At 65.3% G+C, this 57,671-nt stretch carries 56 protein-coding genes (2 of these 56 running past the window's edge); 41 read left to right on the plus strand and 15 right to left on the minus strand.

The features are described from left to right. Positions 1-666 carry the start of a RecQ family ATP-dependent DNA helicase gene (locus CH275_RS14125; RefSeq protein ID WP_094679266.1) on the minus strand. The gene continues 1,452 nt to the left of window position 1, outside the view, so 666 of the gene's 2,118 nt are visible here — the first part of the coding sequence; it begins with the start codon at positions 664-666; the stop codon falls past the left edge of the window. Between the two features lie 106 nt (positions 667-772). Here CH275_RS14125 and CH275_RS14130 point away from each other — a divergent pair, with 106 nt between their 5' ends. Further along, complete coding sequence (locus CH275_RS14130) at positions 773-1,192, plus strand: fluoride efflux transporter FluC (protein ID WP_094679267.1); 420 nt, start codon at positions 773-775, stop codon at positions 1,190-1,192. Next, positions 1,189-1,560 (plus strand): fluoride efflux transporter CrcB, encoded by a 372-nt coding sequence (crcB, locus tag CH275_RS14135; RefSeq protein WP_094678974.1) that lies wholly within the window; start codon positions 1,189-1,191, stop codon positions 1,558-1,560. Before CH275_RS14130 ends, crcB begins: the two co-directional genes overlap by 4 nt. Positions 1,561-1,597: 37 nt before the next feature. Here the strand turns inward: crcB and CH275_RS14140 are convergent, their stop codons facing one another. Genes CH275_RS14140 through CH275_RS14150 form a run of 3 tightly spaced genes read right to left on the minus strand, consistent with a single transcriptional unit; the run spans position 1,598 to position 3,345 of the window. Further along, positions 1,598-2,002 (minus strand): VOC family protein, encoded by a 405-nt coding sequence (locus CH275_RS14140; RefSeq protein WP_094678975.1) that lies wholly within the window; start codon positions 2,000-2,002, stop codon positions 1,598-1,600. Between the two features lie 9 nt (positions 2,003-2,011). Beyond that, a complete protein-coding gene (locus CH275_RS14145) occupies positions 2,012-2,476 on the minus strand; it encodes a helix-turn-helix transcriptional regulator (protein ID WP_094678976.1) in 465 nt (154 codons plus the stop codon). Next, positions 2,473-3,345 (minus strand): ribokinase, encoded by an 873-nt coding sequence (locus CH275_RS14150; protein ID WP_094679268.1) that lies wholly within the window; start codon positions 3,343-3,345, stop codon positions 2,473-2,475. The genes CH275_RS14145 and CH275_RS14150 overlap by 4 nt, the downstream gene beginning before the upstream one ends. A 92-nt stretch (positions 3,346-3,437) precedes the next feature. Between CH275_RS14150 and CH275_RS14155 the strand changes: the two genes are divergently transcribed. The 9 genes from CH275_RS14155 to CH275_RS14195 all read left to right on the plus strand — a co-directional run bounded on the left by CH275_RS14155 (position 3,438) and on the right by CH275_RS14195 (position 16,204). Continuing rightward, positions 3,438-4,703 carry an aspartate aminotransferase family protein gene (locus CH275_RS14155; protein ID WP_094678977.1) on the plus strand — a complete coding sequence of 422 codons (1,266 nt, stop codon included), beginning with the start codon at positions 3,438-3,440 and terminating at the stop codon, positions 4,701-4,703. Beyond that, entirely contained in the window at positions 4,700-7,612 is a 2,913-nt protein-coding gene (locus CH275_RS14160; RefSeq protein WP_094678978.1) for an FAD-binding and (Fe-S)-binding domain-containing protein, read from the plus strand. Before CH275_RS14155 ends, CH275_RS14160 begins: the two co-directional genes overlap by 4 nt. Then, entirely contained in the window at positions 7,609-9,081 is a 1,473-nt protein-coding gene (locus CH275_RS14165; protein ID WP_094678979.1) for an NAD-dependent succinate-semialdehyde dehydrogenase, read from the plus strand. The genes CH275_RS14160 and CH275_RS14165 overlap by 4 nt, the downstream gene beginning before the upstream one ends. Before the next feature lie 15 nt (positions 9,082-9,096). After that, positions 9,097-9,810, plus strand: a complete 714-nt coding sequence (locus CH275_RS14170) for a GntR family transcriptional regulator (protein ID WP_256991022.1) — start codon at positions 9,097-9,099, stop codon at positions 9,808-9,810. Between the two features lie 223 nt (positions 9,811-10,033). Continuing rightward, on the plus strand, positions 10,034-11,212 hold the full coding sequence (locus CH275_RS14175) for a M24 family metallopeptidase (protein ID WP_179276161.1): 1,179 nt from the start codon (positions 10,034-10,036) through the stop codon (positions 11,210-11,212). A gap of 2 nt (positions 11,213-11,214) precedes the next feature. Continuing rightward, positions 11,215-12,510, plus strand: a complete 1,296-nt coding sequence (locus tag CH275_RS14180; protein WP_094678980.1) for an aminotransferase-like domain-containing protein — start codon at positions 11,215-11,217, stop codon at positions 12,508-12,510. After that, positions 12,507-13,703: a M20 family metallopeptidase gene (locus CH275_RS14185; RefSeq protein ID WP_094678981.1), complete on the plus strand. Its 1,197-nt coding sequence runs from the start codon at positions 12,507-12,509 to the stop codon at positions 13,701-13,703. The genes CH275_RS14180 and CH275_RS14185 overlap by 4 nt, the downstream gene beginning before the upstream one ends. Positions 13,704-13,817: 114 nt before the next feature. Beyond that, entirely contained in the window at positions 13,818-15,245 is a 1,428-nt protein-coding gene (locus CH275_RS14190) for an MFS transporter (protein ID WP_256991023.1), read from the plus strand. A gap of 2 nt (positions 15,246-15,247) precedes the next feature. After that, positions 15,248-16,204 carry a D-2-hydroxyacid dehydrogenase gene (locus tag CH275_RS14195; RefSeq protein WP_094678982.1) on the plus strand — a complete coding sequence of 319 codons (957 nt, stop codon included), beginning with the start codon at positions 15,248-15,250 and terminating at the stop codon, positions 16,202-16,204. Positions 16,205-16,208: 4 nt separating this feature from the next. Here CH275_RS14195 and CH275_RS14200 read toward each other — a convergent pair whose 3' ends face one another. Beyond that, complete coding sequence (locus CH275_RS14200) at positions 16,209-17,336, minus strand: NADH:flavin oxidoreductase/NADH oxidase (RefSeq protein WP_179276162.1); 1,128 nt, start codon at positions 17,334-17,336, stop codon at positions 16,209-16,211. 113 nt (positions 17,337-17,449) lie between these two features. On the opposite strand from CH275_RS14200, the gene CH275_RS14205 reads away from it, so the two are divergent. The 11 genes from CH275_RS14205 (at position 17,450) to holA (ending at position 28,142) form a co-directional block, all read left to right on the plus strand. After that, positions 17,450-18,727: a glutamate-5-semialdehyde dehydrogenase gene (locus CH275_RS14205; RefSeq protein WP_094678983.1), complete on the plus strand. Its 1,278-nt coding sequence runs from the start codon at positions 17,450-17,452 to the stop codon at positions 18,725-18,727. Positions 18,728-18,771: 44 nt separating this feature from the next. Continuing rightward, positions 18,772-19,653 (plus strand): AAA family ATPase, encoded by an 882-nt coding sequence (locus tag CH275_RS14210; RefSeq protein ID WP_094678984.1) that lies wholly within the window; start codon positions 18,772-18,774, stop codon positions 19,651-19,653. Between the two features lies 1 nt (position 19,654). After that, complete coding sequence (locus CH275_RS14215; protein ID WP_094678985.1) at positions 19,655-21,070, plus strand: vWA domain-containing protein; 1,416 nt, start codon at positions 19,655-19,657, stop codon at positions 21,068-21,070. A gap of 107 nt (positions 21,071-21,177) precedes the next feature. Further along, positions 21,178-21,891, plus strand: coding sequence for a nicotinate-nucleotide adenylyltransferase (gene nadD / locus CH275_RS14220; RefSeq protein ID WP_373453714.1), 714 nt, complete (start codon positions 21,178-21,180; stop codon positions 21,889-21,891). After that, positions 21,888-22,277: a ribosome silencing factor gene (gene rsfS, locus CH275_RS14225; protein WP_094678987.1), complete on the plus strand. Its 390-nt coding sequence runs from the start codon at positions 21,888-21,890 to the stop codon at positions 22,275-22,277. Before nadD ends, rsfS begins: the two co-directional genes overlap by 4 nt. Next, positions 22,274-22,927: a histidine phosphatase family protein gene (locus CH275_RS14230; protein WP_094678988.1), complete on the plus strand. Its 654-nt coding sequence runs from the start codon at positions 22,274-22,276 to the stop codon at positions 22,925-22,927. The genes rsfS and CH275_RS14230 overlap by 4 nt, the downstream gene beginning before the upstream one ends. Next, positions 22,914-23,669 (plus strand): diglucosylglycerate octanoyltransferase, encoded by a 756-nt coding sequence (gene octT / locus CH275_RS14235; RefSeq protein WP_094678989.1) that lies wholly within the window; start codon positions 22,914-22,916, stop codon positions 23,667-23,669. Before CH275_RS14230 ends, octT begins: the two co-directional genes overlap by 14 nt. After that, a complete protein-coding gene (locus CH275_RS14240) occupies positions 23,666-24,514 on the plus strand; it encodes a DegV family protein (protein WP_094678990.1) in 849 nt (282 codons plus the stop codon). Before octT ends, CH275_RS14240 begins: the two co-directional genes overlap by 4 nt. 107 nt (positions 24,515-24,621) lie before the next feature. Then, entirely contained in the window at positions 24,622-25,509 is an 888-nt protein-coding gene (locus CH275_RS14245) for a helix-hairpin-helix domain-containing protein (protein ID WP_218828789.1), read from the plus strand. Then, positions 25,506-27,098: a ComEC/Rec2 family competence protein gene (locus CH275_RS14250; protein ID WP_094678991.1), complete on the plus strand. Its 1,593-nt coding sequence runs from the start codon at positions 25,506-25,508 to the stop codon at positions 27,096-27,098. The genes CH275_RS14245 and CH275_RS14250 overlap by 4 nt, the downstream gene beginning before the upstream one ends. Before the next feature lie 36 nt (positions 27,099-27,134). After that, entirely contained in the window at positions 27,135-28,142 is a 1,008-nt protein-coding gene (gene holA / locus CH275_RS14255; RefSeq protein WP_094679274.1) for a DNA polymerase III subunit delta, read from the plus strand. 92 nt (positions 28,143-28,234) lie between these two features. Here the strand turns inward: holA and rpsT are convergent, their stop codons facing one another. Beyond that, positions 28,235-28,495 (minus strand): 30S ribosomal protein S20, encoded by a 261-nt coding sequence (gene rpsT, locus CH275_RS14260; RefSeq protein ID WP_027497522.1) that lies wholly within the window; start codon positions 28,493-28,495, stop codon positions 28,235-28,237. 214 nt (positions 28,496-28,709) lie between these two features. Here rpsT and CH275_RS14265 point away from each other — a divergent pair, with 214 nt between their 5' ends. From CH275_RS14265 to CH275_RS14275, 3 genes are read left to right on the plus strand one after another with little or no spacing between them, the layout of a single operon-like run. Continuing rightward, positions 28,710-30,410 carry a circularly permuted type 2 ATP-grasp protein gene (locus CH275_RS14265; RefSeq protein WP_373453709.1) on the plus strand — a complete coding sequence of 567 codons (1,701 nt, stop codon included), beginning with the start codon at positions 28,710-28,712 and terminating at the stop codon, positions 30,408-30,410. Next, the gene (locus CH275_RS14270; protein ID WP_032379188.1) at positions 30,411-31,385 is read left to right on the plus strand and encodes an alpha-E domain-containing protein; all 975 of its coding nucleotides are present in this window, start codon (positions 30,411-30,413) and stop codon (positions 31,383-31,385) included. Positions 31,386-31,393: 8 nt separating this feature from the next. Further along, positions 31,394-32,224: a transglutaminase family protein gene (locus tag CH275_RS14275; protein WP_032379187.1), complete on the plus strand. Its 831-nt coding sequence runs from the start codon at positions 31,394-31,396 to the stop codon at positions 32,222-32,224. A 47-nt stretch (positions 32,225-32,271) separates the two neighbouring features. Here the strand turns inward: CH275_RS14275 and CH275_RS14280 are convergent, their stop codons facing one another. Beyond that, entirely contained in the window at positions 32,272-32,841 is a 570-nt protein-coding gene (locus CH275_RS14280) for a type II toxin-antitoxin system PemK/MazF family toxin (RefSeq protein ID WP_094678992.1), read from the minus strand. Positions 32,842-32,991: 150 nt separating this feature from the next. Here CH275_RS14280 and lepA point away from each other — a divergent pair, with 150 nt between their 5' ends. Next, complete coding sequence (gene lepA / locus CH275_RS14285) at positions 32,992-34,839, plus strand: translation elongation factor 4 (protein ID WP_045194648.1); 1,848 nt, start codon at positions 32,992-32,994, stop codon at positions 34,837-34,839. Positions 34,840-34,957: 118 nt separating this feature from the next. Here lepA and CH275_RS14290 read toward each other — a convergent pair whose 3' ends face one another. Next, entirely contained in the window at positions 34,958-36,298 is a 1,341-nt protein-coding gene (locus CH275_RS14290; protein WP_094678993.1) for an HNH endonuclease signature motif containing protein, read from the minus strand. 164 nt (positions 36,299-36,462) lie between these two features. On the opposite strand from CH275_RS14290, the gene CH275_RS14295 reads away from it, so the two are divergent. Next, complete coding sequence (locus tag CH275_RS14295) at positions 36,463-37,470, plus strand: nitronate monooxygenase (protein WP_032379183.1); 1,008 nt, start codon at positions 36,463-36,465, stop codon at positions 37,468-37,470. A 31-nt stretch (positions 37,471-37,501) separates the two neighbouring features. Here the strand turns inward: CH275_RS14295 and CH275_RS14300 are convergent, their stop codons facing one another. Then, positions 37,502-39,547, minus strand: coding sequence for a glycoside hydrolase family 15 protein (locus CH275_RS14300; protein WP_032379574.1), 2,046 nt, complete (start codon positions 39,545-39,547; stop codon positions 37,502-37,504). 93 nt (positions 39,548-39,640) lie between these two features. Between CH275_RS14300 and CH275_RS14305 the strand changes: the two genes are divergently transcribed. The 6 genes from CH275_RS14305 (at position 39,641) to CH275_RS14325 (ending at position 44,113) form a co-directional block, all read left to right on the plus strand. Then, positions 39,641-39,874 carry a hypothetical protein gene (locus CH275_RS14305; protein ID WP_032379182.1) on the plus strand — a complete coding sequence of 78 codons (234 nt, stop codon included), beginning with the start codon at positions 39,641-39,643 and terminating at the stop codon, positions 39,872-39,874. 176 nt (positions 39,875-40,050) lie between these two features. Continuing rightward, entirely contained in the window at positions 40,051-40,140 is a 90-nt protein-coding gene (locus CH275_RS30390; protein ID WP_310180897.1) for an Ms4533A family Cys-rich leader peptide, read from the plus strand. A gap of 204 nt (positions 40,141-40,344) precedes the next feature. Next, the gene (locus CH275_RS14310) at positions 40,345-41,367 is read left to right on the plus strand and encodes a sulfate ABC transporter substrate-binding protein (RefSeq protein ID WP_032379181.1); all 1,023 of its coding nucleotides are present in this window, start codon (positions 40,345-40,347) and stop codon (positions 41,365-41,367) included. Between the two features lie 6 nt (positions 41,368-41,373). Then, the gene (gene cysT, locus CH275_RS14315; protein ID WP_256991024.1) at positions 41,374-42,267 is read left to right on the plus strand and encodes a sulfate ABC transporter permease subunit CysT; all 894 of its coding nucleotides are present in this window, start codon (positions 41,374-41,376) and stop codon (positions 42,265-42,267) included. Further along, a complete protein-coding gene (gene cysW / locus CH275_RS14320) occupies positions 42,264-43,064 on the plus strand; it encodes a sulfate ABC transporter permease subunit CysW (protein WP_094678995.1) in 801 nt (266 codons plus the stop codon). The genes cysT and cysW overlap by 4 nt, the downstream gene beginning before the upstream one ends. Beyond that, entirely contained in the window at positions 43,064-44,113 is a 1,050-nt protein-coding gene (locus tag CH275_RS14325; RefSeq protein ID WP_094678996.1) for a sulfate/molybdate ABC transporter ATP-binding protein, read from the plus strand. The genes cysW and CH275_RS14325 overlap by 1 nt, the downstream gene beginning before the upstream one ends. Here the strand turns inward: CH275_RS14325 and CH275_RS14330 are convergent. From CH275_RS14330 to CH275_RS14350, 5 genes are read right to left on the minus strand one after another with little or no spacing between them, the layout of a single operon-like run. Next, complete coding sequence (locus tag CH275_RS14330; RefSeq protein WP_094678997.1) at positions 44,041-44,814, minus strand: sirohydrochlorin chelatase; 774 nt, start codon at positions 44,812-44,814, stop codon at positions 44,041-44,043. The two genes, CH275_RS14325 and CH275_RS14330, sit on opposite strands and share 73 nt — an antisense overlap. Further along, positions 44,811-46,115 (minus strand): sulfate adenylyltransferase subunit 1, encoded by a 1,305-nt coding sequence (locus tag CH275_RS14335; protein WP_094678998.1) that lies wholly within the window; start codon positions 46,113-46,115, stop codon positions 44,811-44,813. The genes CH275_RS14330 and CH275_RS14335 overlap by 4 nt, the downstream gene beginning before the upstream one ends. Next, positions 46,115-47,059, minus strand: coding sequence for a sulfate adenylyltransferase subunit CysD (gene cysD, locus CH275_RS14340; RefSeq protein ID WP_037193075.1), 945 nt, complete (start codon positions 47,057-47,059; stop codon positions 46,115-46,117). Before cysD ends, CH275_RS14335 begins: the two co-directional genes overlap by 1 nt. Beyond that, entirely contained in the window at positions 47,056-47,766 is a 711-nt protein-coding gene (locus CH275_RS14345) for a phosphoadenylyl-sulfate reductase (RefSeq protein ID WP_032379572.1), read from the minus strand. Before CH275_RS14345 ends, cysD begins: the two co-directional genes overlap by 4 nt. Continuing rightward, the gene (locus CH275_RS14350; protein WP_094679276.1) at positions 47,763-49,481 is read right to left on the minus strand and encodes a nitrite/sulfite reductase; all 1,719 of its coding nucleotides are present in this window, start codon (positions 49,479-49,481) and stop codon (positions 47,763-47,765) included. Before CH275_RS14350 ends, CH275_RS14345 begins: the two co-directional genes overlap by 4 nt. Before the next feature lie 359 nt (positions 49,482-49,840). Here CH275_RS14350 and hemW point away from each other — a divergent pair, with 359 nt between their 5' ends. Next, positions 49,841-51,052 (plus strand): radical SAM family heme chaperone HemW, encoded by a 1,212-nt coding sequence (hemW, locus tag CH275_RS14355; protein WP_094678999.1) that lies wholly within the window; start codon positions 49,841-49,843, stop codon positions 51,050-51,052. 11 nt (positions 51,053-51,063) lie between these two features. Here hemW and CH275_RS14360 read toward each other — a convergent pair whose 3' ends face one another. After that, a complete protein-coding gene (locus CH275_RS14360) occupies positions 51,064-51,369 on the minus strand; it encodes a type II toxin-antitoxin system VapB family antitoxin (RefSeq protein WP_032379172.1) in 306 nt (101 codons plus the stop codon). Between the two features lie 133 nt (positions 51,370-51,502). Between CH275_RS14360 and hrcA the strand changes: the two genes are divergently transcribed. The 7 genes from hrcA to CH275_RS14395 form a co-directional block, all read left to right on the plus strand. Beyond that, complete coding sequence (gene hrcA, locus CH275_RS14365) at positions 51,503-52,546, plus strand: heat-inducible transcriptional repressor HrcA (RefSeq protein WP_094679000.1); 1,044 nt, start codon at positions 51,503-51,505, stop codon at positions 52,544-52,546. Positions 52,547-52,643: 97 nt separating this feature from the next. After that, entirely contained in the window at positions 52,644-53,801 is a 1,158-nt protein-coding gene (gene dnaJ / locus CH275_RS14370; RefSeq protein WP_094679001.1) for a molecular chaperone DnaJ, read from the plus strand. A 4-nt stretch (positions 53,802-53,805) separates the two neighbouring features. Continuing rightward, complete coding sequence (locus CH275_RS14375) at positions 53,806-54,579, plus strand: 16S rRNA (uracil(1498)-N(3))-methyltransferase (RefSeq protein WP_094679002.1); 774 nt, start codon at positions 53,806-53,808, stop codon at positions 54,577-54,579. Continuing rightward, positions 54,576-55,331 carry an alpha/beta hydrolase family protein gene (locus CH275_RS14380; RefSeq protein ID WP_094679003.1) on the plus strand — a complete coding sequence of 252 codons (756 nt, stop codon included), beginning with the start codon at positions 54,576-54,578 and terminating at the stop codon, positions 55,329-55,331. The genes CH275_RS14375 and CH275_RS14380 overlap by 4 nt, the downstream gene beginning before the upstream one ends. 93 nt (positions 55,332-55,424) lie before the next feature. Further along, positions 55,425-56,468, plus strand: a complete 1,044-nt coding sequence (locus tag CH275_RS14385; protein WP_094679004.1) for a PhoH family protein — start codon at positions 55,425-55,427, stop codon at positions 56,466-56,468. Positions 56,469-56,515: 47 nt separating this feature from the next. Then, the gene (gene ybeY, locus CH275_RS14390; RefSeq protein WP_094679005.1) at positions 56,516-57,058 is read left to right on the plus strand and encodes an rRNA maturation RNase YbeY; all 543 of its coding nucleotides are present in this window, start codon (positions 56,516-56,518) and stop codon (positions 57,056-57,058) included. A gap of 40 nt (positions 57,059-57,098) precedes the next feature. Continuing rightward, positions 57,099-57,671 carry the 5' portion of a hemolysin family protein gene (locus CH275_RS14395; protein ID WP_094679006.1) on the plus strand. Its footprint extends 750 nt past the window's final position, so the window shows 573 of its 1,323 coding nt (coding positions 1-573); its start codon is at positions 57,099-57,101; its stop codon lies beyond the right edge, outside the window.

A 57,671-nucleotide genomic window follows, 5' to 3' on the forward strand; every position in this document is an offset into this window, starting at 1 on the left:
GAGCCCGCCCCGCAGTACGAGCGTGTCACCACCGCCGACACCCAGCTGCGCGGCGACGTCGTCCACCACTCGGTCGTTGGCCGTTGCAGTGGTAGCGAGTACGGGGATACCGTCGCGCAGCTCGGCGATCAGGGTGCGGATGCGTCGATAGTCCGGCCTGAAATCGTGACCCCAGTCCGAGACGCAGTGCGCCTCGTCGACCACGACGAGGCCGGCGTCTCCGGCCAGGGACGGCAGCACCTGATCGCGGAAGTCGGGGTTGTTCAATCGCTCGGGACTGACCAGCAACACGTCGAGCTCACCGGAGTCGACCTGCTGGTGAATGTCGTCCCATTCGGTCATGTTTCCGGAGTTGATGGTGGCCGCACGGACGCCCGCTCGCTCGGCGGAGGCAACCTGGTTACGCATCAGTGCCAACAGGGGAGAGACGATCACTGTCGGACCGAGGCCCTGCGCGCGCAACAGCTTCGCGGCGATGAAGTAGACGGCCGACTTGCCCCAGCCGGTCCTTTGCACCACCAGCGCCCGCCGCCGGTGCACGACGAGGGCCTCGATTGCCGTCCACTGGTCTTCCCGCAGCACCGCGTCGGGGCCAGCGAGTTCGCGCAACAACTCCTCGGCGCTCTCGCGCAAGTTCCCGGTCGTGGGCTCCGTGGTCGCTGTCATAGGCTCCATCGTGCAGCAAGCATCCGACAACAAACGCGGCCCGGTCGGAAACGGTCGGACCGTGCAGCCCGAGAGGACAACGGTGGTCGATCCCGATTCCGATTCGATGCCGGCCGACCAGGGACCCCTGCATCGTCGGTTCTGGGCTCTGGCAGTGGTGTTCACCGGCGGAGTGGCGGGTACAGCAGTCCGTTACGTGATCGAGGAGCAACTGCCGCACTCGGCATCGCAGTGGCCGACGGCAACCTTCGGGATCAACATCGCCGGTGCATTCGTGCTGGGCCTTCTACTCGAGTCGCTGGTTCGTGGCGGGCCCGATGCCGGAGTTCGGCGCAGGCTGCGGTTGCTGGGAGGTACGGGGTTCTGCGGTGCGTTCACCACGTACAGCACGTTCGCCCTCGAGACAGTGGAAGGGTTCCGGGGTGGGTTCACCGTGCTGGCAGTGACCTACGCAGTGGTCAGCGTGATTCTCGGAATACTTGCGGCCTGGGCGGGAATCGTACTGGCAGGCAAGGTGGTTCGATGATCGCGCTGTGGATTTCGTTGGCCGGCGGGTTGGGTGCGGTGGTTCGCTTCTTCGTCGATGCGGAAGTGAAGACACGTCTCGTGGCACGAACGAGCTTTCCCTGGGCGACGGTCGGCATCAACGTGTCCGGGTCTTTCCTGCTGGGTTTGCTGGCCGGGTGGGTGACGTTCCGCGCCGGCTCGACCGACGTCCAAGCCGTCATCGGCACCGGTTTCTGCGGCGGGTACACCACGTTCAGCACGGCGAGCATCGAGACAGTCCGGTTGCTACAGCAAGGGCGTCGACGAGATGCCGCCGTCAACGCGATCGTGTCTCTGCTTGCGTCCGTACTCGCGTGCGGCGGCGGCCTCGCTCTCGCGTCGATGTGAGGTCGGAAACCACGATGGTTCGTCCCGCGGGCTCCACTCACGCCTGACTGACGCGCACCATGTTCCCGGCGGGATCGCGGAATGCCGCGTCGCGCGCTCCCCACGGCTGACTGGTCGGTTCCTGCAGAATTTCGGCGGTGCCCGCCGCCCGGATCCTCTCGAACGCGCCGTCGAGGTCATCGGCGCGGAACAGCAGGCCCGGCAGTTCACCCTTGGCGAGCAGGGCGGCGATCTGATCACCGAGTTCCTGCGAGCGGCCCGCATGCGGCTGCGACAACACGATCTCGATTTCGGGTTGATCGTTGGGGGACAACGTGATCCAGCGAAAGCCGTCGTTGGCGACCTCGCTCTTCACCTCGAGTCCGAGGGCGTCGCGATAGAAGGCCAGAGAGGCATCGGGATCGTCGGTGTAGACGTGTACGTGGCTCAGTGAAAGTGTCATGAGCAAAGGCTAGGACGCCCCGGCCGTCGTCGCTTCTCTGATTCTGCTCGGTTCGGAGACGGTGACAGCATCGGTGCCGCGCAACGGCCGACCCAGCACCATGGCCCTGCAACTCGGCACCGCCCGGCTCTCGCTGTGATCGCGGGCGCGGTACGCGCTGGGTGTCTCTCCGACGATCTCGGTGAACCGGGAGCTGAAGGATCCGAGGCTGGTGCAGCCGACTGCGAAACACGCCTCGGTGACGCTGACATCTCCACGGCGCAGCAGGGCCTTGGCGCGCTCGATTCGGCGGGTCATCAGATGTGCGTACGGCGTCTCACCGTAGGCCTCGCGGAAACGGCGACTGAAATGCGCTGTGGACATGAGTGCCGTCCGAGCGAGGGTCGGCACGTCGAGAGGTTCGGCGAATTCTCGATCCATCCGATCCCGTGCGCGACGCAGCAGTCTCAGTTCGTTCAAGTCAGGAGCATTCATCGAGCGGCCGCATCGCGGAGTGTGTCGATCTCGACTCGGGTCCCCGAGGAAGTGCTCGCCCCGGGCCTCGTGGCTGCGAAGGAGCCTGCAGCGGTTGCCCATTCGATCGCCGAGCGTGGACCGGAAGGCCAGGATGCAGCCAGAGCCCCGGCGAACGCATCCCCTGCGCCGGTGGTGTCGACGGCCTCGATCCGCGGTGCCGACACCTCGAACGATTCCGACCCGCGGTACCTGGCACCCCGCTCGCCGAGTGTGGTGACCACGTGTTCCACCTCGTGTGCTCGGTGTCCGATGCGAGCTTCCTCGGCTTCGTTGACCACCAGTACGTCGGTGTTCGCCACCAGGGCGTCGGGCAGGTCCTGTACCGGTGACGGATTGAGCATCGTGGTGACGCCATGCGATCGGGCGTACCGGAATGCCGCCACCACCGTGTCGAGCGGAATCTCCAACTGGCACAGCAGAATATCGGCGTTCGCAATGATGGCTCGATCGTCGTCTTCGAGCTCGCGGACGCCACCGTTCGCCCCGGGGACGACGACGATGCTGTTCTCGGCACGGTCGTCGACGGTGATAGTTGCGATGCCACTCGAACCGGCCGCAGTGCGAAGTGCGCTGTCGTCGACGCCTGCGCTCGACAGGGTATGTCGCAATGTTTCCCCGAATTCGTCGTCTCCGACCGCTCCTATGAAGGCGACCGGCGATCCGGATTTGGCGGCAGCGATGGCCTGATTGGCACCCTTGCCGCCCGGGGCGGTGGTGAAGGACGTTCCCAACACGGTTTCGCCCGGAACGGGCAGCGATGGCGTCCGGGTGATCAGATCCATGTTGATACTGCCGAGCACGACGATACGAGGGTTCGAGGCGGACACGAACGAACTGTATCGCTCGGACGCTGCACCCGCCTCGAACTGCCAATTGCAGATTGTTGACAATCTGATTTCGGTGGGTGACGATGGCAGACATGACAGCGTCGACTCGCACTCACCTCAGCCCGGCACTCAAGCAGGCGACCCCGATCGTCGTCGATCACGGAAAGGGCAGCTGGATCATCGGCACGGACGGGCGGAAGTACCTCGACTTCACCACCGGTATCGGCGTCACCAGCACCGGACATTGCCATCCCCGCGTGGTCGAGGCAGCCCGCGAGCAGGTGGGCAAGATCATCCACGCGCAGTACACGACCGTCATGCACCAACCACTGCTGGCGCTGACCGACAAGCTCGGTGAAGTCCTCCCGGCCGGTCTCGACAGCGTCTTCTATGCCAATTCCGGCTCCGAGGCCGTCGAGGCGTCGATTCGGTTGGCGCGCATGGCGACCGGACGTCCGAACATCATCGCGTTTCACGGCGGGTTCCACGGACGCACGGTCGCTGCCGCGTCGTTGACCACCGCGGGCACCAAGTTCCGCTCCGGCTTCTCGCCGATCATGGGGGGCGTGCACATCGCACCGTTCCCGTACGCGTTCCGCTACGGCTGGGACATGGACACCGCGGTCGCCTTCGCGCTGAAGGAACTCGATTACCTGCTGATGACGATGTCGAGCCCGGCCGATACCGCCGCGTTCATCATCGAGCCGGTTCTCGGTGACGGTGGCTACCTGCCCACGCCGCCAGAATTCCTCGAGGGCCTGCGCGAACGAGCCGATACGCACGGCATCGTCCTGATCGTGGACGAGGTGCAAGCGGGGGTCGGCCGTACCGGGAAATTCTGGGGGCATCAGCACTCGTCGATCACGCCCGACATCGTCATCACCGCGAAAGGCCTCGCCAGCGGGTTCCCGATCTCGGCCATCGCGGCTTCGACCGAACTGATGAGCAAGGCGTGGCCGGGGTCCCAGGGCGGGACCTACGGCGGCAACGCCGTCGCCGCTGCTGCGGGCGTCGCGACCCTCGATGTCGTGCGCGACGAGGGTCTGGTCGCCAACGCCGCCGTTCAGGGCGAGGTTCTGCTCGACGGTTTGCTGGCCCTCAAGGCCGAGCATTCGGCCATCGGTGATGCACGTGGACTCGGCTTGATGCAGGCACTCGAATTCGTCGACAGCGCAGGCAATCCCGATGCTGCGGCCGCTGTGCGCGTGCAGCAGGGTGCGATCGACGAAGGGCTGTTGCTGCTCACCTGCGGCGCGCTCGGCAACGTCGTGCGCATCATTCCCGCACTGATCGTGAGCGATGACGAGATGCGGCAGGGTATCGACGCGCTGTCGCGAACGCTGAAGAACGTGCTGTGACTTCTGCGCCGGCCCGATCCGATGTCCACGAACTCGTGCACCGAGTACGGGAACTGGGCATCGACATCGACGACTCGTCTCGGCGGCTCGCGGAGTACTCCTACGACGCTTCGAACTACCGTATCCCGCCTGCTGCCGTCGTGTTCCCGCGCAGCGCCGACGACGTGTCCACCGTGGTGTCGTTGTGCGCCGCTGCACGGGTCGCCGTCGTGGGCCGGGGCGGCGGAACGTCGATGGCAGGCAACGCGATCGGTCGCGGAGTCGTGCTCGATTTCTCCCGTCACATGAACCGTGTGATCTCGGTCGACACCGATTCTCGGACCGCCGTGGTGGAACCGGGAATCGTGATCTCGGAGTTGCAGCGTGAGCTGGTGGCGCGGACGTCGGGGGCGTTCACATTCGCACCCGACCCGTCCAGCAAGACACGCGCGACGGTCGGCGGGGCCGTCGGCAACGACGCATGCGGCAACCACTCGGTTCGCTACGGTCGAACAGCCGACCACACGGTGGCCATGGACGTCGTGACTGCCGACGGGCATCTGCTTCGGGTGACCCGTAGCGGTGTGGAGGCAGTGCATTCGGAGGATGCAGCGGCAGCCGATGCAGCCGAACGTATCTCGCGAGAGCTGCAGTCACTGGCGGCCGACAACCTCGCGCTCTTCAGGGTCGAACTGGGGCGCATACCGCGACAGGTCTCCGGATTTCACCTGTCGCATCTGCTGCCCGAGAACGGATTCGACGTCGCGCGTGCACTCGTCGGAAGCGAGGGCACGTGCGCGGTGATCGTCTCGGTGACCGTCGCCGTCGTGCCCGTGCCGCCGGCTGCGCTGTTGCTCTGCCTCGGCTACGACGACGTGGTGGCTGCTGCAGCCGACGTGATGGCCATTCTCGAATTCTCGCCTGCTGCGGTGGAGGGTATCGACGACAACATCGCCCAGACGATGGAGTACCGGCGCGGACCGGACTCCGTCCGCGGTTTGCCTGCGGGCAACGCCTGGCTCTACGTGGACCTCGACGGAGCCGATACTGCCGAGGTGGAGAACAAGGCCGCTCGCTTGCTCGAGGCGCTCGGTCGGCTCGGCCGCGTGAAAGAAGGCCGCATCGTCACCGACCCGGCCGACCGAACAGCGCTGTGGCGGGTACGCGAGGACGGGGCAGGTCTGGCGACGCGCCTGTCGAGCGGAGTCGAGTCCTGGGGTGGGTGGGAGGACGCGGCCGTGGCACCGGAGAACCTGTCCGCCTATCTCGCCGATCTCAATTCGCTTCTGGGTGAGCACGATCTGACCGGGGTGATGTACGGACACTTCGGTGCCGGCTGCATGCACGTACGCATCACGTTCGATCAGCGCACCGACGCCGGCCGACGGGTGATGTACGACTTCCTCCGCGCCGCCGCACGGGTGGTCGTCAAGCACGGCGGCAGCCTGTCGGGCGAGCACGGCGACGGCAGGGCTCGCTCGGAACTGCTGCCGGTGATGTACTCACCCCGCATGCTCGACGCGTTCGCGCGGTTCAAGCACATCTGGGATCCCCGCGGCATTCTCAACCCGGGATCGATCACCGATCCGGAACCGATGATGGACAACCTGATGCTGCAGGGCATTCCGCAGCGGGAATGGAAGACGACCTTCGATCTGCACCAGATCGGAACCCGGGCAGATCTGGATCCGTTCGTGCACGCAACTCAGTCGTGTGTCGGCGTCGGCAAATGTCGCACAGCGTCGGGAGGCGTCATGTGCCCCAGTTTCCGTGCCACGGGCGATGAGAAGGATTCGACACGGGGCCGGGCCCGAGTGCTGCAGGAGATGGTGCGCAGTTCGCCGACCGTTGCCGACGGATGGGCCTCGAAGGACGTCGCCGAATCGCTCGACCTGTGTCTGTCCTGCAAGGCTTGCTCGTCGGATTGCCCGGTCGGCGTGGACATGGCCACGTACAAGTCGGAGTTCCTCGATCACCACTACGCGGGGCGGCTGCGGCCACTCTCGCACTATTCGCTGGGCTGGTTGCCGCGCTGGCTGAAGGTGACGCGGCGAGCGGCACCGCTGCTCAATCGTCTGCTCACCCCGCGGATGGCCGCACTCGCTGCCCGGCTCGGTGGACTGACCACCGAACGGGCATTGCCGCGCTTCGCATCTGCGAAAGATCTGGCTCGGGAAGTCCGTATCGGCGGCGGTCGCGACGCGAATGTGGTGTTGGTCGTCGACACGTTCACGCAGGGTTTTCGTCCCGAGGTCGCGGGCGCGGCGCAGCGAGTGCTCGAGGATTCCGGCCGCAGCACCGAATGCCGGACCGACGTGTGCTGCGGTCTGACCTGGATTTCGACGGGCCAGCTGAAAGCCGCCCGTACCCACCTCACGAAAGCCGTTGCCGCACTGGACGACGGCACCGACCGGCCCATCGTCGTCACCGAACCGAGCTGCGCGGCGGCGTTCCGCAAGGACATGCCGGAGCTGGTTCCCACCGCAGCGGCGAGACGGGTCGCAGCGCGAGTGCAGAGCTTCGCGGGGGCGGTCATCGATCAGGCCGAGGCCGGGTGGGCACCCTCGGGTGAGGTTCCCGCCTCGGTCACGGTGCAGACCCACTGCCACGAATACGCTGTGTTCGGCAACGCCACCCAGCGCACGGCACTGGCGGCCGTCGGTATCGAGGCGGTACGGGAAGCCACCGGATGCTGCGGCGTGGCAGGCAATTTCGGCTTCGAGAAGCGTCACTACGAGCTCAGCATGGAGGTCGCCGAACAGGCCCTCGCGCCGGCACTACGTGATGCAGAGCCGGACACACCGATTCTGACCGACGGATTCAGCTGCCATATGCAGGTGCGCCAACTTTCCGGTGACCTGACGAGTGACGCGTCGGTGCACCTGGCACAGATTCTGGATCCACGTACGACGAAAGGACCGCGGCCATGACCGCCAGTTCGACCAGCCTCACGCGTCCCACGATCACGGCTCCGACCGACCTGTTCATCGCAGGCACGTGGACCGCCGCAGCATCCGATGCGCGGTTCGATGTCATCGATCCCGCCAGCGGCGAGGTCATCGCCAGCGTCGCCGACGGTGGCGTCGCCGATGCCGACAAAGCCATGTCTGCAGCGGTCGATGCTGCCGCCGACTGGGCCGCGACCGCGCCGCGCGCACGCAGCGAAATTCTGCGTACCGCCTACGAATTGATCATGGCGCGATCCGAGGAACTCGCCGCGATCATCACAGCCGAGATGGGAAAGCCTCTGGCCGACGCTCGCGGCGAGGTGGCCTACGGCGCCGAGTTCTTCCGCTGGTTCTCCGAGGAGGCGGTACGCATCTCGGGCGATCACACCCTCACCGGAGACGGCAAGAACCGTATCGTGGTGACTCGCGCACCCGTGGGACCGTGCATTCTCGTCACTCCATGGAACTTCCCGCTGGCCATGGGAACTCGCAAGATCGGCCCGGCGTTGGCAGCAGGCTGCACCGTCGTGTTCAAGCCCGCCGAACAAACGCCTCTGACGGCGCTGGCCCTCGCCGGAATCCTGCACGACGCAGGTGTTCCGGCGGGAGTGGTCAACGTCGTGACCACCACGGACGCGTCGGGTGTGGTGGGCTCGTGGATGAGGGGCGGTGCGGCCCGCAAGATCAGCTTCACCGGATCGACTGCGGTGGGCAAGATCCTGCTCGAGCAAGCTGCATCGACGGTGATGCGCACCTCCATGGAGCTCGGCGGAAACGCACCTTTCATCGTGATGGACGACGCCGATCTCGGACGCGCCGTGGACGGTGCGATGGTCGCCAAGATGCGGAACATGGGTGAGGCATGCACCGCCGCCAACAGATTCTTCGTACACCGCAGTGTCACAGCGCAGTTCGCGAACGCGCTCGCCGAGCGCATGGGTGCGTTGTCGGTCGGTGCCGGTAGTGCGCACGGTACCGAGGTCGGTCCGCTCATCGACGACGCAGGCCGCACCAAGGTGCAGACACTTGTCGACGACGCCCTCGGGCGCGGCGCACGTGCGATCGTCGGGGGAGTGGCTCCGGACGGACCCGGCTACTTCTACCCGCCGACCGTTCTCACGGACGTCGATGCGGCGTCGGATCTGATGTCACAGGAAATCTTCGGACCGGTGGCCGCGATCGTCCCGTTCGACACCGAGGACGAGGTGATCGCACTGGCGAACGACACCGAATGGGGACTCGTCGGATACGTCTTCACCCAGGACATCGACCGGGCTCTGCGGATGGGGGAGCGCCTCGAGGTGGGCATGGTCGGCCTCAATACGGGCCTGGTGTCCAATCCGGCTGCGCCGTTCGGTGGTGTCAAACAGTCCGGGCTGGGTCGCGAGGGTGGAAAAGTCGGAATCGACGAGTTCCTGGAGTACAAATATTTTGCCATTCCCCGAGGCTGAAGGAGGCTTTCGATCATGCCCAGTTCGAGAAGACTGACGCCCATCGACGCACGCAACACGTCGATGGTGATCGCCGACCAGATCCGCGACCGCATCATCGACGGGTCCTATGCCCCAGGGGAGCAGATCAACGAGGCCAATGTCGCCGCAGAACTCGAGATCTCGCGGGGACCGGTGCGGGAGGCACTGCAGCGCCTCAATCAGGAGGGGCTGCTCGTCAGCTACCGGAATCGAGGCGTGTTCGTCGTCGAGCTGAGCAGTGAGGATGTCACCGAGATCTACGAATCCCGCGCGGCGATCGAGGTCGGTGCCGCGTGGACTCTGGTGCACGGAGATCGCGCACAGTTGGTCTCGGCTGCCGATGAGCTCTCGGCCATCGTGATGCAGATGCAGCCGTTCATCGATCGGGCGGATTGGCGAGGTCTCGCCGAACGGGATCTGGCGTTTCACACCGCGCTGGTCGCAGCGACGCGCAACAGCCGAATGTCGCGGATGTATGCCACGCTCGCTGCGGAGGCGCGGATCTGCATGGCCAACCTCGAAACCGCGTACTACCGGCCCGAGGCGTTGGTGGAGGAACACCAGCTGATCGTCGACCTGTTGCTCGGCTCGGATTGGGATGCACTGGAAAAGGGCGTCCACGAACACATGGACACCGCCATCCACGACCTGACCCGAGCGATGGTGGAGGAGCATGCCGAACATTCGGCACTTGCGACTCCGGGATAGTCGCCGCTCTCGCAACACAGCATTTACATCCGAAGTCTTGCGAACCTCTCACGCCAGCGCTTAGCCTGATTGTCAACAATCTACTAAATCGACTTCACTGAAGGGGGTGCCCGTGAACGACTCGCCCGACGCCGCCTACGTCACCGCACTCGGACCCGACCAGACCACAGGACGGGCCGCTCCCGGCCTGGCTCGGTACCCGGACGTACCGAACAGCACGCCGATCACGTTCACCGACGAGGAATACGCCGACCGGCTCGCTGCCGTCCGAGAGCGGATGGCAGCCCAGAACCTCACCGCGCTCATCGTCACCGATCCCGCGAACCTCTACTACCTGCTCGGGTACAACGCGCTCTCGTTCTACACCCCGCAGATGCTGTACGTGCCCCTCGACGGCGAGATGTACTTCTTCGCCCGCGAGATGGACGCCAACGGCGCGTTTCGCACATCGTGGCTACCGCAGGACCGGACGTTCGGCTACCCCGAGACGTTCGTGCAGCGCAAAGACACGCACCCGTTCGTCTGGGTCGCCGCGAAGCTGCGGGAACTGGGGCTGGTGAACAACTTCGAGCACGGCCAAGTGGGTCTGGAGATGGACTCGTACTACTTCAGCCCCAAGGCATTCGAGGCACTCGTGAAGTCGTTGCCCGAATACCGCTTCACCGACTCCTACGAGCTGATCAACTGGGTTCGAGTGGTCAAGTCTCCCGCGGAGATCGCCCTGATGCGCGGTGCAGCGACGGTCTGCGAGTCCGCGATGTCGGCTGCGTACCAGTCGATCTCGGTCGGTGAGCGGCAGTGCGACGCGGCCGCAGCCATCATGAACGCACAGGTGCGCGGCACCGCAGAGTTCGGCGGCGATCACCCGGCCATCGTGCCGATGCTGCCCACCGGAGCCGGAGCCGACACCCCGCATCTGACCTGGTCGCATCAACCCTTCGTGCGGGGCGAGACCACCGTCGTCGAGCTGGCCGGAGTGTTTCGGCGGTACCACATCCCGATGGCACGCACCATCGTTCTCGGAAAGCCAAGTCCGCGTTTGGATTACCTCGCCAAATCCACCGGCGAAGCGCTGAACGACGTACTCGCAACCGTGCGGGCAGGCGTCACCGCCACCGACCTGGCGCAGGTATGGAACACGAGCCTGGCAAAGCACGGACTGCACAAGCCGTCGCGCATCGGTTACTCGATCGGCATCGCCTACGCACCCGACTGGGGTGAGCGCACCGTCAGCCTGCGCACCGATGACGACACGGTGCTCGCCGAGAACATGACCTTCCACATCATCGGCGGAATGTGGATGGACGACTACGGATACGAGGTATCCGAGGCCGTTCGGGTGACCGAGAACGGCCTCGAAACCTTCACCGCATACCCCCGAGAACTACTGACGAAGGAGTGAGCATGACCGCATCCACTCGAGGTCGTTCCGCAGGCTCCACTCCTGCCACCCAAAATCGTTCCGCAGGCTCCACTCCTGCCAGCATTCCCTGGGCCCTACGGACCGACAAGCTGGTGGGGTCGGTGATCGATTCGTCGACATCGCTCCTCGCGGCGCAGAAGCACGACATCGTCCGCTTCGCCATGGGATCTCCCGCCGCCGAGACCGTCCCGGCCGCCGCGTTCACCGAGATCGCCGGCAGCGTGCTCACCGCGGATGCATTCGACTACGGCGCCACCGAAGGTGACCCCGGCCTGCTCGACGCATTGCTCTCGTATCTCGATTCGGTGGGAGAACCCACGTCCGAGGAGCGGGTGGTGATCACCTCCGGGGGAATGCAGGGACTCGACATCGCCTGCAAGCTCTTCATCGACCCGGGTGACTTGGTGATCGTCGAAAGTCCTACGTACACCAATGGAACCGCCACCGTGCTCAGCTACGGGGGCGACATTCTCGAGGCCCCGATGGACAGTGACGGTCTCATCGTCGAGGCGCTGCCCGAGCTCGTGGAGCGCGCAGGTCGAGTGCCGAAGATGATCTATGTGATACCCAATTTCCAGAACCCGTCGGGGGTCACCCTGTCGCTCGAGCGTCGTCAGCTGCTCATCGAGCTGGCGCACCGGTGGGGATCGGTAATTCTCGACGACGATCCGTACGGTCTGCTCCGCTTCTCGGGTGATCCGATTCCCAGTTTCGGCACGCTCAGTCCGAACGACCCATTGATCTTCTCCGTACGCACGTTCTCCAAGATGATCGCCCCTGGCCTGCGAGTGGGGTGGGTGGACGCGGCTCCCGAAGCGCGGCAATTGATCGTCAACGCCAAACAGGCCATGGATACGTGCACCAACCTGCCCGGTCAGCGAATGGTGGCGGAGTACATCGGGCGCGGACTGCTGGGCGAGCACCTTCGGTCGTTGGCTTCGGTGTACCTGCCCCGCAAGGTTGCGATGCAGAACAGCATCGACAAACACTTCGGTGAGTCGATGTCGACCACCGATCCCGAGGGTGGGTTCTTTCTCTGGGCGACGTTGCGCGGCAACGATGTCGACTTCTCGACCCAGGACCTGTTCGAGACGGCGCTGGCCGAGGGAGTCGCCTACATCCCCGGACCTGCTTTGTCGGTGGGTGGGAAGTTCCACGACTCGCTGCGACTGTGCTTCGCGTCGTCGACACCCGAACGAATCGACGAGGGAATCAGGCGACTCGCCGTTGCGGTGGACAAGTCCAAGCACCTGCTCGCCTCCGACCCCACCCGATGACCGTATCGAATACCGAACGCGCTCTGCTCGATTCGATCGACGAACGCGAGATCGTCTCGCTGACGGCCGCTTTGATCGACGCCGGCGGTGAGAACCCGGGCGACACCGAGGAGAAGACTGCGAAAGTTCTCGCGGAGCACTGTCGCGCACTGGGATTCGACGTCGAGACCGTCGAGGTGGCTCCGGGCCGGCCCAACGTCATCGCGTCCATCGGATCCGGCGATCGGCCGGGAGTTCTGTTCGTCGGTCACTCCGATGTGGTTCCTGCGGGGACCGGTTGGACCAGCGACCCCTTCTCGGCCGTCGTTCGCGACGGACGCATCCTCGGCCGCGGGGCCTGCGACATGAAAGGTGGCCTGGCCGCAGTCGTGGCCGCGATGGCCGCGGTGCAGCGAGCCGGCCTCGCCGACGAACATCCGATGACGTTGGCGTGCCTGGTCGACGAAGAGGACACCGGCCTCGGCATTCGAGCCTTCGTGGCCGAGTCGCAGCACCGCACGTACAGCTGTTGTGTGGTGGCGGAGCCTACGGATCTGGTCACCATCTACGGCTGCAGAGGGGCGGCGAACCTGGAGATCGAGGTTCGGGGACGTTCCGCACATGCGGGGCAGCCGCGCAACGGAGCCAACGCCATCTCTGCTGCAGCACGCATCATCGGAATCATCGAGGGCTCCCAGGCCGAGCTGGATGCGAACCCCGACCCCGAACTGGGGCCGGCCACCTGGAATGTGGGGACGATAGCGGGAGGTACGGGCACCTCGATGGTCGCCGACCGGTGTGTCGTCACCGTCGACCGCCGTCTGTTGCCGGGCGAGAGTGCCGCCGGAGTCGTAGGAGATCTGCGATCCCGCATCGAATCTGCGGGACTCACCGGGTCCGGTATCGATGTCGAGATCGGTATCGCGATGGAAATGCCGGGCTTTCTGACCAGCGTGAACAACGGATTGGTCACTACCGCAGTGCAATCGGTTGTCGACAACGGATTTGGCCGTTCCACTGACATCTGGACCGCATCGTGCGATGGTGGTTTCGTGGCACAGCAGATGGGAATACCCACCGTCGTGCTCGGTCCGGGGGAGATCGACAAGCAAGCACATCGGCCGGACGAGTCCGTTGCCGTGCGGCAATTGACCGACAGCGCAAGGGCGTACGCGTTGATCGCCACCAGAATTGCTGCACTACCAGGACTTTAGCGCTGCACGAGGGGGTTGGCCGAAACGTATGTTCTGCATCGCCGTAATGTCGAACGCTGCGAAGTACCACACCGACGCTCCACTTTGTCCACAAAAGCGAGAGGTATTTCGACCGTGACCGAAAATTCAGGGTCGGCAGCATCGCCGACCGGATATCCCCCCAGTACCGACACCCTGAGCCCGGACGAGACCAAGATTCTCCACCGCGCTATCGGCGGATCTGCCCTCGGTAACGCAGTCGAGTGGTTCGACTACGCGGTGTACGGCTATCTCGCCGTCTACATCGCCGCCAACTTCTTCCCGTCCGAGGACGGGGGAGCGAGCCTGCTCTCCACATTTGCCGTGCTGGCCGCGTCGTTCATCATTCGTCCCATCGGTGGCATCGTGCTCGGCCCACTCGGCGACCGCATCGGTCGTCAAAAGGTCCTCGTACTGACCGTCTCTATGATGACGTTGGCCACGGCGGCGATCGGTGTGCTGCCGACATTCGACACCATCGGCATCGCCGCACCGTTGCTGCTGCTCGTCTGCCGTTTGGTGCAGGGTTTCTCCACCGGTGGTGAGTACGGCGGCGCAGCTGTGTTCATGGCCGAGTACGCGCCCGACAAGCGGCGTGGATTCTTCGGATCGTTCCTCGAGTTCGGAACTCTCGCCGGGACGGTGGGCGGTGCCACGCTGTGCACCCTGCTCAACGTCGGGCTCGGCGACGAGACCATGGAGGCCTGGGGCTGGCGAATACCGTTCCTAGTGACGCTCCCATTGGGCGTCGTTGCGCTGTGGCTGCGGACCCGGCTCGAGGATTCTCCGGTGTTCGCCGAAGCGAAGGAAGACGGCGGCACGGTCGAAGAGGGTGCAGGCGGAGCCGTCACCTCACTCAAGGCCACCATGACGTACTGGCAGCGGATCCTGATTCTGATGGGATTCGTGCTGCTCCTCAACATCGCGTATTACACCGTGCTGACGTTCTTGCCCTCGTACCTGAGCGACACGTTGGGGCACAGCACGACTCAGTCCAACTTCACCCTCGTGGCGATCATGATCATCATGATGGCGATCATCAATCCGATCGGCGCTCTGTCCGACCGGGTGGGCCGAAAGCCGTTGCTGCTGGCGGCCTGCGTCGGGTACTTCGTGCTCAGCGTTCCGCTGTTCCTGTTGATCATCAACACCGGACTGATCGGCCAGAGCATCGGCCTGCTCGGTCTCGGAGTGTTGCTGGTCATCATGTGCTCCTGTGTGTCATCGACACTGCCCGCACTGTTCCCCACTCAGGTGCGCTACGGAGCGTTCGCAATCGGATACAACGTCTCGACGGCGCTCTTCGGCGGTACGGCACCGCTGATTCTGACGTTCCTGATCGACCGAACGGGTTCCAACCTGATTCCGGGTTGGTACATGATGATCGCAGCTGCCATTGCGTTCGTTCCGATTCTGTTGATGCCCGAGACGGCAGGGCGATCACTGCGCGGAACTCAGTGCCCCGGTGACAACGACGATGAGGTCGCTGCGTCCGGCGTCGAGCTCGTCGGCTACAAGAAGTAGCAGTGGCACCGGTTCTCGTCGTTCTGCACGCCGGCGATCTTCCCGACGGACTCGAGTCCGTCGCGGAGGTCGCCGACGTGAGGTACGCCACGGCCGACACCCTCGCGGATGCAGTCGACGGTGCCGACGTGTTGCTGCTGTGGGATTTCTTCTCGCCTGCAGTCGAATCCGCATGGCCGAGCTGCGGGTCGCTGAAGTGGATCCATATCGCCGCTGCCGGCGTGGACTCGTTGATGTTCGACGAGCTGGTGGAATCCGATGTGGTCGTGACCAATTCGCGTGGCGTCTTCGATCGACCGATCGCGGAGTTCGTGCTGGCTCAGATCCTAGCGTTCGCCAAGGACTCCGAACGTTCACGTGCACTGCAGCATTCGAAGATCTGGCAACACCGCGAGACCGAACGCATCGACGGTGCACACGCGATGATCGTGGGCACCGGAGCGATCGGTCGCGCCATCGCGGCTCTCCTGAGTGCAGTGGGAATGTCGATCTCGGGTGTGGGCCGCACGGCACGAGAAGACGACCGAGACTTCGGGACCGTGTACGCCAGTGACGATCTGGCGGCCGAAGTAGCGTGCGCCGACTACCTGGTTCTGGTCGCCCCGCTGACCGATCAGACGAGGGGAATGGTCGACGATTCGGTGCTGGCCGCGATGAAACCCGGTTCACGCATCGTGAACGTGGGCCGCGGGGAGTTGCTCGACACCGAGGCGCTCCTGACGCACCTCGGCTCCGGGCACATCGCAGGTGCTGCACTCGACGTCTTCGAGACCGAACCGCTCTCGGCCGACCATCCATTGTGGACGGCCGAGAACGTGATCATCACTCCCCATATGAGCGGTGACGCGTTGGGGTGGAAGCAGCGACTCGCAGATGTGTTCGCCGACAACGCATGTCGATACTTCCGGGGCGAACCCCTGCTCAATGTCGTGGACAAGAAGCTCGGATTCGTGGTCTGAATCCTCAGTAGGCCCGCTCGTACTGCGGTGCCACGGCCGGAGACATCTCCACCCCGAGTTCGCGGGCAGCACGCCGTGGCCAGTACGGATCACGCAGTAGTTCGCGCGCCAGCAGCACAGCTGTCGCCTCACCCAGCGAGACGATGTCCTCCGCCTGCTTGGGTTCGGTGATCATGCCGACCGCCGCGGCGGGCATCGTGGTTTCGTTCTGGATTCGCCGTGCGAACGGAACCTGGTAGCCGGGACCGACCGGAATCTTGGCGTGCACGTTTCCACCGGTGGAGGTATCGACCAGATCCACCCCGTGCTCGGTGAGGATCTGCGACAACGCGACGGTCTGATCCGAGGTCCAACTCGGAGCGTCCAATTCGGCTGTGCCTCTGGTGCCCTCAGTATGTTCGGGCTCGTCGAGCCAGTCCGTCGCCGACAGCCGGACGAACACCGGAAGCTCGGCCGGCCACACCTCACGGACCGCGTCGACAACTTCGATCAGCAGACGCGTGCGGCCCGCGAAGTCGCCGCCGTACGAGTCGGTCCGAGTGTTGCTGGCGGGGGACAGGAACTGGTGCAGCAGGTAGCCGTGTGCGCCGTGTATCTCGGCAACCTGAAATCCTGCTTTCAGTGCGCGCTCGGCGGCCGTGCGGAAGTCGTCGACGATCTTCGCGATGTCCTCGGTTGTCGCTTCCCGCGGGGTCGCGTAGTCACCGAACGCAACGGCGCTCGGGCCGACGGTCTCCCAACTTCGGGGGTCATCGGCAGGCAAGGACTTGCCACCCAACCAGGGAGCAGCTGTGGAACCCTTGCGCCCCGCGAGTGCCAGCTGGATGCCCGGGACGGTGCCGAAGGACTTGATCTCGGCCACGATCTTCGCGAGTGCATCGGCCTGGGTGTCGTTCCAGATACCCAGGTCCGACGGACTGATGCGGCCCTCGGGGCTCACCGCGGTGGCTTCGGTGACGATCAGACCGGCACCGCCGATCGCCCGGCTCACCAGGTGGGTGCGATGCCAGTCGCCCGCGACGCCGACGTGCTCGCCCGCGTCGTCGGCCGAGTACTGGCACATCGGTGCCATCCACACGCGATTGGGGAAGGTGACGTTGCGCAGGGTCAGAGGCTCGAACAGCACGCTCACAGGTGGTTCCTCCGGTCGTCGGGCATCGCCGACGGGGAGTCGACGATCTTCACGCTGTGCTGCAACGACGCGGAGATGCAGCTTCATTCCCGTCCCCCATTAGTGTGTAGTTCATGACAGCTTCCGTGACGGCCGAATCGGCGACCACGCCTGCCGACGAGCGTGAGAACGTCCACGCCGCGGCACGACGAGCGCGCAGCGCATCACGCGCGCTCGCACTGCTGACGACTGCAGAAAAGGACGCGGTGCTGCATGCCGCGGCCGACGCGGTCGTCGCTGCGGCGGAGCCGGTGCTGGCGGCGAATGCGGTCGACATCGAGAACGCGCGAGCGGCCGGTACCGACGAGGGGCTGCTGGATCGTCTACGGCTGACTGCGTCGCGCATCGACGGCATCGCCGCAGGATTGCGCCAGGTGGCTGGGTTGCCCGATCCGATCGGCGAGATCATCCGCGGTTCGACTCTGCCCAATGGGCTCGAGATCAGGCAGGTGCGGGTGCCGCTCGGGGTAGTGGGAATGGTCTACGAGGCGCGCCCCAACGTCACCGTCGATGCGTTCGGTCTTGCTTTCAAGTCGGGGAACGCAGTGCTGCTGCGCGGATCGTCGTCGGCGGCGCAGTCCAATGCGGCACTGGTCGACGCCCTGCAGGGAGCGTTGCGCGATCACGGTCTGCCCGAGTCTGCGGTGCAACTGCTGGGGAGTGCGGACCGTGCCACGGTCACCCACCTCATTCAGGCTCGCGGACTGGTGGACGTGGTGATCCCGCGCGGTGGCGCAGGGCTGATCGCTGCCGTCGTGCGTGATGCAACGGTCCCGACCATCGAGACCGGCGTCGGGAACTGCCACGTGTACGTCCACTCCTCGGCCGATCCGGACATTGCCGAGAAGATCGTGCTCAACGCCAAGACCCGCCGGGTCAGTGTCTGCAACGCCGCCGAGACCGTGTTGGTCGACGCTGCTATCGCCGAGACCATGGTGCCGCGGCTGCTGCAGGCGTTCCAGATGCACAGCGTCACGGTGCACGGCGACCTACCGGGGCTGGTTCCGGCTCATGACGAGGACTGGTCTCAGGAGTACCTCTCACTCGATATCGCGCTGAAGGTCGTCGGCGGAATCGACGAGGCGATCGGGCACATCGACCGCTACGGCACCGGTCACACCGAGGCGATCGTCGCTTCGGATCTCGGAGCCGCGCGCGAGTTCACCCGACGGGTCGACGCGGCCGCCGTGATGGTCAACGCGTCCACCGCGTTCACCGACGGTGAGCAATTCGGCTTCGGAGCCGAGATCGGCATCTCCACTCAGAAGCTGCACGCCCGCGGGCCCATGGGGTTGCCCGAACTGACCTCGACGAAATGGACCGTGTGGGGCGACGGGCACGTTCGAGACTGACGCCCGCGCCGTACCGACCAGACCCGATCATCAGGAGTTGTGACGTGGATCGTGCCCTACCGACGACACCCCCGCTGTTCGCCAGCGTGGACGACGTCCTCGAGCGTCTGGCCGACACCGGCTATCTGGCCGACAAGGCCACGGCCACCTCGGTCTTTCTCGCCGACCGCCTCGGCAAGCCGCTGCTGATCGAGGGTCCGGCGGGTGTGGGCAAGACCGAACTCGCCCGGGCCGTGGCACAGACGACCGGTGCCGAACTGGTGCGATTGCAGTGCTACGAGGGTGTCGACGAAGCTCGAGCCCTGTACGAGTGGAACCATGCCAAGCAGATACTGCGCATCCAGTCGGGAACCAGTGCCGATTGGGACTCGACCAAGACGGACGTCTTCTCCGAGGAATTCTTGCTGGCGCGGCCGCTGCTGCAGGCGATTCGCCGCACCGATCCCACCGTCCTGCTCATCGACGAGACCGACAAGGCCGACGTGGAGATCGAGGGGCTGCTGCTCGAGGTCCTCAGCGACTTCGCGATCACCATTCCCGAACTCGGCACGATCACGGCGGAACGCACCCCGTTCGTGGTGCTCACCTCCAACGCCACTCGTGAACTGTCCGAGGCGCTGAAACGTCGCTGCCTGTTCCTGCACCTCGACTTTCCCGACGCAGACCTCGAGCGCCGGATCCTCGCCAGCCGGGTCCCCGAGTTACCCGAGGCGATCGCCGAGCAGATGATCAAGACCGTCCGAGTGCTACGCGGAATGCAGCTCAAGAAGTTGCCGTCGGTGGCCGAGACCATCGACTGGGGCCGCACGCTGTTGGCACTGGGCATGGACACCCTCGACGACGACGCAGTGCGCTCTACGCTGGGAGTGGTGCTCAAGCATCAGTCGGACCAGGTCCGTGCGGCAGCCGAACTACGGCTGAACTGACATGCAGGCCCCGCACGGAATTCCCGGTCACCTCGTCGGCTTCGTCGATGCGCTGCGTCGCCGCGGAATTTCGGTGGGGCCGTCGGAGACCGTCGACGCCGGACGCGTCCTGTCGGTCCTCGACCTGCTCGATCGGGAAGCCGTGCGCGAAGGGCTCGCTTGCTCGCTGCTGCGACGACCGACGCACCGCGGAGTGTTCGACGCCCTGTTCGACCTGTGGTTCCCGGTGGCGTCGGGTACCAGGGACTCGGGGCAGATCGACACTGCGTTGCCCCGCACCGACGCCGGCGAAGTCGACATCGATGCCCTCCGTGAGCTCTTGGTGGATCTGCTCTCGGACGACTCGGCAGAGGCGGCGGAGTTGACCCAGATGCTGGCCGCCCAGATGGTCGAGGAACTCGGTCAGTACAAGTCGTCGAACGGTCCCTCGTTCTCGGCCTATCAGGCCCTGCGTGACGTTGCGCCCGATACGTTGCTTCGCAAGATTCTCGACGGATTGCTCGGTCGCAGCGACGACGCACCGGATCGGCCCAGCGACGACTACGAATCCGAGGTAGCCAAACGTACTGCAGCGCAACGGATTGCAGACCTTCGCAAGATGGTCGAGAGCGAGACGAGGCGGCGGTCGGCAGAAAAGTTGGGCCGTGAGCGGGTAGCGAGCTACGGGGTACCCAAACTCGCCGAGGAAGTCGACTTCCTGCGGGCCTCGGACACGGAGATGGCGGCGCTGCGACGCAACGTCACACCTCTCGCCCGACTGTTGGCCTCACGACTTGCGGTGCGGCGCAGCCGAAGCAGGCACGGCTCCATCGATCTACGTCGCACGCTGCGCAAGTCGATGTCCACAGGAGGCATCCCGATCGATCTGGTCGAGCGCAAGCCTCGTCGAGCCCGCCCCGAACTGGTTGTGCTGTGCGATGTCTCGGGTTCGGTGGCCGGATTCAGTAATTTCACTCTGCTGTTGGTGCACGCACTGCGAGAACAGTTCTCGCGCGTGCGCATCTTCGCGTTCATCGACTCCACCGACGAGGTGACGCGATTCTTCGACTCCGGTTCCGACCTCGGGGCCGCGATGAGCCGCATCATCCGCGAGTCCGATCTGGTGACGTACGACGGGCACTCGGACTACGGCCATGCACTGACGACGTTCGACGAGAAGTATGCGCATGCGGTCACCAGTCGCAGTTCGGTGCTGATTCTGGGCGACGCTCGTACCAATTACCGCGAACCGAAACTGCCGGCGCTGGCGCACATCGTCTCGGTGGCGAAGCATGCGTACTGGCTCAATCCCGAACCGAAATCGCAGTGGGGCTCCGGCGATTCGGCTGCCAAGGTGTATGCCGACGTGATCGCCATGCACGAGTGCCGATCCGCACAGCAACTCGCCACTGTGGTCTCGCGTCTGCTTCCGGTGTGAGGCGTGTGACGCCCGGCGGCTCCCCGGACGTAGAATCGGTGGTTGTGCAGCGCGAATCCGACTCCGGCGACGACACAGGTGGGCAGTCCGTTCGCCGTTTGGGCGTGATGGGCGGCACGTTCGACCCGATTCACCACGGCCACCTGGTCGCCGCCAGTGAAGTGGCGAACAAGTTCGGTTTGGACGAGGTCATCTTCGTCCCCACCGGGACTCCGTGGCAGAAGGAGGGCAGGTCGGTCAGCCCGGCCGAGGATCGCTACCTGATGACGGTCATCGCCACGGCGTCGAATCCTCGGTTCTCGGTGAGTCGGGTCGACGTCGATCGGGAGAAGTCGACCTACACCGTCGACACCCTGAGGGATCTTCGGTCGCAGCACCCGAACGCCGAGCTGTACTTCATCACCGGTGCCGATGCGCTCGAGTCCATCTTGACGTGGCAGAACTGGGAGGAGCTGTTCGAGCTCGCGAAGTTCGTCGGAGTGACGCGTCCGGGGTTCGAGCTCGGCGTCGATCATCTGGCCAACCATCTGCGATCGTTGCCGGCCGACACTCTCACATTGATGGAAATCCCGGCACTCGCGATATCGTCGACGGACTGCCGACGTCGCGCCGGCGAAAATCGGCCGGTCTGGTACCTGGTGCCGGACGGCGTCGTGCAATACATATCGAAGAGAAATCTCTATCGACCTCGAGGCGCGCAACGCCTCGACGGGTCCGTCACCATGTCGGAGCCGGCGCCACAGAAGAAGCAACCGGCAGGGTCGGTCACCAGCGCAGTGACCGCCGACCCGAGCCATACGAGTGGGAGTACACCGAAGTGACTGCAACAGCCGAAGCCGCCGAGATGGCGCGGATCGCCGCGCTCGCAGCCGACGACAAACTGGCCAGCGACGTGGTGATTCTCGACGTCTCCGACCAGCTCTACATCACCGATTGCTTCGTCATCGCCTCCGCGCCCAACGAGCGTCAGGTCAACTCGATCGTGGAGAACATCGAGGACCAGCTGCGTGAGGCCGGACACAAGCCGGTCCGTCGCGAGGGCACCAGGGAAGGCCGTTGGGCACTGCTGGACTACTCCGACATCGTCGTACACGTCCAGCACAACGAGGAGCGCAACTTCTACGCCCTCGAGCGACTGTGGAAGGACTGCCCGACCATCGAGGTTCCCGGTCTCGGACAGCATCCGGCCTCGGAATCGGAGCAATGACCCGACGCCTCATCCTGCTTCGGCACGGTCAGACGGAATACAACGCCACCGACCGTATGCAGGGTCAGCTGGACACCGACCTGTCCGAGCTCGGTCGCACCCAAGCGAAGACGGCCGCTGCGGAGCTGGCGACGCGTGAGCCGATTCGGATCGTCTCTTCCGACCTACGGCGGGCGCTCGACACGGCCATTGCCCTGGGGGACGCTGCCGGGGTTTCGGTGACGCAGGACCAGCGACTACGCGAAACCCATCTCGGCGAGTGGCAGGGTCTCACCCACACCGAGGTCGACGACATCGCACCCGGCGCTCGGCCGGCGTGGCGCGCCGATGCCACCATCGCTCCACCGGGCGGGGAGAGCCGTATCGACGTCGCCCGTCGGAGTGTTCCCTTGGTTCGCGAGCTTCTGAGCGCCGTCCCCGAGTGGGGTGCCGACGGCGACGAGCGACCACTGGTTCTCGTCGCACACGGCGGACTCATCGCGGCACTGAGCGCAGCGTTGCTCGATCTGCCGACCGACCGTTGGCCCGTGCTCGGTGGACTGGCGAACACGAGCTGGGTACAGCTCGGCGCGCACGGAGCGGGTGTCGAGCCGTCCTGGCGGCTGGACGTGTGGAACGCCTCGGCGCGAGTGGCCAGTGACGTCCTCTGACGAGACGGCGGTGCGGCCGGCGCTGCTGGTCCTCGCGGACTCGCTGAGCTATTACGGGCCCGAGGGCGGACTGCCGGTGGACGATCCGCGGCTCTGGCCCAATCTCGTTGCGGCCGAACTCGGTTGGACAGTGGAGTTGGTTGCGCGAATCGGGTGGACCAGCCGTGACGCGTGGTGGGCCCTGACCCAGGACCCGCGCGTATGGGCAGCCATTCCCCGTGCGGGTGCCGTCGTGCTCGCAATCGGCGGCATGGATTCACTTCCGTCGCCGTTGCCGACCGCACTGCGGGAACAGATCAGATACATCAGGCCGCCCGCTCTTCGACGTGTTGTTCGCGCGGGATACCAAGCGGTGCAACCAGTTCTGTCTCATCTGGGTTGGCCCGTGGCGCTGCCGCCGCGGCTCAGCGTCGACTACCTCGAGCAGGCCCGTGCTGCGTTGGCCTACGTGCGTCCCGAGCTCCCCGTCATCGGCACCTATCCGTCGGTGCATCGCTGCGACGCGTACGGCCAGGTGCACTCGGGCCGTGAGCCCGCCGTTCGCGCGTTGCACGCGTGGAGCACGGACAAGAACGTTCCGATGGTCGATCTCGCCGATGCAGTGCGGGCGAACATCGAATCCGAGAACGCCAATCCCGACGGCATCCACTGGGGGTGGGACGCGCACGTCGCGGTGGCCGAGGCGATGCTGGAGGCCCTGCGACCTGTAGCTGCTTCATCCGCAACGACTCCCCGGTCATGACCGTCGCCGTCGTCACCGACTCCTCGTCGTGCCTGCCCGCCGCAGTCGCCGCGGAGAACGGCGTCTCGGTGGTGCCGCTGCATGTGTTGGTGGACGGAATCGACCATCGCGAGGGTGTCGACCAGATCCCCGACCACTCCACTGCGGGCACGCCGGTCACCACATCGGGGGCGTCACCGGGCGAGCTGACCGACGTCTACGCAGCGGCTCTCGAACGCAGTCGGGGAGCCGGTGTCGTGGCCCTGCACATCTCGCGTGGACTCTCGAGCACGTGGGAAGCCGCGCGTCAGGCCGCCGATCAGGTCGGCACCGGCATTCGAGTGGTCGATTCGGCCTCTGCTGGAATGGGATTGGGCTTTGCCGTACTGGCTGCTGCCGAATCGGCTGCCGGGGGAGCGGACCTGGATGCGGTCTATCACGACGCCGTCACCGCGTCGGCGATGTCGAGGTGCTTCATCGTGGTCGATCGTCTCGATCATCTGCGGCGCGGAGGTCGAATCGGTACCGCGGCGGCCCTGCTCGGCACCGCTCTGGCCATGAAGCCGGTGTTACACATCAGCGACGGCACGCTTGTGCTGCGAGAGAAGACGCGGACGTCGTCCAAAGCGCTGAACAAGCTGGTCGACGCGGCTCTCGCAGCCGCGGCCGACGTCGGTGACGATTCGGGGGTTGCGCTTGCCGTGCACCATATGCAGTGCGCGGAGCGCGCCGAGAGCGTCGCTGCCATGCTGGCCTCTCGAATTCCTCGCGTCACCAGCATCGACGTGTTTCCCTTCGGGGCTGTGCTCGGTGCCCATGTCGGTCCAGGCGCTGTCGGGGTGGTCGTAGCTCCGGGCCGGCGATAACCGTGTCGATCACGCGGTTGTCCACACCCGGCGGGGTTGTGCACAGGGCAATTCGTGGCCTGCGTTTTCGTGAGTGAGCTCGATCGCGGGCACTAGCGTCCTGGTGCATGGGTGGCAGCGACGATCGGGCGCATACGGTGGCGCGATTGAACTCCGTGCGCGGACAACACAATTCCATGTCCGTGAACGGTCCGTCCGGAAACGCCCGCAGGCGCGATCACATCGATGCCGACGACGCGAGCCTCGACAGTGCATCCTCGGATCCGGATTGGCTCCTGCCGGCAGCGGACAGACCTGCCACACCGTGGTCCACCCTGCTGCCGCAGCGATGGCGATCTGCCCGCGTGGACCCCGGCCGTCCGGGCGCGTTGGCGTTGGCAGGGGCCGGAGTCTTCGTCGTCCTCGTCGCCGCGTTCGCGGTGTTTCGAGATGCACCGACACCGGCACCTGCGCCGCCGCTGGCGGTCGTTGCCGCCGATCCGATGGAATCCGAGGTCGCAACCGTGCCGGAAGCCGACGTCGAACTGGTCGTGAGCGTCGTCGGTCTCGTCACGAATCCCGGACTGGTCCGGCTGCAACCGGGTTCGCGAATCGCCGACGCACTGGCCGCAGCGGGAGGACCGGTCGAGGGCGCCGACCTGATGGCGCTCAACATGGCCGCACGAGTCGCCGACGGTGATCAGATCGTCGTCGGTGTGGTGCCGCCACAGGCTGCCCCGCCGTTGAGCAGTACGACCTCGGTCGAGGGTCCGGCGACCGCGGGCGGGGCGCAGGCCGGTCCCGAGGGCTCCGCACCGGCCGGGACGGTCGACCTCAATGCCGCCACCGTCGCCGAACTGGACGCCCTGCCCGGTGTCGGGCCGGTGACCGCCACATCCATCGTCGGTTGGCGAGAAACCAACGGCCGCTTCCTCACCGTGGACCAACTCGCCGAAGTGGACGGCATCGGGCCCGGCAGGTTGGCAAAGATCCGCGACCTGGTTCGCGTCGAATGACGACGGCTGCCGCGTCGTCGCCGCCGGCGCAGGCAGAGGAGTTCCTGCCGTTCGACGTACGCCTGGTTCCGGCCACGCTGGCGTGTTGGTCCATCACCGCGATCGGAATTCTCGGTGGCCCCGGCGCGGCTGTGGTGGCCACATCATCGACGATCGTCGTGGCTCTGTTCGGTTCTCTCGCGCTGCGTCGGTTCTCGGCGCGCCGCGCCGCGTCAGGACCCAGCTGGGCGGGCGTGGCTGCGGTCGTTGTGCTCGCGTTGTGTTTCGGTGGAGCGATCTGGCTCCAGACGCGCTCGATAGCAGAGCATCCCGTGGCTGCGGCGGCGGAGAGCCGGGCGTGGATCACCGCGTCGGTGCAGTTGGAAGAGGACCCGCGACGTCTGACGGCTCCCGGCCCCGCGATGGTGATGCTGAAGGCAGAGTTGACTCGGGTCGATGTGGGCGGCGAGGCGCTGAACGTCGGTGGGAGGGTGTCGATCATCGCGCCGGAATCGAGTTGGGCGGGCCTGCTGCCGGGCCAGCGGATCACCGTTCGGGGCAGGCTCGGTGAGCCGATCAGACCGGACATGAGCGTGGCCGTCATCCGCACCTCGGCTCCACCCGTCACCGCGGACGAGCCCGGTTCGATCTCTGCCGCAGCCGGCACCTTCCGGTCGAATCTGGCTGAGGTAGCGCAGAATTCGATGCCGCCGGACCGTGCAGGTCTGCTCCCCGGTCTCGTGGTCGGGGATGTCTCGCGGTTGGACGAGACGGTCACCGAGAACTTCCGGGCGGCCGGGCTGACGCACTTGACGGCTGTGTCCGGCGCGAATTTTTCCATCGTGATCGGCGCGGTGCTGTTGGTGTTGCGGGGCATCGGAATCGGGCCCCGGGCCACGGTCGCGGTGGCGTTCGTCGTACTCGTGGCGTTCGTGATCGTGGCCCGGCCGTCACCGAGTGTGCTGCGCGCCGCGGTGATGGGGTCGATCGGCCTGCTCGCCCTCGTCACCGGCAGACGGCGGCAGGCGGTTCCTGCGCTGTGCGGGGCGGTGCTGGGGTTGATCGCATGGTGGCCGAGGTTGGCGGTGGACGTCGGATTCGTGCTGTCGGTGGTAGCGACGGCCGGACTGGTACTGGTCGCACCGATCTGGGTCGATCGGCTCCGAGCCCGCGGTTGGCCGCGAGCTGCCGCCGAGGTGGTGGCGGTCGCCGCGGCCGCACACGCGGTGACGGCACCCGTGGTCGCGGCAATGACGGGAACCGTCAGTGTGGTGGGCATCGCTGCGAATGTGTTGGCGGCACCGGTCGTCGCCCCCATCACCGTGGTGGGCATCGTGACAGCTGTGATCGCTACCGTCAGCGGCACGCTCGCGGAACTGGTGGCGCAGTTGGCGTCGGCACCGCTGTGGTGGCTGATCGCGGTGGCAGAGGAGGCTGCGTCGGTGCCGGTAGCGGGTGTCGTGGTACCCGACGGTGTCCGGGGAGCCGTGCTGGCAGTGCTCGGAACGGTCGCGCTGCTGTCGGCGTTGCGGTTCACCGTGTTCCGATGGGTTGCGGCGGTGGTGGCGCTTGCAGTCCTGGCGATGTGGACGGCGGCTGTGTTGTGGTGAGTGCTCGGGCTGTGGTGGGTGCTCGGAAAGAAGCGGATGCTCGCTGTGTCGGCCCCACATGGCACGATCACGGGTGTGACTTCGAGTGTGGCTCCTCTGCATCTGGTTCTCGGCGACGAGGAACTGCTGATGGATCGCGCGGTAGCGGCGATCGTGGCGCAGGTCCGTGCGAATGCCGCCATTCCCGGGGAGGACCTGCCAGTCACTCGGTTGCGCACCGGCGACGCCAGCGCCCCCGAACTTGCCGAACTGCTCAGCCCGTCACTGTTCGCAGAGGATCGCGTCGTCGTGCTCGAGGCCGCGGCCGAGGCGGGCAAGGACGCTGCGGCGCTCGTACTCGACGCTGCCACCGATCCGCCCGAGGGAGCAGTCGTCGTGGTGATGCACTCCGGCGGCGGCCGGGCCAAGGCCATGGTCGGTGCTCTGCAGAAGTGCGGAGCGCAGGTATACGAGTGCGCCAAGCTCACCAAGCCTGCCGAACGCATCGACTTCGTGCGCGGTGAGTTCCGTGCCGCAGACATTCGGGTGAGCAGCGAGGTGATCGAGGCCGTCGTCGAGTCCGTCGGCAACGAACTTCGTGAATTGGCCTCGGCCTGTTCGCAATTGGTCTCCGACACCGGAGGTAAGGTCGATCTGGCCGCGGTTCGTCGTTACTACTCGGGCAAGGCCGAGGTCTCCGGATTCGACGTCGCCGACAAAGCGGTGATCGGTGACGAGGCGGGCGCGCTCGAGGCGGTTCGCTGGGCGATGCACCGGGGCGTGGCGCACGTGCTGCTCGCCGACGCCCTGGCCGATGCGGTGCGCACCATCGCACTCGTCGGTTCGGCCGGTCGCGGCGACCCGTTCCGAATGGCAGGCGAACTGGGTATGCCGCCGTGGAAGATCAAGAAGGCGCAGGGTCAGGCACGCGGCTGGAACGGTCGATCGATCGCGCAGGCGCTGCGGGTGGTGGCGCAACTGAACGCAGACGTCAAAGGTCAAGCAGCGGACGCGGACTACGCGGTGGAAAGGGCGGTCGCGGAGGTCGCGGCGCTGGGCAGATAGAAAGGCGCTGGGCAGATAGTAACTCGGCGCACGAGAAGAGCCCGCCGCATCCTCGTCGGATGCAGCGGGCTCGAGCTCAGCTCAGTGGTGAATCAGAGCTTGTTGACTGCGAGAGCCAGTGCCGACTTCTTGTTGGCTGCCTGGTTCTTGTGGATGACGCCCTTGCTGGCGGCCTTGTCGAGCTTGCGGCCTGCGTCGAGGAGAATCTCGGAAGCCTTGTCCTTGTCGCCCGCAGCCTGTGCCTCGCGGAACGAGCGGATGACGGTACGAAGGGAGGACTTCACCGACTGGTTGCGCAGGCGTGCACGCTCGTTGGTGAGAATCCGCTTCTTCTGGGACTTGATATTGGCCACGCGTAAAATCCTTGTCGTCTTCGTCGGTATTCCGGTCAGGGCGATCCATGCTGGAATGCCCGAAGTCTGCTGCTGAGCGTTGGAGCCCTGCGCCGAAGATCGAGAATACCAGCACGGGCGGTCAGAACCCAATCCGGCGTGGGGTGACGATGCGTTTCAAGAAATTAACGCTTCTACCGCGCCTAACTCCTGTCTCTGTAGCAACATGGCCAGAATGAGTCCGCGATCGGCAACGCCTGCCACCACCAAGGCCAAAGCGACCAAAACCAAGTCGGCGGATCGTGTCGAACCCGAGGTCGACGGGGTATTCGGGGGATACTCCGACGTCGGAAAGTACAGTCTCGCCTTCGACGAGATGTTCGACGCGGACGGGCGAACCAGAACTCCGTACAAGGGCATTCACACCGCACTCGCCCCGGCCAACGCCGCCGATCTGGACGCGAGATCCGACGCGCTGGGTCGAGCATTCGTCGACCAGGGAATCACGTTCTCCCTGTCCGGCCAGGAGCGGCCGTTTCCCCTCGACCAGGTTCCCCGCGTCATCGCGGCAGGGGAGTGGACACGGCTCGAGCGCGGCATCAAGCAGCGCGTCAAGGCGCTCGAGATGTTTCTTGCCGACATCTACGGCGATCAGGAGATCCTGCGCGACGGCGTCGTCCCGAAGCGGCTGATCACATCCTGTGAGCACTTCCACCGCGAGGCGGTGGGCATCACACCACCGAACGGCGTGCGCATCCATGTCGCCGGAATCGACCTGGTCCGTGACGCGCAGGGCACGTTCCGCGTTCTCGAGGACAACCTGCGCTCGCCGTCGGGTGTGTCCTATGTCATGGAGAACCGGCGCACCATGGCTCGGGTGTTCCCCGACCTGTTCGCCAGTCACCGTGTTCGGGCCGTCGGCGACTACGCCTCGCACCTGCTGCGCGCGCTCCGCTCCGCTGCTGCACTGAACGAGGCCGACCCGACAGTGGTCGTGCTGACCCCCGGCGTGGCGAACTCGGCTTATTTCGAGCACTCACTGCTGGCCCGACTGATGGGCGTCGAGCTCGTCGAGGGACGCGACCTGTTTTGCCGAGACAACATCGTCTACATGCGCACCACCGAGGGTGAGCGTCAGGTCGACGTCATCTATCGACGCATCGACGACGACTACCTCGACCCCATGCAATTCCGGCCGGATTCGGTGCTCGGCGTGGCCGGCCTCGTCAATGCCGCGCGCGCAGGCAATGTCGTGATCTCGAGTGCCGTCGGAAACGGCGTCGGCGACGACAAACTGGTCTACACCTACGTGCCCACGATCATCGACTACTACATGGGCGAGAAGCCGTTGCTCGCCAACGTCGACACGTTCCGGTGCTGGCTCGACGACGAGTGCGAGGAAGTGCTCGACCGCATCGACGAGTTGGTCATCAAGCCGGTGGAAGGGTCTGGCGGTTACGGCATCGTCTTCGGCCCGGACGCCTCGCCGAAGGAACTGGCGACCATCAGCAAGAAGGTTCGCGCAGATCCGCGCGGCTGGATCGCGCAGCCTGTCGTGCAGCTGTCGACGGTGCCGACCAAGATCGGCGACCGGTTGGTTCCCCGGCACGTCGACCTGCGGCCGTTCGCGGTCAACGACGGCGACGACGTGTGGGTGTTGCCCGGAGGCCTGACCCGCGTCGCCCTTCCGGAAGGGTCCCTGGTGGTCAATTCGAGCCAGGGCGGCGGCAGCAAGGACACCTGGGTATTGGCCACGCGAACCTCGCAGGAGGAGCAGGAGCTGGCGGGTGAGGAGATCGTCAGCGTTCCGCCGGAGTCGCCGATGGTCGAGCAGGGCCCGGAGCTGACGATGGACCAGCAGATGAATCAGCAACAGCAGCAGCAGCAACAACAACAGCAGGTCACGAACTCGGACTCGAACGGCGGTGGACAGTAAATGCTCGCGCGCAACGCAGAGTCGCTCTACTGGATCGGGCGGTACGTCGAGAGAGCGGACGACACGGCCCGCATTCTCGATGTCACCGTCCACCAGCTTCTCGAAGACGCCACGGTCGATCCCGACCACATCTCGCGAGTGCTGTTGCGAGTACTCGGGTTCAAACACGAGCCGGACGTCTCGCTCGACGTGTGGTCACTCACCGAACTGGTGGCCTTCAGCCGTGACGGACTTGGCTCCATCGTCGACTCGTTGTCGAGTGCACGCGAAAATGCCCGCGGCGCACGCGAAGTCACGTCCAGCGAGATGTGGGAGTGCTTGAACACCACCTACAACGGGCTGAACGAGCGCATCAGGGCGTCCAAGCGCACCGGCCCGGCCGAGTTCTTCAGCTACATCGAGGAGCGGGCCGCGATGTTCGCCGGTCTCGCCGATTCCACGCTCAGCCACGACGACGGCTATCGCTTCCTCCTGCTCGGTCGCTCGGTCGAGCGCATCGACATGATCGTGCGGCTGCTGCTCTCGCGCGCAGGCGATCGACCGTCGTCGCCGGCCTGGGTCACCGTGCTGCGATCCGCAGGTGCTCACGACACCTACCTGCGCACCTACCGCGGCGCGCTCGACGCCCAGCGCGTTCTCGAATTCATGTTGCTGGACAGGCTCTTCCCGCGTTCGGTGTTCTACGCACTCAACGAGGCGGAACGTTCGCTCGATCAGCTCGATCATCAGCCCAACAGTCGAGTAGGTGCGCGTGCCGAAGCTCAGCGTCTACTCGGTCGCGCCCGCAGCGAACTCGAGTTCCTGCGTCCCGGTGAAATTCTCGACGATCTGCAGGAGCGCTTGCTCTCGCTGCAGGAAACCTGCCGTGAACTCGGTGAGGCGATCTCCAAGCAGTACTTCCACGCCGCTCCGTGGGTTGCGTGGACGGACGCCGGCTCCGGAACATTCGAAGATCAATTGGAAGGTGAACTGTGAGCTGGCGTATGCGTGTCGTACACACCACGGGCTATCAGTACGACGCACCGGTGACCTCGTCCTACAACGAAGCTCGGCTGACGCCGCGAAGTGACAACCGGCAGAACGTCATTCTGAACCGGGTCGAGACCAACCCGGTGACGCGGTCCTACCGCTACACCGACTACTGGGGTACGGCGGTGACGGCGTTCGATCTGCACGCACCGCACACCGAGCTCGAGGTCACCGGTTCGTCGGTGGTCGAGACCGATCCATTCGTCTACCCCGACGAGAACGCGTCCTGGGAGGAACTGGCAAGCGATCCGGTCACCGACCGCTTCAACGAGGTGCTCGACAACACGGTCTACGTGCCCAAGAATCGTCAACTCGCCTCGGTGGCGAAGAAGCTCTCGAAGGGACTACCGCCGCAGGAATCGGTTGTCGAGATCTCGAACTGGGTCAACCAGGAGATGTCGTACGTGCCGGGCACCACGGGCGTACACACCTCGGCCGTCGAGGCGTGGTCGGAGAAGAAGGGCGTGTGCCAGGACTACGCCCACCTGACCTTGTTGATGCTGCGCAGCATCGGTATCCCCAGCCGGTACGTCTCGGGATACCTGCACCCGAAGAAGCAGGCTGCGATCGGCGCGACCGTCGAGGGCCAGAGCCACGCCTGGATCGAGGCATGGACCGGTGCCTGGTGGGGCTACGACCCGACCAACGCGATCGCCGTCAACGAGCAGCACGTCTCGGTGGGACTCGGCCGCGACTACGCCGACGTGCCTCCACTCAAGGGCATCTTCTCCGGCGGCGGTTCGACGGCTCTCGACGTGGTCGTGGAGATCACCCGACTGGCCTAGCGTCGTGCGCGTTGTGCGTAGCTGGGGCTACGCACAACGCGGACGACTCAGTTCCAGCCGAAATCGCGACGCAATCGGGTTGCGACCGAATCGAATTGGGACTTGCTCAAAATCGCGCCCTCGCGGCGGATACCGTCCTCGGGCACGTCGAGAACGCGATCGAGGCGAATCCAGCTCGGTCGACCCTCGGCGTCCCAGGAACCGGATCCGATCGACTGCCAGTCGCGATCGCCGTCGCGGCTGCTCTGGCTCGAGAGCATCAGGCCGAGCAGATCGTTGCCCTCGCGGCCGATGACCAACACGGGGCGATCCTTGCCCTGACTGGCGTCTTCTTCGTAGGTCACCCAGGTCCAGACGATTTCGCCCGGATCGGCCTTGCCGTCCAGATCCGGGGAGTACTCGATGGTGCGAGCGCGCTGGGCCGTCGGCCTTGTCTGTGACGCCACCGGGCGGCCGGGACGCGGAGCCGGAGCAGCCGTGTTCGTCGTCGTTCCACTGATCGCGTCCTTGCCCTTCTGCAGGGCACCGGACTTCTGTAGTTGACGGAACAGTCGAGGGCCCTCGCGCAGTGCGATCTTGCCCAGTTCCTTGCCGAATCTGCTCCAGTTGCCAGCCATGCGGCAGAGTCTAGCGATCCCGACTCTGCTGCTCACAGCCCGAACCGCTGCACCGGAACGGCAAAGTCGGACAGCCGGGGACGGCGCACCGTTCTCGGCGTGGGACGATGGGGGCACCCGTTCGCTCATTTCGAACACGCCAGCCGAAGGATACGAGTGCCCAGCTTCGCCGACACGACGTTCACCGATCCGTCCAGGATCAGGAACTTCTGCATCATCGCCCACATCGACCACGGTAAGTCGACGTTGGCGGACCGTATGTTGCAGCTCACGGGCGTCGTCGACGACCGGTCGATGCGCGCGCAGTACCTGGACCGGATGGATATCGAGCGCGAGCGCGGCATCACCATCAAGGCGCAGAACGTGCGGCTGCCGTGGGTCGTCGACGGCGAAGAGTTCGTTCTGCACCTCATCGACACTCCCGGCCACGTCGACTTCACCTACGAGGTCTCCCGCGCCCTCGAAGCCTGCGAAGGGGCGGTGCTGCTCGTCGACGCAGCGCAGGGCATCGAGGCACAGACATTGGCCAACCTGTACCTGGCTCTCGACAAAGAGCTCACCATCATTCCGGTGCTCAACAAGATCGATCTTCCCGCTGCCGACCCGGATCGCTACGCCGCCGAGATCGCGCACATCATCGGGTGCGAGGCCGACGACGTACTGCGCGTATCCGGTAAGACCGGTGTGGGCGTGGAAGAACTGCTCAACGAGGTCGTCAAGCTGGTCCCGGCTCCGGTCGGCAACCCCGACGGTCCGGCTCGCGCGATGATCTTCGACTCGGTCTACGACACCTATCGCGGTGTCGTCACCTACGTGCGAGTGGTCGACGGCGCGCTCAACCCGCGCGAAAAGGTCACGATGATGTCGACCGGCTCGACGCACGAGTTACTCGAGGTCGGCATCGTCTCTCCCGATCCCAAGGCCACCAAGGGCCTGGGCGTCGGCGAAGTCGGTTACCTGATCACCGGAGTCAAGGACGTCCGTCAGTCCAAGGTCGGCGATACCGTCACCACCTTCCGCAAGGGCGCAACCGAGCCGCTGACCGGCTACCGCGAACCGCGTCCGATGGTCTACTCGGGCCTTTACCCACTCGATGGCTCGGACTACCCGGACCTTCGTGATGCTCTCGAGAAGCTGCAACTCAACGACGCGGCCCTGACGTACGAGCCGGAAACGTCGGTGGCGCTCGGCTTCGGCTTCCGCTGCGGCTTCCTGGGTCTGCTGCACATGGAGATCACCCGCGAGCGGCTCGAGCGAGAGTTCAACCTGGACCTGATCTCGACCTCGCCCAACGTGGTCTACCGCGTCGAGATGGAGGACGGTGCCGAGCACATCGTCACCAACCCGTCGTACTGGCCCGAGGGCAAGGCGCGGGAAGTGTTCGAGCCGATGGTCAAGTGCACCATCATCTCGCCCAGCGAGTTCATCGGTTCCATCATGGAACTGTGCCAGGGGCGACGCGGAGAACTGGGCGGTATGGACTACCTGTCCGAGACCCGAGTGGAGCTGCGCTACACGATCCCCATGGCCGAGATCATCTTCGACTTCTTCGACATCCTCAAGTCCCGGACGCGTGGATACGCCAGCCTCGACTACGAGGAGATCGGCGAGCAGAGCGGCGCACTGGTCAAGGTCGACATCCTGCTGCAGGGTGAGGCCGTCGACGCGTTCTCGGCGATCGTGCACAAGGACGCTGCCGCGGCCTACGGCAACAAGATGACGACCAAGCTCAAGGAACTGATTCCCCGTCAGCAGTTCGAGGTGCCGATCCAGGCTGCCATCGGATCGCGCATCATCGCCCGCGAAAACATCCGCGCTATCCGGAAGGATGTGCTGGCCAAGTGCTACGGCGGCGACATCAGCCGTAAGCGCAAGCTGCTCGAGAAGCAGAAAGAGGGCAAGAAGCGGATGAAGACGATCGGTCGCGTCGAGGTGCCACAGGAAGCCTTCGTCGCCGCACTGTCCTCGGAATCTTCGTCGGACAAGCCCAAGAAGTAGCGCAGGCACGCACTCTGGCAACTTCGAGGTGCCTTCGCTCATGTCGAAGTAGCTGTAACACAACCTCTTCCAGCCCCGCACCGTGTTCTCGGTGCGGGGCTGGTCTTGTTGTCGGCGGTTATGTGATGTGGGGGCCGGCTCTGGCGTGGGATTGTCGGGGTTTTCGGTAGGGGTCGACGGTGGCGGGTGGGATGAACCACGGGTGGTTGTCGGCGGCGATGAACACTTCCCAGTCACTGTGGTGGATCAGTCGGTGGTGGAATCCGCAGAGCAGGACGAGGTTGTTCATGTCGGTGGGTCCGCCGTCGGCCCAGTGCCAGATGTGGTGGCCTTCGGTCCAGGCTGCGGGTTTGCCGCAGCCGGGGAAGGCGCACCCGTGGTCGCGGGCGGTGAGGGCGCGTTTCTGTTTCGCGGTGACGGTGCGTGCGGTGCGGGCGAGGTTGATCGGTGAGCCGTTCTCATCCATGACGATGGCGGTGAGGAGGCAGTCGCAGGCCAGTTGCCGGGACGTATTGCGGGAGAGTGGCCCCATCCACGGCAGCCACCCGACGGTGGTGCCGTCGCCGAACAAGTCGCGATACGCGCCGCGATCGGCGGTGGCTGGCCGGCTGTCGTTGTCGGATTCGGTTGCGATGCTGCCATTCTCAGAGTCAGAGTCAGAGTCAGAGTCAGAGTCGCTGTCGGCGTTCATGGTGCGGCGGAGGTCGGTGAGGTCGCGCAGGCTGATGTGCAGATTGAGGTGCGGTTTTTCGCCGCCTTCGGTGGGGCGGTTGCTGGAGGCGAGGTAGCGGTCGAGGATGTGCCCGAAGGCGTCGGCGCGCCGCCGGGCGGGGCTGCGTTCGTCTTGGGTACCGTCGGCGGCGGGTCGGGGTTCGGTGAGCGGTGAGAGTGCGGTGAGGAGTTTTTCTCCGGTGATGGCATCGAAGTCGGCCTTGAGCACCAGCCGCCCGTTGAGGGTTGTGGAGGCGAAGAGTTCGTTGCGGTCGGTGTCCTCGGGGGGCGGTTTCTTGCTGCCGTAGGTGTCCTCGAGTTTGGTGATCGCTTCGCGGATGCGGCCGGTGCGCGCTTGTGGTCCGGTCGCAGCCTTGATCATGGCGGCGCGGGCGATGTCCTGGCCTTCTTGCGGGAGGTTCTTCGGCGGTGTTTCGGCGAAGGCGAGGATCAGAGCGGCATGGTCGACGGACATGACGCCCGTGCTGACGGCGTCGGCGATGTCGGGGAAGTTCTTCAGTCCGCGGGCGAGGGCGACGATCTTGGTGGCTTTACCAGGGGAGAGCAGGGTGGTGGAGGTGAGCCAACCGGCGGGTCCGGGGAATCCGAGCTTCTCGCGGCTCACGCGAGTATCGATCTCGGCGACGAGGGCGATACGTCGGGCTTCCATCAACTGGATTCGGTGGGAGACATCAGCAGCGTCGGCGAGGAGTTCGCTTTCGCTCAGTTGCCAGATCTCCGTTGTCATGGATCAAGTGTATCGAACATGTGTTCGACTGACAATGATAGTCGAATCGAAAACTATTGCCCTGCAGAAGGATTCGATATCGCGATTCTGTCGGTGGCGTGTGGTAGCGGACGCATGTCGGGTGCGACAGACGAGGCCGTGGCCGGCGAGTACATTTCGAACCTGTGACTACGCCGATCTTGAAGCAGCTCCGTGTGCCCGTCGTCGGTGCGCCCATGGCGGGTGGCCCGAGTACTCCCGAACTCGCTCGCGCGGTCTCGGAGGCGGGTGGGCTCGGCATGATCGCGGGCGCATTACTGACACCTGAAGCCTTTGCAGCGCAGATCGATTCGGTTCGAGGACTGCCGTTCGGCGTCAACCTCTTTCTGCCGGAGGAACCGTCCGGTGCCGACGTGGCGTCCTATGCCGAACACCTGGCGTCCTGGTTCGAGCGGTTCGATGCCGAACCGGGGGAGCTGCTGCGACGAGACGACTTCTACGCCGAGAAGTTCGCATGGCTGCTCGAGCACCCGGTACCGCTGGTCTCGAGCACGTTCGCGACGTTCGACGCGGACGAGGTAGCCCAGCTGCACGCAGTCGGAACCGAGGTGTGGGCCACCGTCGCCACCGCGTCCGACGCGTCGGTGGCCACCGCCAACGGCGTCGACGCTCTCGTTGTGCAGGGACCCGAAGCCGGTGGGCATCGAGGTACGTTCGACGGGTCGGCCCCGGAGGAGCCGTTGGCCGAGCTGCTCGTTGCGGTCCGCGAGATCTCGGAACTCCCTCGCATCGCAGCGGGTGGTTTGATGGACGGCAACGACATTGCGCCACTGTTGGATTCGGGTGCAGCCCATGCCGCGCAGCTCGGGACTGCCTTCCTGAACACGCCTGAGGCCGGCACCAAACCAGTACACCGCGAACAGCTGACACTGGCTCCGAACACCGCAGTGACGAGGGCCTTCTCCGGCCGTCCTGCGCGGGGTCTGGTGAACGAGTTCATGCACGCGAACTCGGACGCTGCACCGCTGGCGTATCCCGATCTGCATTACCTGACCGCGCCGATGCGCGCGAAGGCCGCAGCAGCGGGTGACCCGTCGGGACTGTCGATGTGGGCCGGGACCGGCCATCGCCGCGCTCAGGCCGAGCCCGCCGCCGAGCTGATCGCCGAATGGGCGAGACAACTCGGCCGCTGAACCTACACGCAGCGACTACCGAAATTCCCCGTCAGGGGTTGGCGTGGGCGGGCTGGAAGTGTCCGGACGCCTGGGCTTCCTCGGCCCGGATGACGTGCACCACTGCGTTGATGAGGGCAAGGTGAGTGAACGCCTGCGGGAAGTTGCCGAGGTGACGGCCGGTGCGGTGGTCGATCTCCTCGGCGTAGAGCTTGAGTGGGCTCGCGTAGCCGAGTAGACGTTCGCAGAGGTGCTTCGCACGGGGCAGTTCGCCGATTTCCACCAGGGCAGAGACCAGCCAGAACGAGCAGATCGTGAACGTTCCTTCCTCGCCGGCCAAGCCGTCGTCGGTGGTGTCGGTTCGGTAGCGCAGAACCAATCCGTCCTCGGTCAACTCGTCGGCGATGGCGAGCACCGTGGCACGGATTCGCTCGTCGTCGGCCGGTAGGAATCGCAGCAGCGGTGCCAGCAGCAACGACGCGTCGAGCGACGGGTCGCCGTAGCGCTGGGTCAGCACTCCGCGTGCGTCGGTGCCGTTTTCGAGAATGTCGGCCTTGATCTCGTCCGCGATCTCGTTCCACTGGTCCGAGTAGTCCTTCTCGCCGTGGATATCGGCGAGCTTGGCACCGCGATCGAGCGCGACCCAACACATGAGCTTCGACGAAGTGAAGTGCTGCGGTTCGCCGCGCACCTCCCAGATGCCACGGTCCGGTTTGCGCCAATTGGCAATCGCTTCCTCGACCTGTCGTTTGAGCAGCGGCCACAGGAATTCCGGGACGTGCTCACGCGACTTGACGTGCAGGTACACCGAGTCGAGCATGGTGCCCCAGATGTCGTGCTGCTCTTGGTCGTAGGCCCCGTTGCCGATGCGCACCGGCCGCGCGCCGTCGTATCCGGACAGGTGCGGTAGCTCGCTCTCGTCGAGGGTCTTCTCGCCGCCGATGCCGTACATCACCTGCAGCGGATTGACCTCGCCGTTCGCCGTCGTGGCCACGTCCGACATGAACGCGAAGAAGTCGTTGGCTTCACGGTCCAGTCCGAGCGTGTAGAGGCCCCACAGAGCGAACGTCGAATCGCGCACCCAGGTGTAGCGGTAGTCCCAGTTGCGTTCTCCGCCCGGTGTTTCCGGGAGCGACGTGGTCGATGCCGCCAGCAGGGCACCGGTGGGCGCGTAGGTCAGGCCCTTGAGCGTCAACGCGCTGCGCTGCAGGTATCCCCGCCACGGGTGGTCGGGGAACCGGCCGATGGTGATCCACTGCCGCCAACACTCGGAGGTGCGCCACATCTTCTCCGCGGCTTCCTCGAAGGTTTGCGGCGAAGGAAGATCGGACCAGGACAGAGCGACGAACACATTGTCGCCCTCCGTCATTCGCGTTCGGGCCCGAGCCTCACGGCCCTCGATGCCGATCCGAAGATTGGTGGTCAACTTCAGCGTGGGCTGGTCACCGTCCGCGCTCGCCTCGCAGGTTGCGGTGGTCTCCTCGTACACCTTGCCGGTGTACTCCCAGTTCGCGGGTGCCCGGTGGTAGTCGAAGGCGGGCTCGCAGCTCATCTCCAATTCGACTGTGCCGCTCACGCATTTGATGGTGCGCAGCAGTATGTGTTCGGCATCCCAGTCGCTCGGTGCGCGCTTGTGGGTGCGAGAGCGTTGATCTGTGTTGTGCCACGGCCCCATGACGAGGGCGTCGCGCACGATCAACCAGCCGGTCTCGGTCTGCCACGTGGTTTCGACGATCAGACCGCCGGGCAGGTAGCGCCGCGCCGCGGGGACCGACTGGCCGTAGGGGCCGACGCGAAAGTGACCGGCGCTGCGATCGAGAATCGCTCCGAAGATGCTGGGGGAGTCCGGCCGGGGCACGCACATCCACTCGACGGATCCGTTCCGCGCGATCAGACAGGTGGTCTCGCAGTCCGAGAGGAACGCGTAGTCGTCGATCGGCGGAAAGGCGCTGCGGTAGGACGTCAGGGTGGACACCGGTGCGTCGGTACTGCCCAATGCTCCCTGAACTTCGATCCCGCCCAACTCTGGGTGCCCAGATCCCATCGCGGGCTCGTCGGCCACCGGAGGCACGGGCGAAACATCTTCGAATGCCGTCATGGCGTAATCATCGACGTAACGGTGGCAGTCGTCCACTGCTGGTCGTCGATCGGCGTGGCGTGGGCACCGGACGCGCTGGTTTAAGCTGCGAGGGTGGAACCGGTTGCGCGATGGTGGGACGGCGTCGAACTGTGGGTGACGGGCCTGCCGTTCGTACCGCAGGCGATCGTCGTGCTGCTGGTCATCGTGCCGACGGCGTTCCTGCTGGCACGGGTGTTCGATCGCCTCCTCGCGGTGGTCCTGCGCCTGCTCGGTCGCGACGCCCGCGCTGCTCGCGAGGCGGAGTCGACGGCTGCCGCCTCCACCACGACGAAGGATGGACAGTAATGCCACGGTCTCGGGTCACGCTGGCGCTCATCGCGCTGCTGGTACTGGTTGTCATCGCCTGGCTGCTCACTCGGTAGGGCCTCGTCGCCACGGCTCGGCCGACGGCTGCGCCGTCGAGTCACCGGGCGCGTCCGCTGAATTAGAGTCCGTCCGAAACCTCTGCTAGATTTCTGACCGTGTCTTCTGCCGCCGAGTACCGCGTCCGCCATCAGTTGGCGTTGATTGCTGTCGGCATGTTGGCAGTCGCCGATATCGACTGTTGTTGATTCTTTCCTCAGTCGAATCGATTCCTCGGGTCGCCTAGGTCCTATCGTGCTGTGCGCCTGCTCGGGGCCCAGCTCTCCCCGGCCCTGGGCTGGGGAGGATCTCTTGAATCTTCGTTGCGGGTTTCGGTCTCGCCTCGGTTCGACTGTCCTCCTGTCCGTTCTTCCCAGTCTCTTCTTCGTCACATCACGAAAGGCCACTCCACAATGAGGCATAGTTCTCGTTACCTCCTGACCACGTTCGCGGCTGTGGGAACTCTGCTACTGACCGCCTGCGGTGGCGGCTCGAGCGATGCTGTCGGTGGCGGATCGGACACCGCCAGCGGTCCTGCCTTGACTCTCGTGGGATACGCCGTCCCCAAGAACGGTTGGGACGCAATCGGTCCCGCTTTCGCAGCCACCGAGGACGGCGAGGGGACCGCAATCAACGCCGACTACGGCGCATCGGGCAACCAGTCTCGCAAGGTAGCCGACGGTGCACCCGCCGACATCGTGAACTTTTCGGTCGAACCCGATGTCACACGACTCGTCAAGGCCGGCAAGGTCGACGAGGACTGGAACCAGAATGCTTACGGCGGAGTGCCGTTCGGTTCCGTGGTGACGATCGTCGTGCGCGAAGGCAACCCGAAGAACATTCGTACCTGGGACGACCTGATCAAGCCCGACGTACAGGTCATCAGTCCCAGTCCGCTCAGCTCCGGCTCGGCCAAGTGGAATCTCCTTGCTCCGTACGCGGCGAAGAGCAACGGCGGCCAGGACAAGCAGGCCGGTCTCGATTTCGTTCGTACCCTCGTCTCCGACCATTTCCCGGTTCAGCCCGAATCCGGTCGCGCTGCAACCGAAGCCTTCCTGCAGGGCCAGGGCGATGCGCTGCTCAGCTACGAGAACGAGGCACTGCTGATCGAGGAACAAGGACAGAAGGTGGAGCACGTCGACGTTCCCGTCACGTTCCGCATCGACAATCCCGTGGCAGTGATCAACAGCAGTGCCAACCTCGATCGAGCGAATGCTCTGAACGATTTCATCTACACCGACGAGGGCCAGAAGATCTGGGCCGAGGCAGGCTTCCGACCGACGAACCCGGACATCGCCTCGGAGTACTCCGACAAGTTCTTCACCCCCGAAAAGCTCTACACCATCGACGATCTCGGTGGCTGGACGCAGGTGGACGCCGACCTGTTCGGCGACAACGGCGCAATCACGACGATCTATCAGGAAAGTACCCGGTAGAGAGCGATGTCATCTTCGAGCACCGAAACCGCAACTGCGGGTTCGATCTCCTCGCCCGGTACGAGACCTCGGTTTCGTGCCGGGCGTGAGGGCCGAAAGTTCAGGGGCCCGGGATCCGTGGGGCCGCTCGGTCTCGGAGTCGCCGTGCTGTGGCTCAGCGTCATCGTGCTGCTTCCGTTGGCGGCGTTGACGGTTCAGTCGTTCGACGGCGGACTCGGTGGGTTCTGGGATGCGATCACCGAAGCGCGTGCCATCGCCACCTTCAAGGTGACTCTGCTGGTGTCCGTTGCCGCCGCGGTGATCAACCTGTTTCTCGGCACTCTGATCGCGTGGGTCCTGGTGCGTGACGAGTTCCCCGGCAAGCGATTCGTCAATGCACTGATCGATCTGCCGTTTGCCCTGCCGACCATTGTGGCGAGCCTGGTGCTGCTGTCGCTGTACGGTCCGTCGAGTCCCATCGGTGTCGTGTTCAACGCCACCAAGCCCGCTGTCATAGTGGCGCTGTTGTTCGTCACGCTCCCGTTCGTGGTGCGTGCCGTGCAGCCCGTGCTGATCGAACTCGACAAGGACGTCGAAGAGGCTGCGGCCTCGCTGGGCGCGAACAACTGGACCATCTTTCGGCGCATCGTCCTGCCGGTCCTGCTACCGGCGGTGCTGTCCGGTGGCGGGCTCGCGTTCGCCCGCGCCATCGGCGAATTCGGGTCGGTGGTATTGATCGGCGGCAACATTCCCAACGACACGCAGGTCGCTTCGCAGTACATCCGTGAACTCATCGAATACGACCGGCCGATCGATGCAGCCGCAATCTCCGTGGTGCTGTTGGCAATTGCCTTCGCTGTGCTGTTCGTTCTGCGCATCATCGGTAACAGGTTGGCCAGACGGGAAGAGCAGATCTCGTGAAAATCGGTCTCCCGATCAAACTGTCCCTGCGTGCCGTCGCGCTGATCTATCTCGCCGTGCTCGTGTTGTTCCCACTCGGGGCCATCCTGTACCGCACTTTCGAGGACGGGGTGGTGACGTTCTGGGAGCAGATCACCACTCCCGCCGCACAGTCCGCGCTGCAACTGTCACTGTTGATCGTGGCCATAGTGGTGCCCATCAACGTCGTGTTCGGAATCGTCACGGCGTTGGCATTGGTGCGCGGCCGGTTCCGCGGCAAGGGGATACTCGAAGCGATCGTCGACCTGCCGTTTGCGGTGTCGCCGATCATCACCGGTGTCGCTCTGATTCTGCTCTGGGGTGCCAACGGGTGGTTCGGAGGCGTCGAAAGTCTCGGCTTCAAAGTGATCTTCGCGCTTCCCGGCATGGTGATAGCGACTATCTTCGTGACGCTGCCGTTCGTCGTACGCGAAGTCGAACCGGTTCTGTACGAGATAGGCGAGGAGCAGGAAGAAGCAGCATCGACCCTGGGTGCAAGTTCGTGGCAGACGTTCTGGCGCATCACCCTTCCGGCGATCCGGTGGGGCCTGACCTACGGCGTTGTACTCACCGTCGCGCGTTCGCTCGGCGAGTTCGGTGCGGTCATCATGGTCTCGACCAACCTGCCCGGTATCTCGCAAACACTGACTCTGTTGGTCAATTCACGGTATGAGGACTTCAATCAACAGGGCGCGTACGCCGCGTCCACGCTGCTGATGGCGATCGCCGTCATCGTGCTGTTGCTGATGACGGTTCTCGACAAGAAGAGGACGAAGTAATGACCGAGAAATCCTCCGAGATCGAGATCTCCGTCGTCGGTGCCAACAAGCACTACGGCGATTTCGCTGCTCTCGACAACGTCAGCATCGACATTCCCAAGGGATCGTTGACGGCGCTGCTCGGCCCCAGCGGCTCGGGCAAGTCCACTCTGCTGCGCTCGATCGCCGGCCTCGAGCAACTCGACTCCGGGCGGGTGGTGCTCGCCGGCCAGGACGTGACGTGGGTCAGCCCGCAGCGCCGCGAGATCGGCTTCGTCTTCCAGCACTACGCGGCGTTCAAGCACCTCACAGTGCGAGACAACGTCGCCTTCGGTCTGCAGATCCGCAAACGGCCGAAGGCCGAGATCGCCAAGAAGGTCGACGAGCTGCTCGAGATCGTTGGGTTGGCCGGTTTCCAGAGTCGCTATCCGGCTCAGCTCTCCGGTGGACAGCGCCAGCGTATGGCGCTGGCTCGCGCCCTCGCCGTCGACCCACAGGTGCTCCTGCTCGACGAGCCCTTCGGTGCGCTCGACGCCAAGGTGCGCGCCGATCTACGGACGTGGCTGCGTCGCCTGCACGACGAGGTGCACGTCACCACGGTTCTGGTGACGCACGATCAGGAGGAGGCGCTCGACGTCGCCGATCGAATCGCGGTGCTCAACAAAGGCCGAATCGAGCAGGTCGGCAGCCCAGAAGACCTGTACGACAGGCCCGCCAACAACTTCGTGATGTCGTTCCTGGGTCAGGTGGCCAAGCTGAACGGACTCCTGGTGCGTCCGCACGACATTCGCGTCGGGCGTGACCCGTCGTTGGCGCAGGCGCAGGCGAGCGGTACTGCCGAGTCGGCCGGTGTGACGCGTGCCGTCGTCGAGCGCGTGGTGCATCTCGGTTTCGAGGTGAAGGTCGAGCTGAAGAGTGCGGCTACCGGCGAACTGTTCGCCGCCCAGATTACTCGCGGTGACAGTGAGGCACTGGGACTGCGCGAGGGTGAGACCGTCTATGTGCGTGCGACGCGGGTACCGACGATTGCCGACGCCACCGACGTGGCGCGTGCCACTGCGGAGTCGTAGCGACGCGATGCCAGTTCGGCCACGGCCGGGTGTGCTCCGATGACGTCGGCGTGCACTACGTCGGGCCGGTCCGACAGTGCTGCCTCGACCCGGTCGGTGAGTAAGCCCGGAGCCAGGAACCACGGTGCCACGACGATACGAGTGGCACCCATCGCATGCAGTTGCGCGACCGCATCGGTGGCGGACGGGGAGACCGACGTCGCGAAACAGGTCACGGCCCCGACCCAGCCCGTCCCTGCGAGCAGTTTCTGCGCGATCACGCGGGTGCGCTGATTCGCCGGTGCTGCCGAGGAGCCGACCGCAGCCAAGGCGATGCCGACCGTCGAATCGTCCACTGCGACGCCGGTATCGGTGATTCGGTCTCGGACTGCCTCGATGAGGAGGCGGTCATCGCCCAGTACATCGGCCTGCACGATCGACACCTGGGGATGCCGCGTCTGCGCTGCGTCCAACAGCGCGGGCAGGTCGACTCTCGCGTGAAAGGCCTTGCCGAGCAACAACGGGACTGCGACGACGCGGGTATGACCAGCGTCTACAAGGGCGTCGACGACCTGCCCGACGCCTGGCTCGGTGAGGTCCAGAAACGCGACGCGAACGTCCAGATCCGGCCGCCGCCGACGCAGGACGTCGACGGCGCGGTGGATCGCTGCGCTCGAGCGCGAGTCACGGCTGCCGTGGGCGACCGCGATCAGTGCGCTCACGCCGGGACTGCCGACCCCAGCTCGACTGCGGCCAGAGCGTTGCCCACGAGCCCGGCAGCCAACGTGTTGCCGCCGGCCGGATCGATCAGCAGGAAGCTGCCCGTGTGCCGGTTCACGGCGTAATCGTCGGCCACGATGGGCTCGGCGACCCGGATGGAAATGCGACCGATCTCGTTGAGCTCCAACGACTCCGGGCCTTCATGTGCGGTGAGCTCCTGCTCGTCGAAGCGCTCGATCAGCGTCCCGACGATGGCCTGGGTGGTACGGGTGCCGTGCTTGAGCAGCAGACGAGCCCCAGGACGAAGCGGCTTCTCGGCAAGCCAGCACACCGTCGCCTCGAAGTCGGCGATCGGCTCGGGTGCGTCCTGCGGTGAGGCGATGGTGTCGCCGCGCGAGACGTCGACGTCGTCGGCGAGGACGAGGGTGACGCTGCGTCCGGCATGGGCCGTGCGTAGTTCGCCGTCGGCGGTGTCGATGCGCTCGACCGTCGTCCGAGTACCGGAGGGCAGAATGACGACCTCGTCGCCGACGTCGACGGACCCCGCGGCCACCTGTCCGGCGTATCCGCGATAGTCCGGGAATTCCGCTGTACGCGGCCGGATCACGTACTGCACGGGGAAGCGCAGACCGACACGGTGCGGCTCGGCATCGACCGGGACCGACTCGAGGTGCTCGATGAGGGTGGGGCCGTCGTAGTACGGGGTCTTGTCGGACTTCACCGCGACGTTGTCGCCGTGCAGTGCCGAGACCGGGATTTCGATGACATCGTCACTGGACCAGCCGAGCGAGGAAGTGAGCGAGTTGAACTCGGCCGAGATCTCGGCGAACACCGTGGCGGGGTCCTCGACCAGATCGATCTTGTTGACCGCGAGAACCAGGCGCGGAACGCCGAGCAGGGCGAGAACTGCTGCGTGCCTGCGAGTCTGAGTGATCACACCCTTGCGGGCATCGACCAGAAGGATGACGAGCTGAGCCGTCGACGCGCCGGAGACGGTGTTGCGGGTGTACTGCACGTGACCGGGGGTATCGGCGAGTACGAACGAGCGGTGCGGCGTCGCGAAGTAGCGGTAGGCGACGTCGATGGTGATGCCCTGTTCGCGCTCGGCGCGCAGGCCGTCGACGAGCAGCGACAGGTCGGGAGTGGACAGTCCCTTGTCCACCGAGGCGCGAGTGACGGCGTCGATCTGGTCTGCCAGAACGGATTTGGTGTCGTACAGCAGCCGTCCGACGAGAGTGGACTTACCGTCGTCGACGCTGCCCGCGGTGGCGAGGCGAAGGAGCTGAGTTCCTGTGCTGCTCATCAGAAGTATCCTTCTCGTTTGCGGTCTTCCATGGCAGCCTCGGAGACGCGATCGTCGCCGCGGGTGGCTCCGCGTTCGGTCAATCGTGACGCAGCTACCTCGGCGAGGATCGCCTGGTTGTCGGCGGCCTCGGACAGCACGGCACCGGTGGTGGATCCGTCGCCGACGGTGCGGTAACGCACCGAGAGGGTCTGCAGCTCCTCGTTCTCGGCCGGTCCGCCCCAGACTCCGGGGGTCATCCACATGCCGTCGCGCTGGTAGACGGGTCGCTGGTGGGCGTAGTAGATGCTCGCCAGCTCCACGTCGTCACGGGCGATGTAGCGCCAGATGTCGAGTTCGGTGAAGTTGCTGAGCGGGAATACGCGTACCTGCTCGCCGGGGGAATGCTTGCCGTTGTACAGGTTCCACAGTTCGGGGCGCTGCTTCTTGGGCTCCCACTGGCCGAACGCGTTGCGCAGCGAGAAGATTCGCTCCTTGGCACGGGCGCGTTCCTCGTCGCGTCGGGCACCGCCGAACACGGCGTCGAACCGATTCTCGGAGATCGCGTCGAGGAGGGGCACGGTCTGCAGCGGGTTGCGGATGCCGTCGGGACGTTCGGTCAGACGCCCGTCGGCGAGGTACTCCTCGACGCTGGCCACGTGCAGGCGCAGGTTGTACTTGGCGACGACGTGATCGCGGAAGTCCAGCACCTCCTGCAGGTTGTGGCCGGTGTCGACGTGGAGCAGCGCGAACGGCAGGGGAGCGGGCCAGAACGCCTTGATCGCCAGGTGCAGCAGAACGGTCGAGTCCTTACCGCCGGAGAACAGGATGACGGGGCGCTCGAACTCGCCCGCAACCTCGCGGAAGATGTGGATGGCTTCGGATTCGAGTGCGTCGAGGGTGTCGAATCGATCCGCGTCGAGATGGGTTCGACCGACGGTGGCCGAGGTGAGATCGAGTGTCATGAGGCGTGCAACCCACATTCGGTCTTGGCCTTGCCGGCCCAACGACCGCTACGCGGGTCGGCTCCGGGGGCAGGTTTGACGGTGCACGGTGCGCACCCGATGGACGGATATCCCTCGTCGACAAGGGGATTGACCAGAATCGAATGCTCGTCGATGTAGGCCTGCATCTGCTCGTCGGACCACGGTGCGATCGGGTTGATCTTGACCAGGCCGAAGGCGTCGTCGAACGAGATCAGCGGAGCGTTGGCGCGAGTAGGAGCTTCCACTCGCCGGATGCCGGTGACCCAGGCGCTGTAGTTCGCCAGTTCCTTCTTCAAGGGTGCGACCTTGCGCATGGCGCAGCAGCGATTGGGCTCGCGCGCGAACAGGTCCTTGCCCTCGATCGAATCCTGTTCTGCGACGGTCTTCTCGGCGCGAGCGTTGACGACGTGAACGCCGTAGACGGCCTCGACGGCGTCGCGCGTCCCGATGGTCTCGGCGAAGTGGTAGCCGGTGTCGAGGAACAGCACGTCCACACCGGGGTGAACCTGTGCTGCGAGGTGAACGAGAACCCCGTCCTGCATGTTGGAGGCAACGATGAAGTCGTTGCCGAAGTTGTCCTCGGTCCACTGCAGCAGCTCCAGCGGGCTGGCACCGTCGAGTTCACGGGCACCGCGCTCGGCGATGTCCTTCAGTTCCTCTACCGTCAAATTCAGCCTGGTACTCATCGCAAATCCGCCTCGTCTGCTCGCACGGCCCACTGAGCGAACCGTTCGCCGTCCTCGCGGTGCTTGTCGAAATTGCGCACCACTCTGTCGATGTAATCTCCCAGCTCGGAGCTGTTGACCTTGTGCTGGCGCAACTTCCGGCCGAACGCACTGTCCAGCCCGAGGCTGCCTCCGAGATGAACCTGGAAACCCTCGATCTGATTCCCGTCTCCGTCGTCGACCAACTGACCCTTGAAGCCGATGTCGGCGATCTGCGACCGCGCGCACGAGTTGGGGCAGCCGTTGATGTTGATCGTGATCGGGACGTCGAGTCGACTGTTGATGTCGGACAGGCGCTCTTCGAGCTCCGGTACGAGAACCTGTGAGCGCTTCCGGGTTTCGGCGAACGAGAGCTTGCAGAATTCGATGCCGCTGCACGCCATCAGGTTCTTGCGCCAATGCGAGGGCCGGGCAGGTAGGCCCAGCGCATCGAGGTCCGATATCAGCTGCTCTAGCGTCTCGTCCGGAACATCGAGGACGATCAGCTTCTGGTACGGCGTGAACCGGACGCGATCCGACCCGGCCTTCTCGGCAGCGTCGGCGACGGCCGCGAGAATGGTGCCGGACACCCGGCCTGCGATGGGTGCCACGCCGACGGCATTGAGCCCGTTCTTGAGCTTCTGGATTCCGACGTGATCACGGGGCCGAGCGGGCTTCTCGGGCGCCGGGCCGTCGATGAGCTTGCGGTGCAGGTACTCGTCCTCGAGAACCTGGCGGAACTTCTCGATGCCCCAGTCCTTGATGAGGAACTTCAGGCGCGCCTTGGTGCGAAGGCGGCGGTAGCCGTAGTCACGGAAGATCGACACCACGCCTTCCCACACATCCGGGACGTCCTCGAGGGGAACCCAGACGCCGACGCGTTGCGCGAGCATGGGGTTGGTGGACAATCCGCCGCCGACCCACAGGTCGAGACCCGGCCCGTGCTCGGGATGTACGACGCCGACGAAGGCGCAGTCGTTGATCTCGTGCACCACGTCCTGCAGGCCGGAGATTGCCGTCTTGAACTTGCGCGGCAGGTTCGAGTACTCGGGCTTGCCGATGTAGCGCTCGACGATCTCGTCGATGGCCGAGGTGGGATCGAGGATCTCGTCTACGGCCTCACCCGCCAGCGGAGAACCGAGCACCACACGCGGGCAGTCGCCGCACGCCTCGGTGGTCTTCAACCCGACCGCCTCGATTCGACGCCAGATCTCCGGGACGTTCTCGACCTCGACCCAGTGGAACTGCACGTTCTCCCGGTCGGACAGGTCGGCGGTGTCGCGGCCGAACTCCTGAGAGATCTGCGCCAGAGTGCGTAGCTGCTCGAGATTCAGCGCGCCGGCGTCGCAGCGGATGCGCATCATGAAGTACTTGGCCTCGAGCAGGTCGATGTTGTCGTCACCGGTGAAGGTGCCGTCGTAACCCTGCTCACGCTGGGTGTAGAGGCCCCACCAGCGGAAGCGGCCCCGGAGATCGCCCTTGTCGATGCTGTCGAAGCCCTGCTTGGAGTAGATGTTCTCGATGCGGGCACGCACGTTGAGCGGGTTGTCGTCCTTCTTGGACTGCTCGTTGGCGTTCAGGGGCTCCCGGTAACCCAGTGCCCACTGGCCCTCGGCTCGACGCTTGGTCGGCCGCGGCGTGCGCTCCCGTGGTGTGGCGGGGGCAGCGTCGGTGGTCGCGTCGCTGGTCGACGACATGCATTGCTCCTGCATCTTCTGTGCTGGCCGGCACCCGGGACGAGTGCGCAGACAATTGCGCACTCGATCGAAGCGGGAAACCGGTGGATCGAATGGACGTGCTCCAAGGAGGGCTGGTCAGCAGCCGGTCGTGTATCGACACGACGCGCTGCAGACACGGCCTAGATCGACATGGCGGCGCGCCACGAGTCGAATTCCTGAGTCGGTCACGGGTGCCATTGTGCCACGTCATCGGGGCAGCGGAAGACCGCGTCGGCTATTTACCCCGATTTCGGGGTAAATAGGCTGGCAGGGCAGCTGCGACAGTGCTGGGCGACGGGTGGAGAGAAGGGCCCGTGCTCTCTGGGAGACTGGAGACCGTGAATACCGTCGTACCCGTCCCGTCCACCTTCGAGTTGCCGATCGAGGCATTCGACGGCGTGGGGGACCGGGCGTTCGGAATCTACGTACACGTTCCGTTCTGCGCCACGCGGTGCGGCTACTGCGATTTCAACACCTACACAGCGGGCGAATTGGGCACATCGGCGTCGCCGCAGTCCTGGTTGGAGGGCCTGCGCCGCGAGCTGGACATCGCCGCGGGTCTGATCGAAGCGGGTACCGGTCGCGTTCCGACGGCCGACACCGTTTTCGTCGGCGGTGGTACGCCGTCACTCCTCGGGGGCGGCGGGTTGGCCGACGTGCTCGGTGCGGTCCGGTCGAGTTTCGGCCTGACCGACGGCAGCGAGGTGACCACCGAATCGAACCCGGAGTCGACGTCGCCGGAATTCTTCGACCGGCTCCGCGATGCAGGGTTCACCCGCATCTCGCTCGGAATGCAGTCCGCCGCACCGCATGTGCTCGCCGTCCTCGATCGCACCCACACACCGGGTCGGGCGGTGGCAGCAGCGAAGGAAGCGCGTGCGGCCGGCTTCGAGCACGTCAATCTCGATCTCATCTACGGCACTCCCGGGGAGCGAGACGGCGATCTGGACCAGTCCCTGGCCGCCGTGCTCGAGGCCGGCGTCGACCATGTCTCGGCCTACGCATTGATCGTCGAGGACGGTACCGCCATGGCACGCAAGGTCCGCCGCGGTGAGCTACCCGCCCCTGACGACGATGTGCTGGCAAGCCGATACGAACGCATCGACTCGGCCCTGAACGCCGCGGGCATGTCCTGGTACGAGGTATCGAACTGGGCCACCGACGCAGCCGCGCAATGCCGCCACAACATCGGCTACTGGGACGGCGGCGACTGGTGGGGCGCGGGACCGGGCGCGCACAGCCACATCGGCGGTACCCGCTTCTGGAACGTCAAGCATCCGGCTGCGTACGCAGATCGTCTGGCCACCGGCGTGCTGCCGGTGCACGGCAGCGAACTGCTCAGCGCCGAGGATCGGCACCTGGAAGAGCTGATGTTGACCGTCCGGCTCCGAACAGGAGTGCCGCTGACTCTGCTCGGGCCGGCCGAGCTCACCGCTGCCCAGCAAGCCGTCGCCGACGGGTTGATGGCGCGCAAGGGCGATCGACTGACCCTCACCGATCGAGGTCGGTTGCTCGCCGACGCAGTGGTGCGCAGCATCGCCGCTGCCTGAGAAACCCGGCTTCAGGCGCTCAGAGCGTCGTAGTCGAACACTCTGGCGTGCAACACCGTTCGATTTCGCAGTGCCGCACGCACAGCGCGGTGCAATCCGTCTTCGAGATAGATGACGCCGCGGAACTGCACGGCGTGGGGAAAGAGATCGCCGTAGAAGGTGGAGTCCTCGGACAGCAACCTGTCGAGTTCGAGCACCTTCGTGGTGGTGACGATTTCGTCCAGACGCAGCTGGCGTGGCGGAATGCGCGACCAGTCGCGGATAGACAGGCCGTGCTCGGGGTACGGCTTACCGTCGCGAACACCTTTGAAGATCATCGCGAGCCTCGAGCCGCTGGACCGAATCGAAAGAACGTTTCCACTCGGACCACAGTAAGGCCTTGCACGAGTATGCGTATCTCGGCTACTAGACTCGAGCGACGATTGGAAACGAGAACGGAGGTGGGCACCGATGTCGAGCACCGACGACAGGCGGTTCGAGGTTCTACGAGCGATCGTGGCGGACTACGTGTCCACCCAGGAACCGGTCGGTTCACGTGCTCTGGTCGAGCGCCACAACCTGGGCGTGTCGAGTGCAACCGTGCGTAACGACATGGCCGTCCTGGAGGCCGAGGGATACATCGCTCAGCCACACACCAGCTCGGGGCGGGTACCCACCGACAAGGGCTATCGCCAGTTCGTCGATCGAATCGCCGACGTCAAGCCGCTGTCGGCGGCCGAGCGCCGAGCCATTCTGGAATTCCTCGAGAACGGCGTCGACCTGGACGACGTGCTGCGACGCGGCGTTCGATTGCTGGCTCAGCTGACCCGCCAGGTCGCCGTGGTGCAGTACCCCACGCTGTCGGCGTCGTCGGTTCGGCATCTCGAGGTCGTGGCGCTCACGCCGGCTCGGCTGTTGTTGGTGCTGATCACCGACTCCGGGCGAGTCGATCAGCGGATCGTCGAACTCGGTGACGTGCTCGACGACGAGGATCTGGCGCAGTTGCGGCGGTTGCTCGGCGGGGCGCTGGAGGGCAAGCGGCTGGCTGCTGCATCTGCCGCGGTGGCCGAACTGGCAGAGAACTCTCCTGCCGGGCTACGGGACGCCATGATTCGTTCGGCCACGGTGCTGGTGGAATCGCTGGTCGAGCACCCCGAAGAACGCCTGGTACTCGGTGGAACGGCGAACCTGACGCGCAACGCCGCGGACTTCGCCGGAGACGCGGGGTTTCCCGGATCCCTCAGGGCGGTACTCGAGGCTCTGGAAGAGCAGGTGGTCGTTCTCAAGCTGCTCGCGGTGACACAGGACACGCGGACCGTCACGGTGCGGATCGGCGAGGAAACGCAGGTCGAAGAGATGCGCGGAACGTCGGTGATTTCCACCGGGTACGGGTCGGCTGGCATGGTCCTCGGAGGAATGGGCGTTCTGGGGCCCACTCGAATGGACTACCCAGGAACAATTGCCTCGGTCGCCGCGGTTGCCAGGTACATCGGCGAGGTCCTGGCCGAACGCTGAGACGAGCGAGAACCGATCGAACGACGGCCGCGGGGGCGTGGGCGGCCGCACACAGCAACAACGAACGAGATTCATCTTCTAGGACGAAAGAGACGACGTGGCACGGGATTATTACGGGACTTTGGGCGTCGGCCAGCAGGCTACGGACCAGGAGATCAAGCGCGCCTATCGCAAGCTGGCGCGAGAACTGCACCCGGACGTCAACCCGGACGAGGCCGCGCAGGCCCGGTTCAAGGACATCTCCACCGCATACGAGGTGCTCTCCGATCCGGAGAAGCGTCGCATCGTCGACCTCGGCGGCGACCCGCTGCAGCAGGGCGGCGGAGGCGGCGGCGGTGGATTCGGTGGAGCCGGATTCGGCGGTGGCCTCGGGGACGTGTTCGAGGCGTTCTTCGGCGGCGGTGCGGGTGGCTCCCAGCGCGGGCCCAAGGGCCGCGTACAGCCGGGCGCGGACTCGCTGCTGCGGACCAAGCTCACTCTCGACGAATGCGCCACCGGCGTGACCAAGCACATCACCGTCGACACTGCGATTCTGTGCGATCTGTGCACCGGCTCGGGCACCAACGGCGACTCCAAGCCGGTTCGCTGCGAAACCTGCGGCGGTGCCGGCGAAGTGCAGTCGGTGCAACGCTCGTTCCTCGGCCAGGTCATGACCAGCCGCCCGTGCCCCACCTGCCGCGGCGCAGGCGAGACCATCCCCGATCCCTGCCGCAAGTGTGGCGGCGACGGGCGCGTGCGGTCGCGTCGCGACATCTCGGTGAAGGTTCCGGTGGGCGTCAGCAACGGCATGCGGATCCGCCTGGCCTCACAGGGCGAGGTCGGCCCAGGCGGCGGCCCCGCGGGAGATCTGTACGTGGAGATCGTCGAACAGCAGCACGAGGTGTTCGTCCGCGACGGTGACGATCTGCACTGCACGGTGCGTGTCCCGATGGTCGACGCTGCACTCGGTACCTCGGTCAGCATCGACGCGATCATCGACGGGCCAACCGAGATCTCGATCGAGCAAGGCACACAGCCGAATTCGACCACAGTGCTGCGTGGTCACGGCATGCCCAAGCTGCGGTCCGGCATTCGCGGCGATCTGCACGCGCACCTCGAGGTCATCGTGCCGACCAAGCTCGACAGCAAGCAGACCCATCTGCTCGAGCAGCTCAAGTCGATGCGAGACCGCGATGCGGCGGAGGTCGTCACCACCGGTTCGGCGCACAGCGGCGGACTGTTCTCGCGGTTGCGGGAAGCCTTCAGCGGTCGCTGATTCCATGGCCCCGACGGTCTTCTATCTCTCGCCGCTGCCGAACGTCGGCGAGCTCGCAGTGCTCGACGGCAAGGAAGGGCACCACGCCGCGACGGTACGACGCATCCGCGTCGGCGAGCGAGTGCTACTCGGTGACGGTGCAGGCGGCTTGGCCGACGCGATCGTCGCCGCGGCGGAGAAGAACCGACTGGAACTGACCGTGCAATCGCGCAGCGAGATGCCGCGTCCCACTCCGGTGGTAACGCTCGTGCAGGCATTGCCCAAGGCGGACCGATCGGAACTCGCCGTCGAGCTCGCCACCGAGGCAGGCGTCGACGCTGTGGTGCCGTGGCAGTCCGCGCGATGCGTCGCACGGTGGGAGGGCCCGAAGGCATCCAAGGGTGTCGCGAAGTGGCGGAGCACCGCAGCCGAGGCCGCCAAGCAGTCGCGTCGGGCATTCATCCCCGAGGTCTCCGAGCTGCACGATTCGCGTGCGGTCAACGTCTTCGTGCGCGGCGTCGTGGAGCGCGGCGGAATCGTGGCGGTGCTGCACGAGGCGGCAACCTCGGCGTTCCGGGACCTGCCGTTCGACTCGGTGCCCGAGGTCGCGATCGTCGTCGGACCCGAGGGCGGGCTCGACGACAGGGAGGTCACCGCCCTGACCGAGGCGGGTGCGACGCCGGTGGTGCTGGGCCCGACGGTGCTGCGGACCTCGACGGCAGGAGCTGTGGCTCTCGGCGCGCTGGGTGTCCTCACCTCGCGGTGGGCCCAACTACCGCCCGACTTCCAGAACGCATGAGCGCGCGGATCAAGATCGCGTACGGCGATCACCCGGAGCAGTTCGGCCACCTCTATCTGCCGGCCGGGCCGATGGATCACCGGACGCCGGTGGTCGTGGTGGTACACGGCGGATTCTGGAGTGGGCAGTACGGATCGAACCTGGGCACCCAGTTCGCGCGCGCTGCCGCGGGAGCCGGAGCGGTGGCGTGGAACATCGAGTACCGACGCGTCGGCGCAGGTGGGCACTGGCCTGAGATGCAAGCTGATGTGACCGCAGCACTCGACGTGGTCGCCGGGGAACTGCAGCACCACGCCCCGGTGGGAATCGCCGACGTACGCGTCATCGGGCACTCCGCAGGCGGGCACCTGGCAGTGTGGCTCGGCGGTGAGACCGGCACGAAGGTCCGCCCGTCGCGCATCGTCTCGCAGGCCGGCGTGCTCGATCTGGAGCCGCGCGGTGCATCGGGACGCACCAACCCGGCGGTCGAGGCGCTGTTGCAGGCCCGATACGAGGACGATCCCGACCTGTACCGGTCGGCCTCACCCGCGGCCCGCGCGCCCCTCGGCATCCCGACGATCGCCCTGCACGGATCCGAGGACATCCAGGTCCCGGCGGCGCAGAGCGAACGGTACGTTGCGCTGGCGTGCGCTGCCGGAGACGACGCGCGACTGACGATCGTGCCGGGGGAAGACCACTTCGCTTTCCTGAACCCCGAATCGCGGTGTTGGGCGCTCTCGCTCGACGCGGTGCTCGGTGCCACCAGCGAGTAATGGGAATGCGCATCGTTGCTGCGGCGTTAAACTCGATTCATACCAAGTGCACGTCCGAGAAGCCGACACCAGAGAGCAGGCCATAGCCACCACGTGAGTGAACACAGCGAATTTCCCGCCGAGCGTGACGTTCGGTCCACCTTGGAACTCGCCCCCGAAGCAGTGATGCCACTGCTGGGACAGTCCGACGAGAACCTGCGGGCGCTCGAGCAGATGCTGACGGCAGATATCCACGTACGAGGAAACGCCGTGACGCTCACCGGAAAAGTGGCCGATGTGGCGCTGGCCGAACGGGTGATCTCCGAGTTGGCCGCGCTGGCCAAGCGTGCTCAGCCACTGACTCCCGATGCGGTGCGCCGATCGATCGCCATGCTCACCGAGGGCGTGTCGGATTCACCGGCCGAGGTGCTGAGCCTCGACATCCTCTCGCGCCGCGGCAAGACGATTCGGCCCAAGACGCTGAACCAGAAGCGGTACGTGGATGCGATCGACGCCAACACCATCGTGTTCGGCATCGGCCCGGCCGGTACCGGCAAGACGTACCTGGCGATGGCGAAGGCCGTACAGGCATTGCAGACCAAGCAGGTCAGCCGCATCATCCTGACGCGTCCTGCAGTGGAGGCGGGGGAGCGCCTCGGCTTTCTTCCCGGAACGCTGCACGAGAAGATCGACCCGTACCTGCGCCCGCTGCACGATGCGTTGCACGACATGATGGACGACGAAGCGATCCCCAAGCTGATGCAGGCCGGGGTCATCGAAGTCGCCCCGCTCGCCTACATGCGCGGCCGCACGCTCAACGACGCATTCATCATTCTCGACGAGGCGCAGAACACCACGGCCGAGCAGATGAAGATGTTCCTGACCCGACTCGGATTCGGATCGAAGATCGTCGTCACCGGCGACGTGACTCAGGTCGACCTTCCCGGTGGCGCGCGATCCGGGCTTCGTGCGGCATCGGAGATCCTCACCGACGTGGACGACATTCATTTCGCGCAGCTCACCAGCAGCGACGTGGTGCGGCACCGCCTGGTGTCGGAGATCGTCGACGCATACGAGCGCTTCGAGTCGGCATCGGAGGGTGAGATTCCCAACCGCGCGCAACGCCGCACCGGTGGACCGCGTTCGGCGAGAAGATGATTCAGGTGTACGAAACGACAGGCAACGAGAGCGTGGGTAGTGGCTAGATGAGTATCGAAGTGTCCAACGAGTCGGGGATGGACATCTCCGAACCCGAGCTGGTCTCGGTCGCACGGTTCGCGATCGCCGGCATGGACGTGCATCCTGCCGCGGAACTGTCGATGGTGCTGGTGGATTCGGCCACGATGGCAGATCTGCACATGCGGTGGATGGATCTGCCCGGCCCCACCGACGTGATGTCGTTTCCGATGGACGAACTCGAGCCGGGCGGTCGTCCCGATGCGCCCGAGCCCGGACCGGCCATGCTCGGCGACATCGTGCTGTGCCCGTCGTTCGCCGCGGATCAGGCTGCCGCCGCAGGGCATTCGCTCGAGCACGAGCTCGCGTTGCTGACCGTGCACGGGGTGCTGCACCTGCTCGGCTACGACCACGCCGAGCCGGACGAAGAGAAGGAAATGTTCGAGCTGCAGAACCGCCTCCTGGCCGAATGGTACGAGGACGCCAGGCGAGCAGAGCAGGATGCCCAGCAGGCCGCCCGCGATGCCAGGCTCCTCGGCAAGGCCGGTTTCGTCGACGGTGTCGATCGGTGATGGACGCGATCCCCGCCGTCGTAATTCGGAGTAGTCGCGCGTGAGCAGTGCTGTTGCACTCATCGTGTTCGCTGTCCTTCTGGTGCCTCTCGGAGGCCTGTTCGCCGCCGTCGATTCCGCGCTGAACACGGTGTCGCGGGCGCGCATCGACGACATGGTCAAGGACGAGCGGCCCGGCGCCACCGGCCTCGTCGTCGTGGTCGCCGACCGCCCCCGCTACGTCAACTTGATGGTGCTGCTGCGCATTCTGTGCGAAATCGGCGGCACCGTGCTGCTCGCGGGCGGTCTGACGCAACTGATCGATTCCACGACGGCGTTGGTGATCACGGCAGTGGTCATGGTGCTGGTCAGCTACGTGGTGATCGGAGTCGGCCCGCGAACACTCGGTCGGCAGAACGCGTACTCGATCGCGTTGGCAGCAGCGCTGCCGCTGCGTGCACTCGGGTGGTTGCTCGGACCGGTCAGCAGACTGCTCATTCTCATCGGTAATGCGATCACCCCCGGAAAGGGATTTCGCAACGGCCCCTTCGCCTCCGAGATCGAACTCCGAGAGTTGGTGGACATGGCCCGCGAGCGCGGCGTCGTGGCCGACGACGAACGGCGAATGATCCAA

Source organism: Rhodococcus sp. 06-235-1A (genome assembly GCF_002258785.1).
Lineage (GTDB): Bacteria > Actinomycetota > Actinomycetes > Mycobacteriales > Mycobacteriaceae > Rhodococcoides.

Excerpts from the sequence above, each read along its gene's own strand:
- CH275_RS14265 (WP_373453709.1), top strand. The coding sequence starts at position 28,710 with ATGAGTCCGCGATCGGCAACGCCTGCCACCACCAAGGCCAAAGCGACC.
- CH275_RS14170 (WP_256991022.1), top strand. The coding sequence starts at position 9,097 with ATGCCCAGTTCGAGAAGACTGACGCCCATCGACGCACGCAACACGTCG.
- CH275_RS14245 (WP_218828789.1), top strand. The coding sequence starts at position 24,622 with ATGGGTGGCAGCGACGATCGGGCGCATACGGTGGCGCGATTGAACTCC.
- cysT (WP_256991024.1), top strand. The coding sequence starts at position 41,374 with ATGTCATCTTCGAGCACCGAAACCGCAACTGCGGGTTCGATCTCCTCG.
- nadD (WP_373453714.1), top strand. The coding sequence starts at position 21,178 with ATGGGCGGCACGTTCGACCCGATTCACCACGGCCACCTGGTCGCCGCC.
- CH275_RS14180 (WP_094678980.1), top strand. The coding sequence starts at position 11,215 with ATGACCGCATCCACTCGAGGTCGTTCCGCAGGCTCCACTCCTGCCACC.
- holA (WP_094679274.1), top strand. The coding sequence starts at position 27,135 with ATGCTCGCTGTGTCGGCCCCACATGGCACGATCACGGGTGTGACTTCG.
- CH275_RS14145 (WP_094678976.1), bottom strand. The coding sequence starts at position 2,476 with ATGAATGCTCCTGACTTGAACGAACTGAGACTGCTGCGTCGCGCACGG.
- CH275_RS14240 (WP_094678990.1), top strand. The coding sequence starts at position 23,666 with ATGACCGTCGCCGTCGTCACCGACTCCTCGTCGTGCCTGCCCGCCGCA.
- crcB (WP_094678974.1), top strand. The coding sequence starts at position 1,189 with ATGATCGCGCTGTGGATTTCGTTGGCCGGCGGGTTGGGTGCGGTGGTT.
- CH275_RS14375 (WP_094679002.1), top strand. The coding sequence starts at position 53,806 with ATGGCCCCGACGGTCTTCTATCTCTCGCCGCTGCCGAACGTCGGCGAG.
- CH275_RS14140 (WP_094678975.1), bottom strand. The coding sequence starts at position 2,002 with ATGACACTTTCACTGAGCCACGTACACGTCTACACCGACGATCCCGAT.
- CH275_RS14350 (WP_094679276.1), bottom strand. The coding sequence starts at position 49,481 with ATGTCGTCGACCAGCGACGCGACCACCGACGCTGCCCCCGCCACACCA.
- hrcA (WP_094679000.1), top strand. The coding sequence starts at position 51,503 with ATGTCGAGCACCGACGACAGGCGGTTCGAGGTTCTACGAGCGATCGTG.
- CH275_RS14380 (WP_094679003.1), top strand. The coding sequence starts at position 54,576 with ATGAGCGCGCGGATCAAGATCGCGTACGGCGATCACCCGGAGCAGTTC.
- CH275_RS14310 (WP_032379181.1), top strand. The coding sequence starts at position 40,345 with ATGAGGCATAGTTCTCGTTACCTCCTGACCACGTTCGCGGCTGTGGGA.
- CH275_RS14185 (WP_094678981.1), top strand. The coding sequence starts at position 12,507 with ATGACCGTATCGAATACCGAACGCGCTCTGCTCGATTCGATCGACGAA.
- CH275_RS14360 (WP_032379172.1), bottom strand. The coding sequence starts at position 51,369 with ATGATCTTCAAAGGTGTTCGCGACGGTAAGCCGTACCCCGAGCACGGC.
- CH275_RS14280 (WP_094678992.1), bottom strand. The coding sequence starts at position 32,841 with ATGGCTGGCAACTGGAGCAGATTCGGCAAGGAACTGGGCAAGATCGCA.
- CH275_RS14270 (WP_032379188.1), top strand. The coding sequence starts at position 30,411 with ATGCTCGCGCGCAACGCAGAGTCGCTCTACTGGATCGGGCGGTACGTC.
- CH275_RS14275 (WP_032379187.1), top strand. The coding sequence starts at position 31,394 with ATGCGTGTCGTACACACCACGGGCTATCAGTACGACGCACCGGTGACC.
- CH275_RS14155 (WP_094678977.1), top strand. The coding sequence starts at position 3,438 with ATGACAGCGTCGACTCGCACTCACCTCAGCCCGGCACTCAAGCAGGCG.
- CH275_RS14345 (WP_032379572.1), bottom strand. The coding sequence starts at position 47,766 with ATGAGTACCAGGCTGAATTTGACGGTAGAGGAACTGAAGGACATCGCC.
- ybeY (WP_094679005.1), top strand. The coding sequence starts at position 56,516 with ATGAGTATCGAAGTGTCCAACGAGTCGGGGATGGACATCTCCGAACCC.
- CH275_RS14230 (WP_094678988.1), top strand. The coding sequence starts at position 22,274 with ATGACCCGACGCCTCATCCTGCTTCGGCACGGTCAGACGGAATACAAC.
- CH275_RS14335 (WP_094678998.1), bottom strand. The coding sequence starts at position 46,115 with ATGAGCAGCACAGGAACTCAGCTCCTTCGCCTCGCCACCGCGGGCAGC.
- cysD (WP_037193075.1), bottom strand. The coding sequence starts at position 47,059 with ATGACACTCGATCTCACCTCGGCCACCGTCGGTCGAACCCATCTCGAC.
- CH275_RS14130 (WP_094679267.1), top strand. The coding sequence starts at position 773 with ATGCCGGCCGACCAGGGACCCCTGCATCGTCGGTTCTGGGCTCTGGCA.
- CH275_RS14205 (WP_094678983.1), top strand. The coding sequence starts at position 17,450 with ATGACAGCTTCCGTGACGGCCGAATCGGCGACCACGCCTGCCGACGAG.
- CH275_RS14250 (WP_094678991.1), top strand. The coding sequence starts at position 25,506 with ATGACGACGGCTGCCGCGTCGTCGCCGCCGGCGCAGGCAGAGGAGTTC.
- CH275_RS14165 (WP_094678979.1), top strand. The coding sequence starts at position 7,609 with ATGACCGCCAGTTCGACCAGCCTCACGCGTCCCACGATCACGGCTCCG.
- CH275_RS14300 (WP_032379574.1), bottom strand. The coding sequence starts at position 39,547 with ATGACGGCATTCGAAGATGTTTCGCCCGTGCCTCCGGTGGCCGACGAG.
- CH275_RS14215 (WP_094678985.1), top strand. The coding sequence starts at position 19,655 with ATGCAGGCCCCGCACGGAATTCCCGGTCACCTCGTCGGCTTCGTCGAT.
- CH275_RS14290 (WP_094678993.1), bottom strand. The coding sequence starts at position 36,298 with ATGACAACGGAGATCTGGCAACTGAGCGAAAGCGAACTCCTCGCCGAC.
- CH275_RS14325 (WP_094678996.1), top strand. The coding sequence starts at position 43,064 with ATGACCGAGAAATCCTCCGAGATCGAGATCTCCGTCGTCGGTGCCAAC.